This window comes from Dactylosporangium salmoneum, from assembly GCF_039532525.1.
Lineage (GTDB): Bacteria > Actinomycetota > Actinomycetes > Mycobacteriales > Micromonosporaceae > Dactylosporangium > Dactylosporangium salmoneum.
This window is the reverse complement of sequence record NZ_BAAARV010000023.1, coordinates 81,487-136,171: the sequence shown is the minus strand read 5'-3', so window position 1 is coordinate 136,171 and position 54,685 is coordinate 81,487. Positions and strand designations below refer to the sequence as shown.

General features: G+C 72.3%; 60 protein-coding genes (2 of these 60 running past the window's edge). 29 read left to right on the top strand and 31 right to left on the bottom strand.

Annotated elements, in window-relative coordinates:
• The 3 genes in view from ABD352_RS14440 to ABD352_RS14430 are tightly spaced (at most 32 nt apart) and all read right to left on the bottom strand, a layout consistent with a single transcriptional unit that may run on beyond the window.
• Positions 1-448: the beginning of a DUF1501 domain-containing protein gene (locus tag ABD352_RS14440; RefSeq protein WP_344612844.1), read on the bottom strand. 779 nt of this gene lie to the left of the window's left edge; only the first 448 of its 1,227 coding nucleotides appear in the window; the start codon lies at positions 446-448; its stop codon lies off the left edge, out of view.
• A 12-nt stretch (positions 449-460) separates the two neighbouring features.
• Positions 461-1,888: a DUF1800 domain-containing protein gene (locus ABD352_RS14435; protein ID WP_344612843.1), complete on the bottom strand. Its 1,428-nt coding sequence runs from the start codon at positions 1,886-1,888 to the stop codon at positions 461-463.
• Positions 1,889-1,920: 32 nt separating this feature from the next.
• Complete coding sequence (locus tag ABD352_RS14430) at positions 1,921-2,802, bottom strand: LysR family transcriptional regulator (RefSeq protein WP_344612842.1); 882 nt, start codon at positions 2,800-2,802, stop codon at positions 1,921-1,923.
• 70 nt (positions 2,803-2,872) lie between these two features.
• On the opposite strand from ABD352_RS14430, the gene ABD352_RS14425 reads away from it, so the two are divergent.
• Positions 2,873-3,763, top strand: a complete 891-nt coding sequence (locus ABD352_RS14425) for a dihydrodipicolinate synthase family protein (protein ID WP_344612841.1) — start codon at positions 2,873-2,875, stop codon at positions 3,761-3,763.
• Here the strand turns inward: ABD352_RS14425 and ABD352_RS14420 are convergent.
• Complete coding sequence (locus ABD352_RS14420; RefSeq protein ID WP_344612840.1) at positions 3,715-4,146, bottom strand: VOC family protein; 432 nt, start codon at positions 4,144-4,146, stop codon at positions 3,715-3,717. The genes ABD352_RS14425 and ABD352_RS14420 overlap by 49 nt on opposite strands.
• 38 nt (positions 4,147-4,184) lie before the next feature.
• On the opposite strand from ABD352_RS14420, the gene ABD352_RS14415 reads away from it, so the two are divergent.
• Positions 4,185-5,138 (top strand): helix-turn-helix transcriptional regulator, encoded by a 954-nt coding sequence (locus ABD352_RS14415; RefSeq protein WP_344612839.1) that lies wholly within the window; start codon positions 4,185-4,187, stop codon positions 5,136-5,138.
• Here ABD352_RS14415 and ABD352_RS14410 read toward each other — a convergent pair.
• Positions 5,135-5,554, bottom strand: a complete 420-nt coding sequence (locus ABD352_RS14410) for a PLD nuclease N-terminal domain-containing protein (RefSeq protein WP_425553546.1) — start codon at positions 5,552-5,554, stop codon at positions 5,135-5,137. The two genes, ABD352_RS14415 and ABD352_RS14410, sit on opposite strands and share 4 nt — an antisense overlap.
• A gap of 52 nt (positions 5,555-5,606) precedes the next feature.
• Between ABD352_RS14410 and ABD352_RS14405 the strand changes: the two genes are divergently transcribed.
• A complete protein-coding gene (locus ABD352_RS14405; RefSeq protein WP_344612837.1) occupies positions 5,607-6,128 on the top strand; it encodes an orotate phosphoribosyltransferase in 522 nt (173 codons plus the stop codon).
• A gap of 31 nt (positions 6,129-6,159) precedes the next feature.
• Here ABD352_RS14405 and ABD352_RS14400 read toward each other — a convergent pair whose 3' ends face one another.
• From ABD352_RS14400 to ABD352_RS14385, 4 genes are read right to left on the bottom strand one after another with little or no spacing between them, the layout of a single operon-like run.
• On the bottom strand, positions 6,160-6,339 hold the full coding sequence (locus ABD352_RS14400) for a hypothetical protein (RefSeq protein ID WP_344612836.1): 180 nt from the start codon (positions 6,337-6,339) through the stop codon (positions 6,160-6,162).
• Positions 6,340-6,359: 20 nt separating this feature from the next.
• Positions 6,360-6,965, bottom strand: a complete 606-nt coding sequence (locus tag ABD352_RS14395; RefSeq protein WP_344612835.1) for a response regulator — start codon at positions 6,963-6,965, stop codon at positions 6,360-6,362.
• Entirely contained in the window at positions 6,962-8,104 is a 1,143-nt protein-coding gene (locus ABD352_RS14390) for a sensor histidine kinase (RefSeq protein WP_344612834.1), read from the bottom strand. The genes ABD352_RS14395 and ABD352_RS14390 overlap by 4 nt, the downstream gene beginning before the upstream one ends.
• Positions 8,105-8,114: 10 nt before the next feature.
• Complete coding sequence (locus ABD352_RS14385; protein WP_344612833.1) at positions 8,115-9,284, bottom strand: alpha/beta hydrolase family protein; 1,170 nt, start codon at positions 9,282-9,284, stop codon at positions 8,115-8,117.
• A 188-nt stretch (positions 9,285-9,472) separates the two neighbouring features.
• Here ABD352_RS14385 and ABD352_RS14380 point away from each other — a divergent pair, with 188 nt between their 5' ends.
• Both ABD352_RS14380 and ABD352_RS14375 read left to right on the top strand, forming a co-directional pair.
• Positions 9,473-9,808: a YciI family protein gene (locus ABD352_RS14380; RefSeq protein WP_344612832.1), complete on the top strand. Its 336-nt coding sequence runs from the start codon at positions 9,473-9,475 to the stop codon at positions 9,806-9,808.
• Positions 9,808-11,094, top strand: coding sequence for an RNA polymerase sigma factor (locus tag ABD352_RS14375; RefSeq protein WP_344612831.1), 1,287 nt, complete (start codon positions 9,808-9,810; stop codon positions 11,092-11,094). Before ABD352_RS14380 ends, ABD352_RS14375 begins: the two co-directional genes overlap by 1 nt.
• A 446-nt stretch (positions 11,095-11,540) precedes the next feature.
• Here ABD352_RS14375 and ABD352_RS14370 read toward each other — a convergent pair whose 3' ends face one another.
• The 3 genes from ABD352_RS14370 to ABD352_RS14360 form a co-directional block, all read right to left on the bottom strand.
• On the bottom strand, positions 11,541-12,380 hold the full coding sequence (locus tag ABD352_RS14370) for a hypothetical protein (RefSeq protein WP_344612830.1): 840 nt from the start codon (positions 12,378-12,380) through the stop codon (positions 11,541-11,543).
• A 541-nt stretch (positions 12,381-12,921) separates the two neighbouring features.
• Positions 12,922-13,872, bottom strand: a complete 951-nt coding sequence (locus tag ABD352_RS14365) for a hypothetical protein (RefSeq protein ID WP_344612829.1) — start codon at positions 13,870-13,872, stop codon at positions 12,922-12,924.
• Positions 13,873-14,146: 274 nt separating this feature from the next.
• A complete protein-coding gene (locus ABD352_RS14360; protein ID WP_344612828.1) occupies positions 14,147-15,382 on the bottom strand; it encodes an FUSC family protein in 1,236 nt (411 codons plus the stop codon).
• 48 nt (positions 15,383-15,430) lie between these two features.
• On the opposite strand from ABD352_RS14360, the gene ABD352_RS14355 reads away from it, so the two are divergent.
• A complete protein-coding gene (locus tag ABD352_RS14355; protein ID WP_344612827.1) occupies positions 15,431-15,880 on the top strand; it encodes a MarR family winged helix-turn-helix transcriptional regulator in 450 nt (149 codons plus the stop codon).
• Here ABD352_RS14355 and ABD352_RS14350 read toward each other — a convergent pair.
• The gene (locus tag ABD352_RS14350; protein WP_344612826.1) at positions 15,877-16,482 is read right to left on the bottom strand and encodes an MBL fold metallo-hydrolase; all 606 of its coding nucleotides are present in this window, start codon (positions 16,480-16,482) and stop codon (positions 15,877-15,879) included. The two genes, ABD352_RS14355 and ABD352_RS14350, sit on opposite strands and share 4 nt — an antisense overlap.
• Before the next feature lie 51 nt (positions 16,483-16,533).
• Here ABD352_RS14350 and ABD352_RS14345 point away from each other — a divergent pair, with 51 nt between their 5' ends.
• Positions 16,534-16,989, top strand: a complete 456-nt coding sequence (locus ABD352_RS14345; RefSeq protein ID WP_344612825.1) for a hypothetical protein — start codon at positions 16,534-16,536, stop codon at positions 16,987-16,989.
• On the opposite strand, the gene ABD352_RS14340 is transcribed toward ABD352_RS14345, so the two are convergent.
• A complete protein-coding gene (locus ABD352_RS14340; protein WP_344612824.1) occupies positions 16,962-17,561 on the bottom strand; it encodes a transglutaminase-like domain-containing protein in 600 nt (199 codons plus the stop codon). The genes ABD352_RS14345 and ABD352_RS14340 overlap by 28 nt on opposite strands.
• A gap of 103 nt (positions 17,562-17,664) precedes the next feature.
• Between ABD352_RS14340 and ABD352_RS14335 the strand changes: the two genes are divergently transcribed.
• Positions 17,665-17,934 (top strand): hypothetical protein, encoded by a 270-nt coding sequence (locus tag ABD352_RS14335; protein WP_344612823.1) that lies wholly within the window; start codon positions 17,665-17,667, stop codon positions 17,932-17,934.
• Between the two features lie 29 nt (positions 17,935-17,963).
• On the opposite strand, the gene ABD352_RS14330 is transcribed toward ABD352_RS14335, so the two are convergent.
• Together ABD352_RS14330 and ABD352_RS14325 are read right to left on the bottom strand one after the other, a co-directional pair.
• Positions 17,964-18,332: a hypothetical protein gene (locus ABD352_RS14330; RefSeq protein ID WP_344612822.1), complete on the bottom strand. Its 369-nt coding sequence runs from the start codon at positions 18,330-18,332 to the stop codon at positions 17,964-17,966.
• Between the two features lie 146 nt (positions 18,333-18,478).
• Positions 18,479-19,021 carry a TetR/AcrR family transcriptional regulator gene (locus ABD352_RS14325; protein WP_344612821.1) on the bottom strand — a complete coding sequence of 181 codons (543 nt, stop codon included), beginning with the start codon at positions 19,019-19,021 and terminating at the stop codon, positions 18,479-18,481.
• Positions 19,022-19,114: 93 nt separating this feature from the next.
• On the opposite strand from ABD352_RS14325, the gene ABD352_RS14320 reads away from it, so the two are divergent.
• Positions 19,115-19,963: an NAD(P)H-binding protein gene (locus tag ABD352_RS14320; RefSeq protein ID WP_344612820.1), complete on the top strand. Its 849-nt coding sequence runs from the start codon at positions 19,115-19,117 to the stop codon at positions 19,961-19,963.
• 133 nt (positions 19,964-20,096) lie between these two features.
• Positions 20,097-20,789 carry a hypothetical protein gene (locus ABD352_RS14315; protein ID WP_344612819.1) on the top strand — a complete coding sequence of 231 codons (693 nt, stop codon included), beginning with the start codon at positions 20,097-20,099 and terminating at the stop codon, positions 20,787-20,789.
• On the opposite strand, the gene ABD352_RS14310 is transcribed toward ABD352_RS14315, so the two are convergent.
• The gene (locus tag ABD352_RS14310; protein WP_344612818.1) at positions 20,786-21,139 is read right to left on the bottom strand and encodes a nuclear transport factor 2 family protein; all 354 of its coding nucleotides are present in this window, start codon (positions 21,137-21,139) and stop codon (positions 20,786-20,788) included. The genes ABD352_RS14315 and ABD352_RS14310 overlap by 4 nt on opposite strands.
• A 28-nt stretch (positions 21,140-21,167) precedes the next feature.
• On the opposite strand from ABD352_RS14310, the gene ABD352_RS14305 reads away from it, so the two are divergent.
• Positions 21,168-21,785, top strand: coding sequence for an L-threonylcarbamoyladenylate synthase (locus ABD352_RS14305; RefSeq protein WP_344612817.1), 618 nt, complete (start codon positions 21,168-21,170; stop codon positions 21,783-21,785).
• Positions 21,786-22,078: 293 nt separating this feature from the next.
• Positions 22,079-23,020, top strand: a complete 942-nt coding sequence (locus ABD352_RS14300; protein ID WP_344612816.1) for a methyl-accepting chemotaxis protein — start codon at positions 22,079-22,081, stop codon at positions 23,018-23,020.
• 5 nt (positions 23,021-23,025) lie between these two features.
• Here ABD352_RS14300 and ABD352_RS14295 read toward each other — a convergent pair whose 3' ends face one another.
• On the bottom strand, positions 23,026-23,865 hold the full coding sequence (locus tag ABD352_RS14295) for an SDR family NAD(P)-dependent oxidoreductase (RefSeq protein WP_344612815.1): 840 nt from the start codon (positions 23,863-23,865) through the stop codon (positions 23,026-23,028).
• A gap of 40 nt (positions 23,866-23,905) precedes the next feature.
• Here ABD352_RS14295 and ABD352_RS14290 point away from each other — a divergent pair, with 40 nt between their 5' ends.
• Together ABD352_RS14290 and ABD352_RS14285 are read left to right on the top strand one after the other, a co-directional pair.
• A complete protein-coding gene (locus ABD352_RS14290; protein WP_344612814.1) occupies positions 23,906-24,664 on the top strand; it encodes a MerR family transcriptional regulator in 759 nt (252 codons plus the stop codon).
• Positions 24,665-24,700: 36 nt separating this feature from the next.
• Positions 24,701-24,976, top strand: a complete 276-nt coding sequence (locus tag ABD352_RS14285; RefSeq protein ID WP_344612813.1) for a hypothetical protein — start codon at positions 24,701-24,703, stop codon at positions 24,974-24,976.
• Positions 24,977-25,027: 51 nt separating this feature from the next.
• Here ABD352_RS14285 and ABD352_RS14280 read toward each other — a convergent pair whose 3' ends face one another.
• Positions 25,028-25,957 carry a hypothetical protein gene (locus ABD352_RS14280; protein ID WP_344612812.1) on the bottom strand — a complete coding sequence of 310 codons (930 nt, stop codon included), beginning with the start codon at positions 25,955-25,957 and terminating at the stop codon, positions 25,028-25,030.
• Positions 25,958-26,521: 564 nt separating this feature from the next.
• Here ABD352_RS14280 and ABD352_RS14275 point away from each other — a divergent pair.
• Positions 26,522-27,283, top strand: coding sequence for an SDR family NAD(P)-dependent oxidoreductase (locus tag ABD352_RS14275; protein WP_344612811.1), 762 nt, complete (start codon positions 26,522-26,524; stop codon positions 27,281-27,283).
• A 25-nt stretch (positions 27,284-27,308) separates the two neighbouring features.
• On the opposite strand, the gene ABD352_RS14270 is transcribed toward ABD352_RS14275, so the two are convergent.
• Complete coding sequence (locus tag ABD352_RS14270; protein ID WP_344612810.1) at positions 27,309-27,617, bottom strand: DUF1330 domain-containing protein; 309 nt, start codon at positions 27,615-27,617, stop codon at positions 27,309-27,311.
• 242 nt (positions 27,618-27,859) lie between these two features.
• Between ABD352_RS14270 and ABD352_RS14265 the strand changes: the two genes are divergently transcribed.
• Positions 27,860-29,656: a ricin-type beta-trefoil lectin domain protein gene (locus tag ABD352_RS14265; protein ID WP_344612809.1), complete on the top strand. Its 1,797-nt coding sequence runs from the start codon at positions 27,860-27,862 to the stop codon at positions 29,654-29,656.
• A gap of 140 nt (positions 29,657-29,796) precedes the next feature.
• Here the strand turns inward: ABD352_RS14265 and ABD352_RS14260 are convergent, their stop codons facing one another.
• The 5 genes from ABD352_RS14260 to ABD352_RS14240 all read right to left on the bottom strand — a co-directional run bounded on the left by ABD352_RS14260 (position 29,797) and on the right by ABD352_RS14240 (position 36,687).
• Positions 29,797-32,187: a glycoside hydrolase family 2 protein gene (locus ABD352_RS14260; protein WP_344612808.1), complete on the bottom strand. Its 2,391-nt coding sequence runs from the start codon at positions 32,185-32,187 to the stop codon at positions 29,797-29,799.
• 70 nt (positions 32,188-32,257) lie between these two features.
• Complete coding sequence (locus tag ABD352_RS14255) at positions 32,258-33,310, bottom strand: LacI family DNA-binding transcriptional regulator (protein WP_344612807.1); 1,053 nt, start codon at positions 33,308-33,310, stop codon at positions 32,258-32,260.
• A gap of 28 nt (positions 33,311-33,338) precedes the next feature.
• Entirely contained in the window at positions 33,339-35,255 is a 1,917-nt protein-coding gene (locus tag ABD352_RS14250) for a cellulase family glycosylhydrolase (RefSeq protein WP_344612806.1), read from the bottom strand.
• Positions 35,256-35,312: 57 nt separating this feature from the next.
• The gene (locus ABD352_RS14245) at positions 35,313-35,867 is read right to left on the bottom strand and encodes a phosphoribosyltransferase family protein (RefSeq protein WP_344612805.1); all 555 of its coding nucleotides are present in this window, start codon (positions 35,865-35,867) and stop codon (positions 35,313-35,315) included.
• Entirely contained in the window at positions 35,860-36,687 is an 828-nt protein-coding gene (locus ABD352_RS14240; protein ID WP_344612804.1) for an ATP-grasp domain-containing protein, read from the bottom strand. The genes ABD352_RS14245 and ABD352_RS14240 overlap by 8 nt, the downstream gene beginning before the upstream one ends.
• Before the next feature lie 160 nt (positions 36,688-36,847).
• Between ABD352_RS14240 and ABD352_RS14235 the strand changes: the two genes are divergently transcribed.
• Both ABD352_RS14235 and ABD352_RS14230 read left to right on the top strand, forming a co-directional pair.
• A complete protein-coding gene (locus ABD352_RS14235; RefSeq protein WP_344612803.1) occupies positions 36,848-38,572 on the top strand; it encodes a VanW family protein in 1,725 nt (574 codons plus the stop codon).
• 346 nt (positions 38,573-38,918) lie between these two features.
• Positions 38,919-39,095 (top strand): hypothetical protein, encoded by a 177-nt coding sequence (locus tag ABD352_RS14230; protein WP_344612802.1) that lies wholly within the window; start codon positions 38,919-38,921, stop codon positions 39,093-39,095.
• A gap of 27 nt (positions 39,096-39,122) precedes the next feature.
• Here ABD352_RS14230 and ABD352_RS14225 read toward each other — a convergent pair whose 3' ends face one another.
• Together ABD352_RS14225 and ABD352_RS14220 are read right to left on the bottom strand one after the other, a co-directional pair.
• Complete coding sequence (locus ABD352_RS14225; protein WP_344612801.1) at positions 39,123-39,524, bottom strand: FG-GAP repeat domain-containing protein; 402 nt, start codon at positions 39,522-39,524, stop codon at positions 39,123-39,125.
• Positions 39,525-39,615: 91 nt separating this feature from the next.
• Positions 39,616-42,039, bottom strand: a complete 2,424-nt coding sequence (locus tag ABD352_RS14220; protein WP_344612800.1) for a GcvT family protein — start codon at positions 42,037-42,039, stop codon at positions 39,616-39,618.
• A 315-nt stretch (positions 42,040-42,354) separates the two neighbouring features.
• Here ABD352_RS14220 and ABD352_RS14215 point away from each other — a divergent pair, with 315 nt between their 5' ends.
• Entirely contained in the window at positions 42,355-42,648 is a 294-nt protein-coding gene (locus ABD352_RS14215) for a DUF4193 domain-containing protein (protein ID WP_344612919.1), read from the top strand.
• A gap of 12 nt (positions 42,649-42,660) precedes the next feature.
• Here the strand turns inward: ABD352_RS14215 and ABD352_RS14210 are convergent, their stop codons facing one another.
• Positions 42,661-43,557 (bottom strand): ribonuclease Z, encoded by an 897-nt coding sequence (locus ABD352_RS14210; protein WP_344612799.1) that lies wholly within the window; start codon positions 43,555-43,557, stop codon positions 42,661-42,663.
• 71 nt (positions 43,558-43,628) lie between these two features.
• Here ABD352_RS14210 and ABD352_RS14205 point away from each other — a divergent pair, with 71 nt between their 5' ends.
• Positions 43,629-45,200 (top strand): alkaline phosphatase D family protein, encoded by a 1,572-nt coding sequence (locus tag ABD352_RS14205; protein ID WP_344612798.1) that lies wholly within the window; start codon positions 43,629-43,631, stop codon positions 45,198-45,200.
• Here ABD352_RS14205 and ABD352_RS14200 read toward each other — a convergent pair.
• On the bottom strand, positions 45,187-45,828 hold the full coding sequence (locus ABD352_RS14200; RefSeq protein ID WP_344612797.1) for an HNH endonuclease family protein: 642 nt from the start codon (positions 45,826-45,828) through the stop codon (positions 45,187-45,189). The genes ABD352_RS14205 and ABD352_RS14200 overlap by 14 nt on opposite strands.
• A 684-nt stretch (positions 45,829-46,512) precedes the next feature.
• Between ABD352_RS14200 and ABD352_RS14195 the strand changes: the two genes are divergently transcribed.
• The 5 genes from ABD352_RS14195 to ABD352_RS14175 all read left to right on the top strand — a co-directional run bounded on the left by ABD352_RS14195 (position 46,513) and on the right by ABD352_RS14175 (position 50,101).
• The gene (locus tag ABD352_RS14195) at positions 46,513-47,535 is read left to right on the top strand and encodes a tyrosine-type recombinase/integrase (protein ID WP_344612796.1); all 1,023 of its coding nucleotides are present in this window, start codon (positions 46,513-46,515) and stop codon (positions 47,533-47,535) included.
• On the top strand, positions 47,532-48,776 hold the full coding sequence (locus tag ABD352_RS14190; RefSeq protein ID WP_344612795.1) for a tyrosine-type recombinase/integrase: 1,245 nt from the start codon (positions 47,532-47,534) through the stop codon (positions 48,774-48,776). The genes ABD352_RS14195 and ABD352_RS14190 overlap by 4 nt, the downstream gene beginning before the upstream one ends.
• 34 nt (positions 48,777-48,810) lie before the next feature.
• The gene (locus ABD352_RS14185; RefSeq protein WP_344612794.1) at positions 48,811-49,041 is read left to right on the top strand and encodes a hypothetical protein; all 231 of its coding nucleotides are present in this window, start codon (positions 48,811-48,813) and stop codon (positions 49,039-49,041) included.
• A 345-nt stretch (positions 49,042-49,386) separates the two neighbouring features.
• Entirely contained in the window at positions 49,387-49,734 is a 348-nt protein-coding gene (locus ABD352_RS14180) for a hypothetical protein (RefSeq protein ID WP_344612793.1), read from the top strand.
• 28 nt (positions 49,735-49,762) lie between these two features.
• Positions 49,763-50,101, top strand: a complete 339-nt coding sequence (locus ABD352_RS14175; RefSeq protein WP_344612792.1) for an Imm51 family immunity protein — start codon at positions 49,763-49,765, stop codon at positions 50,099-50,101.
• Between the two features lie 69 nt (positions 50,102-50,170).
• Here the strand turns inward: ABD352_RS14175 and serA are convergent, their stop codons facing one another.
• Both serA and ABD352_RS14165 read right to left on the bottom strand, forming a co-directional pair.
• Positions 50,171-51,367, bottom strand: coding sequence for a phosphoglycerate dehydrogenase (gene serA / locus ABD352_RS14170; protein ID WP_344612791.1), 1,197 nt, complete (start codon positions 51,365-51,367; stop codon positions 50,171-50,173).
• A gap of 49 nt (positions 51,368-51,416) precedes the next feature.
• Positions 51,417-51,611 (bottom strand): hypothetical protein, encoded by a 195-nt coding sequence (locus tag ABD352_RS14165; RefSeq protein WP_344612790.1) that lies wholly within the window; start codon positions 51,609-51,611, stop codon positions 51,417-51,419.
• 20 nt (positions 51,612-51,631) lie between these two features.
• On the opposite strand from ABD352_RS14165, the gene ABD352_RS14160 reads away from it, so the two are divergent.
• The 4 genes from ABD352_RS14160 to ABD352_RS14145 form a co-directional block, all read left to right on the top strand.
• Positions 51,632-52,258, top strand: coding sequence for a hypothetical protein (locus tag ABD352_RS14160; protein WP_344612789.1), 627 nt, complete (start codon positions 51,632-51,634; stop codon positions 52,256-52,258).
• Between the two features lie 70 nt (positions 52,259-52,328).
• On the top strand, positions 52,329-52,913 hold the full coding sequence (locus ABD352_RS14155; RefSeq protein WP_344612788.1) for a hypothetical protein: 585 nt from the start codon (positions 52,329-52,331) through the stop codon (positions 52,911-52,913).
• 25 nt (positions 52,914-52,938) lie between these two features.
• Positions 52,939-53,613: a GNAT family N-acetyltransferase gene (locus tag ABD352_RS14150; RefSeq protein WP_344612787.1), complete on the top strand. Its 675-nt coding sequence runs from the start codon at positions 52,939-52,941 to the stop codon at positions 53,611-53,613.
• 63 nt (positions 53,614-53,676) lie between these two features.
• On the top strand, positions 53,677-54,685 hold the 5' portion of the coding sequence (locus ABD352_RS14145) for an EAL and HDOD domain-containing protein (protein WP_344612786.1). The gene runs 224 nt beyond the window's last position; only the first 1,009 of its 1,233 coding nucleotides appear in the window; the start codon lies at positions 53,677-53,679; its stop codon lies off the right edge, out of view.

The following is a 54,685-nucleotide window of genomic DNA, read 5'->3' as shown; positions in this document are numbered from 1 at the left end:
CCACCCCGAGCATCCGGTCCAGCCAGCCGGTGCGCACCGAGGTCCCGGCCGCGGCCCGCTCCATCTCCTCCATCGCCTGGAAATGCGAGCGCGACGGGTTCGGCTGCCCGACCGCGTGCACCGCGCCGAACGTGCCGGCGCTCCACCGGGCCTGCAGCGGTGCGAACGCCGGGTGCAGGCCGAACATGCCGTCGCCGGCGATGACGCTGGCCTTCGGCACGCCGATGGCCGGGCGGGCCTTGTAGTAGTCGGGGTCGCCGATCGGCACGATGGCCGAGAGCCCGTCGAAGCCGCCGCGCAGCGACAGCACGACGAGGGTGTCCCCGGCGTACGGGGTGCCGGCGAAGGCGAGCCGGGTGGACAGGCCCTCGCCGAGGAGGCCGGTGAGCGCGGCCCCGGCGCCGATGGTGAGCGCCCCGCGGCGGGAGACGCAGCAGTCAGCGAGCATCAGGTCGAGTCCTTACCGGTAGAGGAAGTACGGCGAGTCGAGGATCAGCGCGATCAGGTGCGGCAGGCGGCCGTTCAGCGCCGGGTCGGTCGCCTTCAACGCGCTCGTCGGGGTCTTGCCGACGAATGAGCACAGCGCCGCGGTGTGCGCCGCCTGCAGCTTCTGCCCGACCAGCCGCTGCGCGAGCGCGTCGACGAAGGCGCCGTGGGTCGACGGCACCGCCGGCACCAGATACCGCAGCGTCGAGGCCGGGCGGGCCAGCGCCTTCGGGTACCAGCCGGCGGCCAGGTTGAGGTGCGCGTTCCAGCGGACGAGCAGCCCGGACGGGGCGTTCCAGGCGGCCGCCACATCCGGGTAGCCGTTCGGCGGCGTCCAGCGCATCGGCGCGTGGCCCATGTCGTACAGGTAGTTGTAGAGGCCGCGGACCTGGGCGGCGTCGGCCGTCGGCTGGATGCCGAGGACGCGCACGGTGGCGGCGAGGTCCTCCATCGGCGTGCGCAGCTTCGCACCGGTCGACGCGGCGAACTCGGCCGAGGTGAACAGGGCGCGCAGGACGGGCGCGACGGCCGACTTCTGCTCGAGGTACACCTGGGAAAGCCTCGACACGAGGGCGGCCGGCGGGTCGTCGCAGACGAAGCGCACGCAGAGCTTGCGGGCGATGCGCTCCGCGGTCGCCGGGTGCATGGCGAGCATGTCGGCGAACGCCATCGCGGCCGCCTCGCCCCCGCCGGCGGTGGCGTTGTCGTGGCGCCAGCCGAGGATGGTGACCGCCCCGGTCGCGTGCTGGTTGGGGTCGTACTTGTACAGCCCCGTCTTGGCCTCGACGGTGAGCCCGGTCAGCAGGCGGGCGGCGTCCTTCACGTCGGCCTCGGTGTAGACCAGGCCGACCGTGTGCAGCTCCATGAGCTCGCGGGCGTAGTTCTCGTTCGGCCTGGCCTTGGTCGACGTGCGGTTGTCCAGGTAGGACAGCATCGCCGGGGCGGTCATCGCGCCCTTGAGCAGGTCGGCGAAGCGCCCCAGCGCGTTCTGGCGGATCATGGCGTCGTAGGCGCCGCGGCTGTCCCACACCTCGCCGAACGGGCAGCACACGTTGAGGTGGTTGGACCAGAAGTCCACCATCAGCTCGAACAGCTGCCGCTTGCTCCACGCGGCCCGGGCCACGGCGGCCGAGCCGAGCTGCTGCATGGCGTCCCACGCCCCGAACTTCAGCGAGCCGGCGGTCACGGCGGCGCGCACTCCCGCGATGTCGAGCCCGCCGAGGTTGTACGGCATGAGCGCCGCATCGCACGCCGCGTCGTCGATCGACCCTGGGTTGAGCTGCCGCTCGAGCCACGGCCCGGCGCCCAGCTTGCGCAGCTCGGCCTCGGCGTCCGGGGCCGGTCCGTAGGTGGCCCGGCGCAGCAGGTGCAGCAGCGGGTCGGCGGGGGTGAAGGCGGTCACGGGCTTCTGGTTCGGCCCGCGGCGCCCGGTCCTTACCCCGGCACCTCCTCCGCACCCGCCGCGCTCCCGAGGGCCTCCGCGAACGCCTCAACGGCCGGGTGCCGCTCCGCGCCGGCCCGGAAGGCCAGGCGCGTGCGCCGCCGGGTGGGCAGCGGGGTGAGCACCACGCCCGCCGGCACGTCGACCGCCGCCAGCTCCGGCACGAGCGCCACCCCCTGGCCGGCGGCGACGAACGTGAGCACGGTGACGAAGTCGTCGGCGTGGTGGCGCACCCGCGGGGTGTAGCCGGCGGCCTCGCACGCCCGGACCGTCATCGTGTGGCACAGGGTGCCCGGGCTGGCCAGGATCCACGGCTCGTCGCGGCATCCGGCCAGGTCGCGGCGGCCGGGCGCGGCGATGAAGATCGTCTCGTCGCGCAGGGGCGCGGTCCGCAGCGCCGGGTCCGGCTCGATGGGGACGAGGTCGTAGTCGTGCACCAGGGCCACGTCCAGGGCGGCGTCGCGCAGCATCTGCGGTACCACCGCGGGGTCCAGCTCGTGCACGCTCAGCTCCAGCGCGGGGTGCGCGGCGGCCAGCCGGACCAGGGCCGGCGGCAGCAGGGTGCGCATCGCGGTCGGGAACGCGCCGATGCGCAGCGGGCCGGACAGCCCTGTGCGGGCGGCGGCGAGGGCGGACCCGGCCCGCTCGAGCGCGGCGAGGACCTCTTCGGCGTGGGCCACCAGGGTGCGCCCGGCCGGGGTGAGGGCCACCGTGCGGCCGGTGCGGGCCAGCAGGGCCACGCCGGCCTCCCGCTCCAGGGCGGCGAGCTGCTGCGACACCGCCGACGGGGTGTAGGTGTGCGCGGCCGCGACCGCGGCGATCGTGCCGTGCTGGGCCAGGTCGCGCAGCAGGCGCAGGCGCCGGACGTCGAGCATCAGATGAGCTTACGCTTCCCGGTGGAAGTTTTCGCTTTTGCTTACGGTCGTTGCTCGGCACGCTGGTGGCATGGATGGAATTTTCGTACCGCTCGTGACGCCCTTCGACGCGTCCGGCGACGTGGATGCCGTCGCGCTGCGCGGGCTGGCCGAGTCCGTGCTCGACGCCGGGGCGGCGGGGCTGGTGGCGCTGGGGACGACGGGGGAGCCGGCGACGCTGAGCGCCGCCGAGCGGGCGCTGGTGGTGGCCGAGGCCGCCGCCGCGTGCCGGCTCCGCGCGGCGCCGTTGCTGGTCGGCGTGGGCGGGAGCTCGACCGCGGCCACCGTCGCCGAGGTGGGCGCGCTGCCCGCGGGGGTGGTGGCGATGGTGGTCGTGCCGCCGTACACGCGGCCGGGGGAGGCCGGCGTGCTGGCCCACTTCCGGGCGGTCGCGGCCGCCTCGCCGGTGCCGGTCGTGGCCTATCACGTGCCGTACCGCACCGGCCAGGCCATGTCCCTGGACGCCCTACTGGAACTGGCCGCGATCCCGAACGTGGCCGGCATGAAGCTCGCCGACGGGCCGGTCACCGGCGACACGGTCGCCCTGCTGGCCGCCGCGCCGCCGGGCTTCGCCGTGCTCGGCGGGGACGACGCGGTGATCTCCCCGCTGCTCGCCCTGGGCGCGCAGGGCGGCATCCTGGCCTCGGCGCACGTGGCCACGGAGGCGTTCGTCGCCCTGCGCGCGGCGTGGCGGGACGGCGACGTCGCGACCGCCCGCCGCCTCGGCGCCGGCCTGGCCGCGCTGTCCGCGGCGCTCTTCGCCGAGCCGAACCCCGCGGTGATCAAGGCGGTGCTGCACGCCGAGGGCCGGATCGCGACCCCCGGCGTACGCCTGCCACTGCTCCCGGCCGGTCCGGACTCGCTGGCGCTGGCTCAGTCGAGGCAGAACTCGTTGCCCTCGGGGTCGGCCATCACGATGTGACCGCCCCCCAGCGGCGGCTCGGGCTCGTGCCGGGCCAGGCGGGCGGCGCCGCGGGCCACCAGCCGCGCGCACTCGGCCTCCAGCGCGGCCATCCGCTCGTCCCCGGCCAGCCCGGGCGCGGCCCGCACGTCGACGTGCACGCGGTTCTTGACGGTCTTGGGCTCCGGCACCCGCTGGAAGAACAGCCGCGGCCCCTCGCCCTTGGGGTCGACCACCGCGGAGGCGGCGTTGTGCCGCTCCGGCGGGATCCCCATCGCGGTCAGCGCCTGCTCCCACGAGTCGAAGCCCGGCGGCGGGTCCTGGACCTTGTACCCGAGGGCGTCGGCCCAGAAGGCGGCGAGCGAGGCCGGGTCGGCGCAGTCGAACGTGATCTGGATGGTCATGCTCGCAGTCTTACCCGGATTGCGGACAGAATCGGTCCGTGATCCGGGAGACGACCACCGAGCGGGTGCTCCGCCTGCTCGCGCTGCTGCCGCGCCGCCCCGCCTGGACCGCGGCCGAGCTCGCCGCCGAGCTGCGGGTCACCGACCGCTCGGTGCGCCGCGACGTCGAGCGCCTGCGGGCGCTGGGCTACCCGGTGCACGCCACGGCCGGGGTCGGCGGCGGCTACCAGCTGGGCGCCGGCACCCGCCTCCCGCCGCTGCTGCTCGACGACGAGGAGGCGATCGCGACCGCGGTCTCCCTGCGGCTGGCCTCGGCCGGCACGGTCGCCGGCGCGGGCGAGGCGGCGCTGCGGGCCCTCGCGAAGCTCGACCAGGTGATGCCGCCGCGGCTGCGGGCCGAGGTGCGGGCCGTGCACGGGGCCACCGAGACCCTGGTCGGCCCGGGCGTGCAGGTCGACCCGGAGCTGCTGGTGACCCTGGCCCGGGCCTGCCGCGACGCCGTGCGGGTGCGGTTTCGCTACGCGGGCCGCGGCGGGCAGGAGCGGGAGCGCACGGTCGAGCCGGTGCGCATGGTGACGACCGGGCGCCGGTGGTACCTCATGGCTTGGGACGTCGACCGGGACGACTGGCGCACGTTCCGGCTCGACCGGATGCGCGAGGTGGCCGCCACCACGTGGCGCTTCCGCCCGCGGGAACACCCGGACCCGGTCGGCTACGTGCAGCGCTCGGTGACGGAGGCGCCGTACCGGTACGTGGGCCGTCTCCGGGTCATGGCGCCGATCGAGCAGGTCCAGGCCCTGATGCCCCCGCAGGTGGCCCGCCTCGAGGACCTGGGCGACGGCTCGTGCCTGCTCGTCATCGGCGGCGACGACCTCGACTGGATCGCCGTGCACGCGGCGAGGCTGCGCCTGCCCGCCCAGGTGCTGGGCCCGCCGGAGCTGCGCGACGCGATCGCCCGGCTGGCCCGCCACCTGGACGGGCTGGTGTCCTAGTCCTCTTTCGGCTTGTCCTCGCGCTGGCGCAGCTCCTCCTCGCGGCGGCGCAGGTCGGCCTCCCACTTGGAGAACATCTCCTCGTCCGCCTTGCGGTTGCGGGCCAGCTCGCGCAGGAACGCCGGGTCGTCGTCCGGCGCTATCGACCGCCGGCTCGGCCGCTGGTCCTCGGGGAAGCCGCTGCCGGGCCGCCACTGGCTCCCCGCCCCGGCCCGCGCCGCCTGCTGCGGCCGCCCGGCCACGAACCAGGCGATCCACCCGACCGGCGAGAACAGCAGGATGATGAACACCCAGGCGACCTTGGGCAGGTTGCGCACGAGGTGCTCGTCCGTCGACAGGCAGTCGATCAGCGCGACCAGGAGCATCACCAGGTCGATGAGGAAGAGCAGTCCGTAGAGGCGAATCACGCCGGACATCATGCCGGACTCGGCTTGGTCTGTCCGCCCCGTCCTCTACCATGGTTCTTCGATGCCCGACATCGACCTGCCTGCCCGGATTCACGCCGCCTGCCACCTGACCGGCGAGTTCGTCCTGCGCTCGGGCCGGACCGCGACGGAGTACTTCGACAAGTACCAGTTCGAGGCCGACCCACGCCTGCTGGACGAGGTCGCCGCCGGGATGGCCGCCCTGGTCCCGCCGGACACGGAGGTCCTGGCGGGCCTGGAGATGGGCGGCATCGCGGTGGTCGTCGCCCTGGCCCGCCACGCCGGCCTGCCCTGCGCCTTCGTCCGCAAGGCCGCCAAGCCCTACGGGACCCGCCGCCTGGCCGAGGGCGCGGCCGTGTCGGGCCGCCGCGTCCTGCTGGTCGAGGACGTGGTCACCTCCGGCGGCCAGCTCGTGCTGTCGGCCGCCGACCTGCGCGCCCTGGGCGCCGACATCACCGACGCCCTGTGCGTCATCGACCGCGAGGAGGGCGGCCGCGAGGCCCTCGCCGCCGAGTCCATCACCCTGAGCGCCCTGCTGACCCGCTCCTCCTTCGCGGCGCTCTAGAGCCGGCCACTCCGAAGGAGCGCACGGCCGCTCACGGCAGGTCGTCGAGAGCGCGGCGGTACCACGTCTCGCCGGCGAAGACGTGCAGGTCCGGGCCGCGGGCGGTCATCCGGGTCCGGGCGGGCAGCGGGGTCACCAGCACGTCCCCGTCCACGGGCGGCACGAGCCTCCCGTGCTCCCGCAACGCGGCCACTTCCTCCACGGCGGCCATGATCCCATCCTCGGCCGTGGTCAGATCCAGCCTCTGGAGCGGGCGATGCGGGCGGCCTCGTGGCGGTTGGCGGCGGAGAGTTTGGTGGCGGCGGAGGACAGGTAGTTGCGCACCGTACCCGGGGAGAGGGCGCTGCGCCGGGCGATCTCGTCGGCCGGGGCGCCGTCGGCGGCGTGGCGCAGGACGTCGGCCTCGCGCGGGGTCAGGGGGCTGTCGCCGGCGCTGATGGCCTCGGCGGCGAGCTGCGGGTCGACGTAGCGGCCGCCGGCGTGGACGGTGCGCACGACCGTGGCCAGGGTCTCGGCGGAGACGGTCTTGGGCAGGAAGCCGCGCACGCCGCCGGTCAGGGCGCGCTTCAGGTGGCCCGGCAGGCCGTGGCTGGTCACGATCATGGTGTGGCAGGACGGGAGCTCGTCGTGCAGCGCGGTGGCGACCGCGACGCCGTCGAGCTCGGGCAGCTGGAGGTCCAGCACGGCGACGTCGGGGCGCAGGGCGCGGGCCAGGCGCAGCGCCTCGGCGCCCGTGGCGGCCTGGGCGATCACCTCGAGGTCGTCCTCGAGGGCCAGGAGGGCGGCGAGCGCCCCGCGGATCAGGTGTTCGTCGTCGGCCAGCAGGATCCGGATCATTCCAGCGGTACCTCCACCGCCAGACGGAACCCGTCCGGCGGCACGCGTTCGGTGCTCAGCGTGCCTCCCACGGCGGCGAGACGCTCGGACAGGCCGGTCAGGCCGCTGCCGGGGCGGATCGCGGGGTCGGCAGGCGGGACGCCGTCGTTGGTCATGGTCAGGCGGACCGCGGCCGGGGAGGGGTCCAGGGCGACGGTACAGGTGCGGGCCTCGCTGTGGCGCAGCAGGTTCGTGGTGGCCTCGCGGACCACCCAGCCCAGCACGCCCTGGACCTGCGCCGGCAGGGCGGCCCCGTCGCCGGTGACGCGGCAGGCGATGCCCGCCGAGGCCAGCAGGGCGCGGGCGCCGGAGAGCTCCTCGGGCAGGTCGGCGCTGCGGTAGCCGCCGACGACCGCGCGCAGGTCGGCGAGGGAGTCCTGGGCGACGCGGCGCACCTCCAGCATCTCGTCCACCGCCTCGCCGCGGCCGCGCTTGGCCAGCTGGGCGGCCAGCTCGGCCTTCAGCGCGACCACCGACAGCGTCCGGCCGACGACGTCGTGCAGGTCGCGGGCGAAGCGCAGCCGCTCCTCGGCGACGGCCAGCGCGGCCTCCACGTGCCGGGCCCGGTCCAGCTCGCGGACGACCTTCAGCATCCACAGCGTGACGCGATAGGCCAGCAGTACCGCGCCCAGCAGCACGGCCAGCGTCAGCGCGGCGAGCGGGCCGCCGCCGAGCACGCCCGCGGCCACGCAGCAGGCCGCGGCGGCCGGGACGGCGGTGCGCGGGCGGACGGCCGTGGACAGCGCCGCGATGTACGCCATGGACAGCACCATGGCGAGGGCGGTGCCCAGCCGGCCGTCGCCGCCGAGCGAGCTGACCCGGCCCGCGACCGTGGCGATCGCGGTGCCGGCCAGCGTCATTGCCGTACTGACGGCGATGAGACGGCGGGGAAGCGGCCGCTCGCCGAGGTAGTGCCCGACGCCGGCCCGGGCCAGGAGCAGGCAGACCGCCGTCTGGGCCAGGTTGAGCCCCGCGACCAGGCCCGCCTCGGCGTCGCCGACGTCTGACCGGGTGAGCCCGAACGTCATCGCCGGGGCGAGCGCGATGTTCACGTAGAACGAGAGCCGGACGTACCGCTCGAAGCGCTCGGCCTTCGTCATCCGGCTCACGCTAGGCCACGAAACGAATCTCGGGGTACCGGGGCGAGGGCCGCTCGAGCAGGCGGGACGGGCGCCCGCGCAGGTACCGGTCGAAGTACGCCAGCAGGTACGCCCGCTGCGCCGCGACCGAGCGGCGCGGGTCGATGGTGCCGAAGCTGGGCTCCAGCTGCTCGGCCGGCACGCCCGCCTGCGGGAACAGCGCCTGGTAGTCGGTGAAGGACAGGTGCCCGGCGCGCAGCAGCTGCAGCCGCAGGCGGGGCCCGCGCAGGCGCGACCACAGCCGGGCCCAGGTCGGGTCGTCGTCCGGCCCGTCCGCGTCGCCCGCGCCGAAGAGCAGGAACGGCCGGTCCAGCCCGCCGTCGAGCACCGCGCCCGACTCGGTGCCGTCCAGGTTGGCCCCGGCGCGCACCCGCCGGTCCTCGTACATCATCTCGGCCGCGGTCGCCCCGCCGAGGGAGTGCCCGAACATCCCGACCCGGGCGAGGTCGAGCGCGCCCGGCAGCCCCGCCGGCAGCGGCGCCCGCTCGGCGTCGGGGTTGCGCCCGTGGGCGAGGAACAGCAGCCGGTCCAGCACGAACCGGGTGTCGGCGACCCGGGTGCGCAGCGCCTCGGCGATGATCGGCTCGGCGCCGTCCGGGTCGGTCGGCTCGGGGACGGCCCGCGCCTCGGTCCGCCCGCCGGGGAACTCGACCAGCGACGAGTCGTGGGTGTGGTCGATGGTGACGACGACGTACCCGTGGCTGGCCAGCTCCTCGACGACCGCGGTGCCCGCCGTGCGCTCCACGCCGAGCCCGGGGGAGTAGACGACGACCGGCCGACGACCGGCCGCCGCTGGCGCCCCGAGGTACGCGTGGGTGACCGGCAGCGTGTAGGTGGACCCGGGCGGGGCGAGCGCGGCCGCGAGGGCCGGCGACACCCAGGGCGCCCTGACCCGGCCGCGCACGTCGCACGCGGGGTACCAGACCTGGACCATCAGCTCGCGGGTCCGCCGGCCCGGCACCCACGGGTCGGGCCGCGAGGGGTCGATCAGGTGCATGGATGCGGTACCGATGGCCTCCGGCCCGGTCGGCGCGGGCAGCGTCAGGCGGGTCGGGGCGGGCGCGGCGGCCGCGAGCGAGGGCGTGGCCGCGACCGAGACCGCGGCCGCCGGAACCGCCGCGAGGAGCGTGCGTCGTCTCATGCCTGAGAGTCTTCGGCCCGCGCGGGCGCCGCTGCAGTGCCGCCGCGCACCGGTTCGTGTGCCGCCGTCCCGGCCGGACGATGACGTTTGTCATCTCACGACTACACAAAGTTTTTGGATCCGGTTGGTCCGGTCGCGGGTGGGGCGTTCGTCATTAGGGTTGAGAACGGCCAGTAGAGGAGAGCGCGATGAAGTACATGATGTTCGTCTGCACCGACTCGGAGCCCGACACCGACAAGGAGAACGCTCCCGACATCGAGCAGTGGGTGGCCGAGAATGACGCCGCCGGCCGGCGGATCCTCGGCTCGGTGCTGGCCCCGCCGGAGGCGGCGACGACCGTCCGGGTGCGCAGCGGCGAGCTGCTTGTCACCGACGGGCCGTTCGCCGAGACCAAGGAGGTCATCGTCGGCTTCGACCTGCTCGAGTGCGCCGACCTGGACGAGGCCATCGCCGTGGCCCGGGCCCACCCGATGTCGCACGGCGGGCGCATCGAGATCCGGCCGCTCGTGGACCTCGAGCAGTGATGGGCGGGCGGCCGGGCACCTCCGCCGCGGGGGTGTCCGGTGCCCGCACACCGGTCGCGGTGGCGGCGGCCACGGCGGCGAGGGAGGCGTATCCGCAGATCGTGGGGGCGCTCATCCGCATCACCGGGGACTGGGACCTGGCGGAGGACTGCGCGCAGGAGGCGCTCGCGGCGGCGCTGCAGCGGTGGCCGGTCGGCGGGGTGCCGGACAAGCCGGCCGCGTGGCTCATGACGGCGGCCCGCAACCGGGCCATCGACGTGCTGCGGCGGGCCAGCGTCGAGCGGGTCAAGCTGCGGGAGCTGGCGGTGCTGGAACGGGGGGAGCCGGAGCGGATCGGGACCGGAGGATTCGGCGACGATCGGCTCCGGCTCGTGTTCACCTGCTGCCATCCGGCGCTTCCGCTGGAGGCCCGGGTGGCGCTGACGCTGCGGACGATCTGCGGGGTGCCGACCGCCGACATCGCGCGGGCGTTCCTCGTCGGCGAGGGGACGATGACCCGGCGGCTGACGCGGGCCAAGACGAAGATCGCGCAGGCCGGGATCCCGTACCGGGTGCCGGAGGGGCCGGCGCTGGCGGAGCGGCTGCCGGGGGTGCTCGGGGTGTTGTACCTGCTGTTCACCAGCGGGTACAACGCGGACGGGTCGGCCGCCTTCGCCGACGAGGCGATCCGGCTGGCCCGGCTGCTGGTGGCGCTGCTGCCGCGGGTCGCGCCGGACGAGTCGGATCTGTCGGAGGTCTCCGGCCTGCTGGCGCTGTTCCTGTTCCAGCACTCGCGGCGGGACACCCGGCGGGACGAGGAGGGGCGGCTGCTCACGCTCGACCGGCAGGACCGGTCGCGGTGGGATCGGGAGGCGATCGCGGAGGGGGTGTCGATCGTCGCGGGGCTCGGGGGGCGCAACGGGCCGTACACGCTGCAGGCCCGCATCGCGGCGGGGCACGCCACGGCGCCGTCGGCCGGGGAGACGGACTGGCCGGGGATCGCGCGGTGTTACGACGAGCTGTGGCGGTTGCAGCCGACGCCGGTGATCGCGCTGAATCGGGCGGTGGCGCACGGGTTCGCGTTCGGGCCCGAGGCCGGGCTCGGGCTGATCGCCGAGGCCCGGGCCGGGGGCGCGCTCGAGGACTACCCGCACGCGCTCGCCGCCGAGGCCGACCTCACGGGGCGGGCGGGCGACCCGGTGCGGGCCGCGGCGCTGTTCCGCCGGGCGGCGGAGCTGACCCACAGCGAGGCCGAGCGGGTCGCGCTGCTCGACCGCGCCGCCGAAGTCGCCCCGCCCGGCGGCTGAAGCACCGGCCTTGTGGGTCTTGGCACGGCGGCGCTGGCAGGGAGGCCCCCAGGGCCGCCAGGGCGCGTAGGAGTCGGTGCCGCGTCGAGGGCAGGTCCGGCATCTCGGCAACGGTCTGCCCCGTGGGCGCGTAGTCGATCCCGGGATTGGTCGGTCACTGCATCCGTTGCACCCGGAGCACGGCGGACCCCCCGGAGGGGGCGGGGGTCGGCGGGTGGCCCCAATCGAGCGGCACACCGGCACACACCGCTACGACCTGCGCGCCTGGGTCCGCGCGGTCCTGCGCACGTCGACCGGCACGTACTGCACGCTCCAGCCCACACACCGGCGCAGGTTCTGCCAAAACCGATCAAGTGCGCCGCACTCTGCGCGGCGCATTCGAGCGCTTAACCAGCCATCTGGCAGCGTCCGCCGCGATGGCTGGTGGGCCGGGTCGACATTGCCGCCTACTTAACCTGGCTGAGCCGGCGAACGAAACGCCGGAGGACTGCCACGAGCTCGCTCGGATTGGTCAACGCTTCCACCGGAATACGATCAACGAAGCCAACCCCTGCGTCCCGGAGCAGGTGATCCCGGGTTGCGTCCATCGCTCGGCGTGAGTTGTGATGCGGCCCGTCGACCTCCAGAACGCCTGCCCTGCCGCCATACGTGATCAGAAAGTCCGGCTCCCAAGTGTGATCAGGGATGCGGCCTCCAGCAAGAGGGTAGATTCCGATCGTATTCTCCCGCGGCAGCTCGTTTTCCTGGATCCCCTTCAGTGCGTCGTACACCGCAAGTTCGCCCTCGTTCGTGAACGAGAGGAAGTCCCTGACGTATACGGGCGGTCCACTGCGGACTTTGCGGGCGTGGTTGGTTGGCCGCTTTCCGGTTAGTTGGCTGCGAACTTGCCCCCGCCAGCCAGGCCCCACTGGTGGCAGGATCTCGCGCACCCCGAGCCACGCCAGCCCATAGCGAAACCGTGTGTCTACCTCCTTGAGAGCATTCCTGATCTCCTCCATGACTTCGTCGGTAAATCTCATGCGCTGATCGGCAGGCACCTCAAGCCAAAGGTCATACTCCTGGCACTCCGGGTCCCACTCGACAATCGGGCCTTCCGCATCGACCAGCAACGCCACAAGATCCCGCTTCCCTCGTTGCAAGAGAAGTGCCGCTGTGTGGCCGAGTGCCGCGTCAGCTCTCATACCAAGAGCAGCCTCTTCAGTCAGCCTAGGGTCCTCTAGAAGTTCGCTGTAGGTACGGGTATCCGGCTTGGTTTCCGCAGGTGGCGGCCAATCTGGAGCATCCACGACATGCCTCCGCAGAGAAGACTTAGGGTCGAACCGACCGAGCCTATCCCAGGGGTACGACAGTTTTGCTTCACGCGACAGCCGTGATGGCCGGCTAGATCTATTTGAGCTACCGCGACGTCCACCGGGCTACAGACCGTTGCTCCCGCGGCCTTGTTCTCCGCGTGTAGTTACGCTCTTTGCCTCCGGCGGGACCTCTGGCTCCGGGGAGGTCGCTAGGCTCCCCGGATGCCGCCAGCTGTCCGAGCCGAGCAGACCGGCACCGGGCGCGCCAGGCCAAGCCGCTTCGCGGTCGCCTACGGCGAGCCTGGCCCGCCCAGCGCCGCCCCGCTTGGGGCAATGGTGGCCGACGGCATACGGGGAGACTCCGCTCTCCTGGTGGGTGACGCGGACGCAATCAGGGGCGCGGCAAGCAGCTCCGCGAGGAAAGCGGCCCCGGCGCTGGCGCGCCGGGGCCGTACGCCATGCGGGCCGCAAGCCGCGCCAAATTCGGTCCTACGGCAGCCAGCCAGGAGCAACAAAAGTCGCTCCTGCGGGCCGATCAGTCGATCGGTATGCCGGCCTGCTGTAGCAGATGCTTGGCGTACGCCGTCATCACAACGGAGAGCGTGCTCCCAACGGCCTTCTCGACGGTCTCCAGCGCGCGCTGCATGAAGGTTTTCACGACGTCAGCGTTCGGCTGGTCGCGGACTAGTTCGCCTTCCACGACATCGAGGTCCCGCGCGAGATTTGCCTGGTCGGTCTCGTCCAGTTGGAAGACCGATGAAGCTTCCTTCAGGGCCTTCACTAGCGCTGCCAACTCGTCGCCTGCCAGGCCCTCCGTGGTCGTTGTTGCGGTCTGCGTGACCGCCTCGCTTGCCCAGGCCAAGTTGCCCGACACGTTGCCGTGGATGCTGATGTTGTGCGTGCTGGCGCCGCGTCCTTCGTTGTGACGCACGTAGTCAGCCACCGATCCCTTAAAGTGCTCTGCGCAGTCGACACCCTTGTCCGTAAGGACGGGTTGAGCCACCCACTCCCGCTCCGCGTACGTCACACCGTCGATCAACCCTTTTCTCTTCAGGTAGATCAGTGCGGCTTCAAGATCGTCGAGTGAGAGCGGTACCGCCTCGTACAAGCTAATGGGATCGACCATCATCGGGCCGAGGTCATCGGCCTCGTATCCAGGCTGCGAGTAAAGCCACCTGACGATGGCGTTGCGGGCGGCAGCGTTCCGGCCCACCGGGTCAAGTCGGCGCTCTCGCCTGGCTTCGACCGCCTCACTTCCACTACCTGTGATCGTGGCTCCGGATGCCTTTAGGCCGTTCGTCTCGATGAATTTGATCAGCCCTTGGCGATCCAGCATGCGAAGAATTCCCCGCCAGACGCCGTCGTCCTGTGAGCTGTACAACTCCCCCAGCAGCGCAACGATGCCGGGAACCTGTCCCGGGTTGCTCCTTTCAAAGTCGTACAACAGGTCCAGGAAACGAATCCGACGGATCTCCGTCTCGGTCACTGCCCACCTTCCTCTCGGCGAATCACCGTAGCGCAGAGTTGTGCGAACATCTGTCGCAACGCGCCCCGCGATCGTATGGCCTCTCAACCGCGGTTCGTTGGTCCACAGATACGCACTCCGGGATTCGCCCTGCCCGTCCAAGCGGTCAACGGGCTGAACAGTCGATGCGGGCTTCGGTAACCGGTCCTAGCTACGCAAAGCAGACAGACGGCCGTCGGCTGCGTGCGCACAACCCGACTTGCTATGGTCCCTGGTTGCACTGACCAGAGCAAAACTATGAAACGGCCGCTTTCAGGTCGGTGCCGACGGCTTTGAGGGTCGTGCGGACGCGGCCCAGGGCCACCGTGTCCGCCGGATCCGCGGACAGCGCGCGCAGGTCGGGCAGGGCGCCGGTGAGGGCGTCGACCCAGGCCAGCTCGCGGCGCTCGCGGAAGCGGCGGATGGCCAGCAGCGGCTGGGCGGCCTCGCGCAGGGCGCCCACCTGGCGCACGGCCAGGGCGTAGTCGCCGTCGCGGGCCGAGCGCAGGGTCTCCGCGGTCCGCTTGTGCAGCACGGCGCCCGTGCGGATGGGGGCGAGCAGCGTGGCGGGCAGGATCGCGCACAGTGCGCCCACGAACACCGCGAGCAACCGGGTACCCAGCAGCGGCAGCGCCTCGGTGCCGGACACGCCGAGCAGCGAGTACAGCAGGGCAAGAGCCGCGGTCACGCCGGCGGCCCACCAGGCGTAGCCGTACTGGCGCAGGGAAAAGGCGGCGGCGAGGATGGCCAGCAGCAGCGCGACGGCCACCTGCCGGTGGTCGCCGATGAGCAGGGTCAGGCACGTGGCCACCGCCGTGCCGCCCAGCGCGCCGAGGGTTCGGTGGGCGCCCTTCAGCAGCGCGTCGCCGCGGGAACGGGCCGCCGCGCCGACCGTGTACGCGCTGATCACGGTCCAGGCCCAGTGCTCGCCGAACACGGTCTGGCCGATGGTGAACGCCAGCGTCAGGGCCAGGGCCGACTGCGCGGCGCGCCAGGCGTGGATGCGGGGAGCGGCCGTGCTCGGCAGCTCCTCCTCGGCCGGCTGCACGCGGAGCAGGCCGTATACCTCGGCGACGAAGACCGCCAGCGTGGCCCACGCCAGGGTGCGCAGCGGATGCGGGCCGGGGTTGATCGGGGCGATGAGCATGCCGATCAGGGGCAGGATCAGGGCGCGGCCGAAGCGGCCGGCGGCCGGCCCGAGCGCGCGGGCGGCGGTGGCGGCGGCGACCGTGACGACGAAGAAGGCGTCGCCGAACGCGTGCGCGGTGTGGAACAGCACGGCGAAGGTGGCGATCACGACGGCGCCGACGGGGACCAGGAGGAGGCGCCACGGACTGCGGGCGTGCGCGGATCGGGCCGACATCAGGCTCACGGCGGCGCCGAGCACGACGATGCCGATGCCGGTGTGCGCGGCGCCGGCGATGGGGGCCAGCGTGGCCACGGTGGCGAGCACCGGGGCGAAGCCGGCCACCGCTGCCCAGATATTACGCACCTGCTGAATATCGCAGCGCGTTACCGTGAGCGTCAAGCATCGGCTTTTGTGAGGCGCACCCGCTTGGAACCCGACCCGGATCTCTCCGCCGCCCGCGCGGTGCGGCGCGCCATCCAGCGGCTCTCGCGGCGGCTGCAGCTGCAGCGGGACGCCGACGGGCTCAGCCTGACGAAGATCAGCCTGCTCGGGCACCTGGCCCGCAAGGGGCCGATGGCGGCCGGGGCGCTGGCCGCGGCCGACCGGCTGCAGCCGCAGTCGGTGACGCGCGTGCTGGCCGAGCTCGAGGCCGACGGGCTCATCGAGCGGCTCGCCAACGTCGCCGACAAGCGGCAGCGGGTGTTTTCGATCAGCGAGGCGGGGCGGGTCACGCTGGCCGCGGACATGCGCGTGCGCGACGAGTGGCTGGCGGGCGCGCTGCGGGCCGAGCTCACCCCGGCCGAACGCGACGCCGTGCTGCACGCGGCCGCGATCCTGGACCGCCTCGCCGATGCCGACTAGCTGATGTTCCCGGCCTCGGCGCCGATGGTGGTGTCCGGGCCGTGGCCGGTGTGCACGACGGTGTCCGGCGGCAGGGTCATCAGGCGCTCGCGGATCGAGGCGAGGATCGTCGGCTTGTCCGAGAACGATCGGCCGGTGGCGCCCGGGCCGCCCTCGAAGAGCGTGTCGCCGGAGAACAGGACGCCGAGCTGCGGGGCGTACAGGCAGACCGCGCCGGGGCTGTGCCCGGGGGTGTGGAGCACCCGCAGTTCCACGCCGGCCACCGCGATCGATTGATTGTCGGTAAGGTGCGTATTCGGTTCGAGAGCGGGGTGCTTCATGTGCCACAGCGGCAGATCGTCCGGGTGCAGCAGGATCGGTGCGCCGGTGCGCAGCGCGACGTCGGGCGCGGCGTCGATGTGGTCGTCGTGACCATGGGTGCACACGATGGCGACGGCACGGCGCTGACCGAGCGCGTCCAGGATCGCCTCGGCGTCGTGGGCGGCGTCGATGACCAGCGCCTCCTGCTCGTCGCCGACGATCCAGACGTTGTTGTCGACGTCAAAGGTCTCGCCGTCGAGCGAGAACGTGCCCGACGTGACCAGCCGCTCGATGCTCACCATGGGCACCAACCCTATGCGGTCCCGTGGCCCGGCGCCCGGCAACGTCGCACGTTGCGCGACGACGTGCAGGTGGGGGCGTACGGGTACCGCGTGTTTCGCCCCGCGTTCACTCCCGCCGCCGTGCTGACCCAGGACCGCGAGCTGCTGACCGGCCGGCGCACCGCCCTGCGCATGCTGGCCCTGGCCGAGCTGGTCGGCGACCGCACGCTGGTCGCCTTCCCGCTGCGCGACGGGCGCGGCATCCCCTTCGACCTGGTGCTGGCCGACGAGGGCCTGCGCTTCCCGGCGGCCCGGTGGTCGGACGTGCGGCAGCGGCTCGGGGCCGGGCGCCCGGAGCCGCACTGGACCCGGCCGGCCGCCCCCGCGGCGAAGCGGCGCAAGGACCCGCGGGCCGAGGCGACCCGGCACGCGCTCGTCGTGCCGGTCGACCCGCCGCGCACCGACCTGGAGCGGCTCCGGCGGGGCGAGCTGGACCTGGGCTACCTGCGGGTCCGGCTGACCGACTGAACGGGCTCGGCCGGCAGGCCCGCCTCGCGCAGGGTCAGCACGTCGTCCGTGGCCCGCAGCACGGCCAGCACGCCCGGGTCGGGGGCGGCGTGCACGGGCTCGTAGTCGCGCTCCCCGGCCGCCGGATCGACGGCGAACGCGAGCCGCGGGCCGTCGAGCGAGAACTGCGCGTCGACGCCCGGCTTGTTGCCGCGAGGGTCCTGCCGGTGCCATCTTCCTTCGAGGTGTACGGCGACCAGCCCGTGCAGCACGAAGCCCCCGTCATCGGTCGCGAGCCGCTGGTAGCACAGCCCGGCCGGCACCCCCTCGGCCCGCAGCAGGGCGGCCAGCAGGTGCGACTTGGCGTAGCAGAGCCCGACCCGGTGCTCGAGCACCTCGGCGGCGGTCACGGTGACCCGCGGGTCGTCGACGTCGAAGGAGTGGTGCACCTCGTCGCGCACGAACTCGTACGCCGCCCGGGCGAACCCGGCGTCGCCCGGCCGCTCCGCCCGAAGCCGGGCCGCCGCCGCGCGCACCGCGGGATGGTCGGACTGCACGACGTCGTCGGCGGCGAGGTACGGGTCGGCCGGCATGCCGGAAGCCTACGCCGGGCCGCCTCAGCCGCGGGCGGGCAGCTCGAGCGGGAGGGGCACCATGCCCACCATTTTCCCCGGTCGGCGGGCTAACGTGACCGGTGTGGGGGCGGACGCATCGCAGTCGCCGGCGCCGCGCAGCTGCCATGCTCGGGACCTGGCGGCGCTCATCGGGCTGCTCGCGGTGCTCGAGGGTCAGCTCATGGTCGACGGGGCGGTCCCCGAGCGCCTCGCGGGGCGGATCCGGGGGAGGTTCGAGCGGGCCGGGCTGCTGGCGCCCGGAGGAGACGCCGGGGACCTGCGGCGGGCGATCAACGGCCTCAACCACCGGCTGCGGTACGCGCTCGGCGAGTACCCGGAGCCGCCCCGCTGAACGCGCGGGGCGGCTCTGTGAGGTGGGGGTCAGCCGCAGTTGGCGGTGAACTGGTACCAGGTGTAGCCGCTCGTGCCCGGGGTGAAGATCGGGCCGACGTGGTACGTCGTGGGCGTGGCGCCGTTGCAGAAGTAGGTCAGGGAGCCGTTGCTCGACGCGACGAAGGCCCACGGGTAGCCGGACGCGCCGTTGTAGCGCTCGAGGACCAGGTAGGCGACGGCCGAGCCGGGGCAGGCGTTGGTCGCGGTCACCCGGATCGCGGTGCTGTCGATCGAGTACGAGTAGTTGAAGCCGTAGCAGGAGTCGGCCGGGCCGGCGGCGGCCGGCTGGGCGGGCGACACCACGGGCAGAAGGGCGGCGGTGGCGATGGCGGTCGCGGCGATGGCGCGAAGCTTCATGGGTCAACCATTCGTGCGCTCGGAACGAGAATGACCGGGCCCGGGTGGTCGACCCTGTGATCGACAGGGATCGTCCGCGGTAAATCTGGTGCGACGATCGTAGCTTCGGCATCAGGGTCGCGCAATAACGCGACGAGTTGACGAAATTACCTACGGTGGGCCAGTCCGTCGGCGACCAGGGCCAGGCCCCGGCCCTTCGAGGACTCGGGCAGGCGCTGCTCCATGACCAGGGCGCCGGCGATCACGGCGTGCAGCTCCGTCGTGGTCAGGTCCGGGCGTACGGCGCCGGCCGACTGGGCCCGGGTCAGCAGCGTGGCGATGGCGGACTCCAGGGCGGCGCCGGCCTCGTGGATCGGCTCGCCCAGCCGGGTGGTCTCGGTCAGGGCGGCGGACAGCGCCAGGTTCTGGGCGGCCTCGGCGGCCAGGCGGTGGAAGAACGCGTAGAACGCCTCGCCGGCGTCGGGTGCGCCGGCCAGCTCGCCGGCCAGGGTGGTCAGCTCCTGCAGGCGGTCGGCGATCACCGCGGCGAAGAGGGCGTCCTTGGTCGGGAAGTGGCGGTGCACCGTGCCCGGTCCGACGCCGGCCCGGCGGGCCACGTCGTCCAGGCTCACGGCCGGGCCCTCCTCGGCGAACGCGGCGCGGGCCGCGGCCAGGATGCGCTGGCGGTTGCGGACGGCGTCGGCGCGCATGCGGTACCACCCCTTGAAACCGGGGCGAGCGCCCCGCTAAAGTGCGAAAGTAAGCGGGGTGAACGCCCCGGTTACCGGAAGGACCTACTGCGCATGATTATCGTGACCGGGGCAAACGGGCCGTTCGGGCGGCTCGTGGCCGAGCACCTCGCGCGCCTCGTGCCCGCGGGCGACATCGCCGTCAGCGTGCGCGACGCGGGCAAGGCCGAGCCGCCGGCCGGCGTGCAGGTCAGGACGGCGGACTTCGGGGCGCCGGAGTCGCTGCCGAAGGCGTTCGAAGGGGCCGGGACCGTCTTCGTCAACGCCACCTACTACGGGACGCCGCCGGAGGTCCGGGCCGGGCACATGCGCTCGGCGCTCGACGCGGCGGTGGCCGCCGGTGCCCGGCGCATCGTCGTCACCAGCTGGGCCGACGCCGGGCGCAGCACCATCCCGTCGACGCTCGACTTCGCGCGGACCGAGCGGCTCGTCGAGGAACTGCCGGTCGACTGGACGATCGTCCGGGTCGGGTACGGGCTCGCCGCGGCCCTCGCCCGGGACGTGATCGCCGGGCGGCGCGACGGGGTGCTCACGGCCCCGGCGGGCAACGCGGCGCTGGCCGTCGGGGCGACCGCGGACCAGGCCGAGGCGGTTGCCCGAATCCTGACGACAAAGCACGACAAGATGCGTTACGACCTCACGGGCCCGGACACCGTCGGCTGGGACGAGCTGGCCGCGATGGCCGGGGTCGAGTACCGCCCCGAGCCCGAGGCCGCCTACCGCGCCCGCTGCCTGCGCGCCGGGTTCCCGGAGCGCGCCGCCGACCAGCTGCTCGATCTCTACGCGGCGATCCGCTCGGGGTGGGCCGGGACTCCCACGGGTGACCTGGAGCGACTGCTCGGCCGTCACCCGGTCCTCGCCCGCGCGGCGGTGCGGGAGGCGGTCGACGGCTGGGCGTGGTAGAGGCCCTGACCCATGGCCCGAGAGGGTGAAGCGCCGCTGAATCCGGACCGAACAGCCGGGTGGATCGGCCGGTCCGGGGCAGGCGGGAGGGCGTCGCGGCGACTAGGCTCACGATCTTGTGGCGATGCCTTGCGTGACGTGTGGTGCCCCCGGACACGACACCCGCGGCGCCTTTCTCTGCGTCAGGCACGGCGGGGTGCCCTCCGCGGCGTTCGTGGCGGCGCTGGTGGCCGACCCGCCGGCGCCGATCGACGAGCTCGACGAGATCGAGGACCGGCCGCCTGCGGCGCTTCGGGTGTACACCTGGCTCTTCGTCGTCGTCGTGGCGCTGCACGCGGTGCTGCTCCTCGTCGACGTGCTCGTGCTGCGACGGGAGGACGAGGTGCTGCGGGCCTACGCGACCGAGCCCGACACCATCGACCGGCCCGCCACCACGGCCGTGTTCGCGCTGGTCGACCGGGTCGCCGGGGCGGTCACCGTGGCGCTGTGGGTCACGCTGCTGATGTTCGCCGTCTGGTTCGGGCTCATCGGGCGGGTGGCCGACCGGCTCGGGCACGACCGGCGCGACGTGCTGCGGCACTGGACGTACCTCGGCTGGCGGCTCACCCTCGTGCCGCTGGTGATCTACCTCTTCATCGAGGCGGCGCGGGACGAGGTGCACCCGGCGGACCGGGCCGGGTTCGTGGCCGAGGCCCTGGCCGTCAACCACACGGCGATCATGTTCTCCTCGCTGCGGATCGTGATGCTGGCGCTGCTGGGCGCCTTCGTGGTGGTCGTCTGGCGCCGGCTCAACCCGCGCGAACCGGTGATCCCGCCGCCGTACTAATCGTGCTCCATCCACCACTCCGTGAACTCCCGGCACTGCCCGACGGTGTCCAGGCGGATGAGCCACAGGTTGCTGTAGGTGGCGTGCGGATAGGTGGTCGTGCCCTGGATGACGCTCAGGTCCGGGCCCACCGTGACCGGGAACCACGAGAACGAGGTCTGCCCGGGGGCGTCCCGGCGGGCCAGCCACTCCGCGACGATGGCGTCCCGGCCGCGCCACGGCTCGGCGTAGGGCGCCGGGTAGTAGGCCGCGTCCTCGGCGAACAGGGCCGCGATGTCGTCGCTGGTGTTGCTGCTCCACGCCCGCATGTAGCCCTCGACCCAGCGGGTCACGGCCTCCAGATCCGTCATGGGCTATTCCTACACGTAGGCTGGAACCGTGGCGAGGTACTTCGACGTGCACCCGGACAACCCGCAGGCCCGGCTGCTGCAGCAGATCGTGACGATCCTGCGCGCGGACGGGCTGGTCGCATACCCCACGGACTCCTGCTACGCGCTGGGCTGCCAGCTGGGCAGCCGGCCGGGGCTGGAGCGGATCCGGGAGGTCCGCCGCCTGGACGACCGGCACCACTTCACCCTCATGTGCCGCGACTTCGCCCAGCTCGGGCAGTTCGTGCAGATCTCCAACGCGGTGTTCCGGCTGGTCAAGGGGGCGACCCCGGGCAGCTACACGTTCATCCTGCCGGCCAGCCCGGAGGTGCCGCGGCGGCTGCTGCACCCGAAGAAGCGCACCGTGGGCGTGCGCATCCCGCAGCACACGGTGACCCAGGCCCTGCTGGCCGAGCTGGGGGAGCCGCTGCTGTCCAGCACGCTGCTGCTGCCCGGGCAGGACGAGCCGATGACCCAGGGCTGGGAGATCAAGGAGCTGCTCGACCACCAGCTCGACGCGGTCATCGACGGTGAGTGCGGCACCGAGCCGACCACCGTGGTGGACCTCTCGGGTGACGAGCCGGAGATCCTGCGCGTGGGCGCCGGTGACCCCGACCGTTTTGCGTGAGCGCTCAAGCTCAATAGTCGCCGGCCCCCGCCCACTCGTGGGCGTCCTGGCCACCCGCTGACGCCCGCCGCGGCGCACGCTCGACCACCAACTCGGCGGGCTTCCGACGGTCGCCGGCGCTGGTCGCATGCTCCATGCCGGCAGGAAAGGTCAGCTCGGCGCGTGCGTGGCCGATAGGGCGTGGACGGGTGGCCGAGATCGGCAATTGGAGTTGGCGCATGGCGTGGGGACGGGCCTCGAAGGATTCAGCCGTAACTCGGAGTCTGCCGGCGGACGGCGGGCAGCTGGCGGCCGTGACCGCCGAGCGTGACGCGCTCAGGGCGGAGATCGCGTCGCTGCGGTCCACCGAATCGGCGTCCCTCGAACGCTTCCAGCTGATGACCGACGCGGCCGGGATCGGCCTGTGGGACATGGACGTCGTGGCCGACGATCCGGTGAACCCGAACAACACGTTCAACTGGTCCCAGGACTTCCGCCGCATGCTGGGCTTCACCGACGAGCGCGACTTCCCGAACATGCTGTCCAGCTGGTCGTCGCGCCTGCACCCCGACGACCTGGACCGGGTGGTCACCGCGTTCATGCACCATCTCAACGATCGCACCGGGCGCACTCCGTACAACATCGAGTACCGGCTGGCGCTCAAGGACGGCAGCTACCGCTGGTTCCGGGCCACCGGGGCGACCAAACGCGACCACAGCGGGCTACCGCTGCGGGTCGCCGGCGCGCTGTTCGACATCGACAACGAGAAGAACCTCATGGCCACCGCGGAGCGTCAGCTGGCGCAGCTGTCCGCTTCCGCGGCGCGGCTCGGGCAGGTCAGTCAGGACCTCGGACAGGCCGTGACGGCGGCCGCCGCGCGGGCGAACGAGGCGGCCGCCACGATCGGCAAGCTCGACGCCAGCAGCATCGAGATCGGCAACGTCGGCAACCTGATCACCAGCATCGCCGCGCAGACCAACCTGCTGGCCCTCAACGCCACCATCGAAGCGGCCCGAGCCGGCAGCGCCGGCAAGGGGTTCGCGGTCGTCGCCGGCGAGGTCAAGGAGCTCTCCACCGAAACCGGGCAGGCCACTGAGCAGATCGGGGTGCAGATCAAGCAGATCCGGGCGCAGACCGGCGAAGCCGTCAAGAGCATCCAGCAGATCAACGCGACCATGGAGCGACTGCGTTCGACGCAGGAGGCCGTCGACTCACTCGTGCGGGAACAGAGCGTCCCGGTGCCGCACCACCGCTGAAGCCATTAGCCGGCCGGGAAGTCCGCGCCGCGGGCGAGGCGCTCCGCGGTACGGATGTCGGTCAGGGCGTCCTCCAAGCCGGCGGTGACGGCGTCGAAGGCGGCGTGGCCCAGGACCAGTCGCCGCGGCGGCGGGTCCGCGGCCATCGCGGCGAGCACCGCCCGGGCGCCGCGGGCCGGGTCGCCCGGCTGGCGGCCGTCCTGCTCGATCATCGCCGCGCGGACGCCGGCCAGCATCGGCGCGTAGGCGTCGACGCGCTCCTCGACCGGCTCGTCGGCGAAGCCGGAGTACGCCTTCGTCCGGAACGCCCCCGGCTCGACCGCCAGCACGCGGATGCCGAACGGGGCCACCTCGGCCCGCAGCACCTCGGTCGCCCCCTCCAGGGCGTGCTTGGCCGCGCTGTAGTAGCCGAAGCCGGTCACCCCGCGCAGGCCGGCCGCCGACGACATGTTGACGATCCAGCCGCCGCCGCGGGCCCGCATGCCGGGGAGGACGGCGCGGGTGACGGCCATGACGGCGAAGAAGTTCAGCTCGAACTGGCGGCGCATCGCCTCCTCGGGGGAGCCCTCGATCGAGCCGTACCAGCCCCGGCCGGCGTTGTTGACGAGCACGTCGACGCCGCCGAAGCGCTCCTCGGCGGCCCGTACCGCGCGGGTGACCGCCTCGCCGTCGGTGACGTCCAGCGGCAGCACCAGCGCCCGGTCGCCGTGCCGCTGTGCCCAGTCCTTCAGGGCCTCGGGGCGGCGGGCCGTGAGCACGACGCGGTCGCCGGCTCCGAGTGCCGCGTCGGCGAACGCCGGGCCGAACCCGCCGGGCGTGCCGCCGGTGATGAACCATGTCCTCATGGGTCAAACGTCCGGCCTCTCCCGGGGAGAGGGTCAAGCGATGCTGACGATCGGGGAGTTCGCCACGCTCACCCAGCTGAGCGTGCGCACGCTGCGGCGCTACCACGAGGGCGGGCTCCTCGAGCCGGCCGTCGTCGACCCGGGCAGCGGGTACCGCTACTACGCGCCCGCCCAGATCCCGGCCGCGCAGGTCATCCACCGGCTGCGGGAGCTGGACGTGCCGCTGGCCGAGGTGCGGGCGATCCTCGCCACCGACGACCCCGGGGAGCGGTCCGGCCTCGTGGCCGGGCACCTGAAACGGCTCGAGGACGAGCTAGAGCGGAGCCGGCACACCGTCGCCTCGGTCAAGCGGCTGCTCGCCCCCGAGGCGACGGCGGTACAGCTGCGGTCGCTTCCGGCCCGGACCGTCGCCGGCGTGCGCGCGCATGTGGCCAGGGACCAGGTGATTCCCTGGTACGAGGCGGCGATGGCCGAGCTGGACGCCGCCTTCGCGCCGGACGAGTGGACCGGGCCGCCCGGCGGGCAGTACGCCAACGAGCTCTTCACCGAAGGAGCCGGCGACGTGCTGGTGTTCCGGCCGGTGCGCGAGCCCCGGGGGAAAGCGGTCGAGCTGCCGGCCGCCGACCTCGCCGTCGCCGTGCACCTCGGGGCGCACGACGACATCGACGTCACCTACGGCCGGCTCGGGGCCTGGGTGGTCGAGCACGCCCTGGCGGTGGCCGGGCCGATCGAGGAGGCGTACCTCCCCGGCGGCCGCACCGAGATCGGCTGGCCCGTCTTCCGTCTCACTCCCGGATGACGAGGTCGTTCGCCAGCGGCTTGAGCCGACGTTAAGGTGACGCTGGTGAATCTGTCTGAGGCGCAGGACGGGTATCGGCGGGCGATTGCCGACTGCAAACAGGCGTTGGCGACCGCCGAGCCGGTCGGCGGGTGCCGATCGGCCGCTCTCGGCCGCATCGAGGCCGTCCGGAAGGCCGCGATGCGGTCTGTCGATGCGTACACGACCAGGAGGTTCATGCCGGTCAACACCCGCCGGGGACTGGTCGCCAAGCTGGACCGGCTCCACCACGCGGCGCTGGCCGAATTGGATTTGATCACCGGTGCTGTGTAGGGCCTGCTTCTGACCAAGCCGTTGGTGCCGGCCGGCACCAACGGCGCTGGGTCATTGTGGGAAGTCGGCCGGGTCGACCGAGTCGGTGTGCGCGTTGCCGCCGACGGACGCCTTGAGGGTGATTTCCCAGGTGGTGTACTGCCTGCTGGTGGTCTTGAAGTCGATCGGGTCCGTGAACTTCGACAGGTCGCAGTTGCGGGTGAAGCCGGCGACGCCGGCGTCCCAGTCCGCGCCGGTCGCCAGGTAGACGTCGTAGCTGCCGTCCCGCACGCGCTTGACCTTGAACGTCTGGCCGGCCGAGATGTAGACCGTCGTGGCGGTGACCTTCGTGCCCTTCGGCACGAGGCTCACCACGACGTCGGTGTCGCCGCCGCCGTTGTTGATCGTGAACTCGCCGGAGCCGTTGAGCGTGCCCTTCTTCACATACGTGCCGTTGGCCAGCTTGCGGTCCTGTTGGGCGGCGGGCGCCGGCAGCCACGCGCCGAAGGTGAACGTCGTCCCGAAGGCCTTGACCGCCTCCCGGACCTCGTTCGCCGCCACCGAGCCGGTCACCTGCGCGACCGCCGAGGAACTGGCGCACACGTCGCCCCGCTGTACCGTCAGGGCCAGGTCGCTGAAACCGTTGCCGGCCGACGCGAACGCCCGCATGAGGTGCTCGTGGCCGCCCTTCGCCTCCGGGGGCGCGGTCACGTACGCCAGCCGGGACTCGCTGTCCTTGGTCGCCTGGGCCAGTGCCGTGGCCGCCTCGGACGTCGTGGTCCGGTTGGTCGCCCCGGCAACCTTCTGCCACGCCGGCCCGAGCAGGCTGTCCACCTCGGTGAGGATGGCCTGGTACTCGGCGACGGACATCGGCTTCGGCGGGCTCGAGGGCTTGCTCGAGGCCTTGTCCCCGTCCTCGCCCGTGGCCGAGCTGTCCGTTCGGCGATCACTGACGGCGACGAACGCGGCAACTCCACCGACGGAGCACAGCAGCACGAGCACGACAACGACAACCCCGACAATCAGCCCGGCCCTGGACCGCTTCGGCGCAACCGGCGCTCCGGCCGGCCAGACCGCGCCGGGACCGCCGGCGTACCCACCGGGCCCCGGCGCATTCCAAACCGGCACATCACCGGTCGGCATCCCGGGGCCAGGCGTCCCGAAGCCGGACGCCGCGGGGGCCGGCATTCCGTACGTCGGAACCGGAGCTGTCGGCATGCCGGAGGCCGGCACCCCGGACGTCGGTACCGCAGGCGCCGGCATCCCGGGCGCCGGCACCCCGAACGTCGGTACCGCAGGTGTCGGCATGCCGGAGGCCGGCACCCCGGACGTCGGTACCGCAGCGGTCGACGGCATGCCCGAGGCCGGCTCAGTGGCGTCGGGCTCGCGCGAACCGGGCTGGTCCGGGTCCGGCCCGACGGGGGACGATGGCGTTGTCACGCGAGCACGGTACAGGTCCGGAGGCTCATCCATGATCCCGATTTCTTGTGACTCGTGGTGACGACCGCGTTCCTGCCGCGCTGGATCGCGGGAAGAATGGCGGCAAAGACTCCTGGAGGAATGGTGATGCGGCGATTCGAGGGCAAGGTCGCGCTCGTCACGGCGGCGGCACAGGGCATCGGGCAGGCCGTCGTACGGCGGGTCGCCGCCGAGGGCGGTGCGGTGGTCATCACGGACCTGCTGGAAGACGCGGCCGTAGCGCTGGCCGAGGAGGTCGGCGCGGAGCACGCGCTCGGGGTCAAGGTCGATGTCACCTCACGCGCCGACGTCGACGCCGCGGTCGCCGCGGCGGTCGGGCGGTTCGGCCGGCTCGATCTGTTGGTGAACAACGCGGGCGGCTGCATCGTCTCCTCGATGCCCGAGGACACCTCAGCCGAGGACTGGCACCGTCAGCTCGACTTCACCCTCGTCAGCGCCGCCCGTTGCATTCAGGCGGCCATCCCGCACCTGGTGAGGACCCGCGGCAACGTCGTCACGATCAGCTCGGTCAACGGCATCGCGGCCTTCGGCAACGTCGAGTACGCCGCGGCGAAAGCCGGCCAGATCGCGATGTCGCAGAACTATGCCGCCCGGTACGGTCCGCTCGGCGTGCGCTTCAACGTCGTCGCGCCCGGCACCGTCCGGACACCGAACTGGGACTCCCAGCCGGACGCGCTGGAGATGCTCAAGCCGATGTACCCGCTCGGCCGCGTCGGCGAGCCGGAGGACATCGCGGCAGCGGTCGCGTTCCTCGGCTCCGACGACGCCGCATGGATCACCGGGCACACCCTGCCCGTGGAGGGTGGCGTGCTGACCGGCCCCAACCCGATCGACCTCGCGAGAGGCTAGACACGTGCTGGCCGGCGGAATCGCGTCAACCGGCCGAGCGACTTGCGGGGACGCCGTCGACCAGCAGCACCACACCGTCGGTGGCCGCCTCCCGATCACGGGAAATCTCCCGGTACTCCGGCGACGTGGACCACTGCTCGAAGTGCTCGCGGCTGTCGAAGGCCATGAGGATGACCTTCTGGTACGGCCAATCGCCCTCCACCACCCGGGGCGACTCGTCCGCGGCGAGCAACCGTCCCCGGTACTGGGTCAGGACGGGCATGAATGCCGCAACGTACCGCTGGTAGCGCTGTCGATCATGAATCGCGATCTGGGCGAGAGCAAACACGGTCACCGGCCAAGGTTACTAGCGAGTAGTCGGCCTATCAACGGCACGTCGACCCGGCCGTTGCCGCCCAGCGGCGCAGATCAAGCAGATCAACCGGTGCGATCAGGCAACAAAGTTAAACAATTCACTGTTGGACATTGTTCGATGGCGGCAAAGTGGAACACACTGGGCGTTCCTGACCCGTCCGCCAGCGGGAGATGCCCATGTTTCGACTGCAGTTCAGGCCGCGACCCAAGGTTCTCGCCATCGTGGCGGGGGCCTTGCTCGTCGTCGGCATCGGTACGGCGCCCGCGTGGGCGCAGCAACAGCAGCAGGGGCCGCCGGACCCGTCGATCCCGGCCAATGACAGTGCGCGTGGTCTCGTGTACGACGGGTTCAAGGTCGGTACCGGGCGCTGCAAGGGTCTGTTCGAGCTCAAGTCCGTCCCGGGCGCGTGCACCCACGGGCCCGACGCGGCCTTCGCCGGGACCGATGTGCGGCGATCCGTGGCGCCGCTCGCGGAGTCGATGAACGCGGCGCAGGCCTCGGCCGCGGCGAACATCGTGTGTGACGGTGACGGGCAGTCCGGCAACCGGGTGCAGGTGTTGTACATCCACGGCTCCGGCAACGCCGACCGGTACGGCCAGTACCTCGCCTCGATCCGCACCTGGACCCAGGGCGTGGACGACATCTACAGCGCCAGCGCGGCCCAGACCGGCGGGGTGCGGCACATCCGGTTCGTGACCGACAGCTCGTGCAACATCTCGGTGACCGACGTGGCCATCGACAACGGGTCGCTGTCCGACTTCGGCAACTCGGTCAACGCGATCAAGGCGCAGGGGTACAACCGCACGGATCGCAAGTACCTCATGTACGTCGACGCGACCGCGCTGTGCGGCGTGGCCTACGTGACGCTCGACGATCGGCCCGGGCAGGACAACGCCAACAACTCCGGGGCCAGTTTCAGCCGGGTCGACTCCGGGTGCTGGGGTTCCGGCCCGGCGGCGCACGAGCTCACCCACGCCATGGGCGCGGTCATGAGCAGCTCGCCGAACCACACCGCCTACGGGCACTGCACCGACGACTACGACATCATGTGCTACAACGACGGCCCCGGCACCGTCCTGCGCATCGTCTGCGCCGACCAGGCCCAGGACAACCGCCTGGACTGCAACAAGGACGACTACTTCAACACCAACCCGGCCCCCGGGTCGTACCTCGCCACCCACTGGAACACCGCCAACAACCGCTTCCTGCTCACCAGCGGAGGCTCCGGTGGCGGCGGCATTCCGGCGACGGCCGGGACGGTCACGGGTCCGGGCGGCAAGTGCGTGGACGTGGGCGGCGACGACACCGGCGGCAACGGGACCGCGGTCCAGTTGTGGGACTGCCAGTCCTACGCGGTGGACCAGCACTGGACGCACAACGCGGACGGCTCGTTGTCGACGCTGGGCCGGTGCCTGGACATCGTGGGGAACGGGACCGCGCTCGGTGCGCTGGTCGAGCTGTGGGACTGCAACGGCGTCGGTGGGCAGAAGTGGGTGCAGCAGGCCGACGGGTCGCTGCGTAATCCGCAGTCCGGCCGGTGCCTGGACTCGCCCAACGGGGCGACGGGCAACGGCACCCGGTTGCAGATCTGGGATTGCAACGGCAGCGGCGCGCAGAAGTTCTCCGTCAACGGCGGCGGCACGATCAACGGCCCGGGCGGGAAGTGCGTGGACGTGAGTGCCGACGACACCGGCGGCAACGGGGCCGCGGTGCAGCTGTGGGACTGCCAGTCCAACGCGGTCGACCAGCACTGGTTCCACAACACGAACAACTCGCTGCGGACGTTGGGCCGGTGCCTGGACATCGTGGGCAACGGGACCGCGCTCGGCACGCAGGTCCAGCTGTGGGACTGCAACGGGGTCGGCGGCCAGGCGTGGGTGCAGCAGGGCGACGGGTCGCTGCGCAATCCGCAGTCCGGCCGGTGCCTGGACTCGCCCAGTGGGGCCACCGCCAATGGCACCCGGCTGCAGATCTGGGACTGCAACGGCAGCGGCGCACAGAAGTTCGCCCTCGGCTGAGGTCTGACACGCGGATGGCCGTCCCGCCGGGCGGCCATCCGCGCATCAGGAGGAGGTCGGGTGCTTCCAGGGCGGCGAAGTGCCCGCCGCGGTCGAATTCGGTCCAGTGCACCGCTCGCCGACGCTGTCCGCTGACCGCCTCACTCCCGGGCGACGAGGTCGTTCGCCGTCCGGAGCACGGTGGACCACACCGCGGGGTCGGTCTCGGCAACCCCGCGCACTCCGAACACGGCCGTCTCGCCGGGCAGCAGCGTGACCAGCTGCTCGTCGACGGTGGCGGCCGGGTCCAGCCGGTCCGGGAAGACCGTCAGGTCGCGCAGCAGCGACGAGGCGGTCACCTCCAGGCGCACGCCGTCCGCCGTGGGGGAGGCCGCGACGGAGTAGCGCGGGGCGGGGTAGTGCAGGTCCACGTCCTCGGCGAAGAACCAGAAGGCGCTGCCGGCCACGAGCAGCTCACCGGACGCGTCAACCGGCGTGGCGACGTCCGGCGGGATGGGGACGGCGACCGCGGTGCCCGGCGGGACGTCGAACGCCACCGTGGCCTCGGCCCGCGGGGTGCCGTCGAAGCCCACCCGGCGGACCTGCGCCTCGGCGCTCCAGGCGGTGGCGGCGTCGTTGACGGCCACCAGCGCGAGCGAACCGTCGCGCGGCTGGATGGTGAGGAGGCGTTCGCCGTACACCCGGCGCAGGGCGAACCAGAGGGGCTTGCGGCGGCCGTCGCCGTCGATCGCCGACCACGACGTCACCGGCCAGTTGTCGTTGAGCTGCCACACGATGGTGCCGGCGCAGTAGGGCGACAGCGCACGGAAGTGCTCGATGCCGAAGGCGATGGCGCGGGCCTGGTTGAGCTGGGTTGCCCAGTGCCAGTCGTCGAACGTGGCCGGGGGCGGGAAGTGCCCGTCCAGGCCGCGGGCGAGCTTGCCGTTGCCGTCGCCGGCCTTCTGGTGGTGCAGGACGCCGGGGGAGTCCGGGGCGAGCGGCTCGTCGGACACGGCCCGGCGCAGGGTGGCGTAGGCCGGCGGGGCCTGGAAGCCGAACTCGGCCACGAACCGCGGGCGGTAGGTCGCGTAGTGCCGGTAGTCGTGGGTGTTCCACACGTCCCAGATGTGCGTGGTGCCGTGCGCGGGGTCGTTCGGGTGCAGCGCCGGATCGCCCGACCAGGGGCTGCCGGGCCAGTACGGCCGGGACGGGTCGAGCCCGGCCACGATCTCGGGCAGCACGCGCAGGTAGTAGCCCTCGCCCCAGGTCCGCCCCTGCAGCTGCTCGTCCCAGCCCCAGTCGCGGTGGCCCCAGATGTTCTCGTTGTTGCCGACCCACAGCACCAGGCTCGGGTGCGGCATCAGCCGGACCACCTGCTCGCGCGCCTCGGCGGCCACCTCGCCGGCGAGGGGCTCCTCCTCCGGGTAGGCGGCGCAGGCGAAGAGGAAGTCCTGCCCGACCAGCACGCCGAGCTCGTCGGCCAGGTCGTAGAAGTCGTCGCTCTCGTACCGCCCGCCGCCCCACACCCGCAGGTAGTTCACGCCGGCCTCGACCGCCTGCCCGATCCGCTCGGCGTAGCGGGCCCGGTCGACGCGGGTCACGAAGGCGTCGTCGGGGATCCAGTTGACCCCGCGCACGAACACGGGCCGCCCGTTGACCTTCAGCACGAACGGCGTGCCGCCGGCGTCCGGCGTGGTGTCGAGCTCGACGGTCCGGAACCCGATCCGGCGCTGCCAGGTGTCGAGGCCTTCCCCGAGCGTGACCGTCAGATCGTACAAATCGGGCGCACCCAGGCCTCGCGGCCACCACAGCCGCGGTGACGGCACCTCCACCGTCACGGTCGCTTCGCGGGCGCCCGCCGGGATCTCCACCGCCGCGGTCCGTCCGGCGATCTCCGCGCGGAGCTGCAGCGCCGTCTCCCGGGTCCTTTCCACCTCGACGTGTACGTCCACCAGCCCCCGATCCCCGTCGACCGTCACGACCGGGCGCACCCGGGCGAGCCGCGCGGTCGACCAGGCGTGCAGCCCGATCGGCTGCCAGATCCCGGCGGTGACCACGGTCGGCCCCCAGTCCCAGCCGAAGTTGCAGGCCATCTTGCGGATGTACTGAAACGGTTCAGGGTAAGCGTTCGGCCGCTCCCCGACGGCGTCCCGCACGCCCTCCGCGTACTCGTACGCCGAGGAGAACCGCACGCTGAGCCGGTTGCCGGTGGGCCGCAGCAGGTGGCCGACGTCGAAGCGGTACCCCCGGTGCATGTTCGCGGTCCGCCCGACCTCGACCCCGTTGAGCTCGACCGACGCCACGGTGTCGAGCCCGTCGGCCACCAGGTCGACCCGCTCGCCGGCGATGCCGTCGAAGACCGTCGAGTACACCCAGGTCTTCCGCCCGATCCAGGGCAGCCGCGTCTCGTTGTCGTCCAGCAGCGGGTCGGGGATCGCGCCGGCGGCCAGCAGGTCGGTGTGCACGCACCCGGGCACGGTCGCGGGGAACTCCTGCCCGTCTCCCTCGGCGCGGACGGTCCAGCCGGAGTGGAGGGGACGCGGGTCGGACATGTGCTGCTCCCGAACTACTGAACCGGATAAGTTGCCTGGCCGCGACCCTATGGCCGCCGCTTCGGCGATGTCAACCGAGCCGCTTCGGGGGCCTGGTCGAGCCGCGGGCGGTCAGCGTCCCGGCCGGCAGCACGACGTGGGTCGGCTCCCCGCCGGCGAGCGCCCGTAGCAGGGCCCGGGCGGTCAGCTCGGCCTGCAGGGCGGGTGTCTGCACCATCGCCGTGATCTCCGGCACGGTGATCTGGCACAGGTCGGAGTCGTCCCAGGCGACGACCGAGAAGTCGGCGGGCACGGCCAGCCCCATCTCGTGCGCGACCCGCAGCGCCGCCGCGGCCATCACGTCGTTGTCGAAGACCAGCGCGGTCGGCGGGCCGGCCGTGCTGAGCAGCTCCCGGGTGGCCCGCATGCCGTCGGCCGCGCTGTAGTTGGTGTGCACGACCCGGTAGCGCAGGTCGCCGAGGTCGTCCGCGGCCGCCGCGTAGGCCGCGTCGCGCTGGGCGGTGTGCAGCAGGTCGGCGGGGCCGGCCACCCGGGCGACGTCGCGGTGGCGCAGCGCCCGCAGGTAGCCGAGGATGCCGCGGGCGGTGCCGGCCACGTCGGCGTCGACCGAGCTCAGGCCGCACAGGTCGAAGTCGTCGGGGCCGCCGCCGATCAGCGCCCCGGGCAGGCCGATGTCGCGCAGGGCGGCCGGCCGCGGGTCGTCGTGGCGCAGGTCGGTGAGGATGACGCCGTCCACCGCGCGGCCGGCGTACCAGCGGCGGTATACGTCGATGGTCTGCTCGAACGCGTCCACCAGATGCAGCACGAGGGCCACCTCGGCCCGGTTGAGCTCGGCCTCGACGCCGCTGAGCATCTGGGTGAAGAACGAGTCGACGACCATCACCCGGGGCGGGCGGACGAGCACCATGCCGACGGCGTTGGCCCGCGCCGTGCCGAGCGAGCGGGCCGCGATGTTGGGCGCCCAGCCCAGCTCCCGCGCGGCCGCGAGGACCCGGGCCCGGGTCTGCTCGGAGACGCCGGGCCGGCCGTTGAGCGCGTAGGAGACGGCCGCCTCCGAGACCCCGGCGTGCACGGCGACCTGGCGGATCGTGACCCGCCCGCCGTGCTGCTCGCCCGCGCTCATCGGTGGCGACAGTACACGCCCGCCCCCGTCATTCGGCCCGGATGTAGTCGATGTCGAAGCCGCCCCCGCCCGAGAACCACACCCACACCGCCCGCACGTCGGCCAGGGCCGCGGCGTCGCAGGACATGGTGCTCAGGTCGATCGAGACGGTGGTGGTGGTCCCCGCGTCGACCCAGCCCCAGCCGGACTGGCACCAGGCCCAGCCGTCGCCGGTCTGCACCGCCACGCTCGTCGAGGTGCCGGCCGTCGAGGTCCTGATGTCGTACCGCAGGAAGCCCCGCCCGGACAGGTCCACCGGCGCCGGCAGCGGCGAGATGCCGAACCAGCCCCCGTCGGCGGCGTCCACGTGCAACCCGGCCGCGCCCTGCGGGTGGAAGTCAGCGGTCGGCGCGACGGTCCCGGCGGTGGGTTGCCAGCCGCCCGGCGCGAACCCGTCGGTGCCGTCCTCGAAGGCGGCGACGAGCAGCGGGTCGCCCGGCCGGGGCCGGACGGTGACCTCGATGCGCGCCGCGTTGGAGGTGCGCCCGGCCTCGTCCCGGATGGTGTACGTGGTGACGGCCGTGCCCAGGAAGCCCGCGGCCGGCGTGAACGTCACCGCGCCCGTGGCCGCGTTCAGCGCGAAGGTGCCGCCGGGGGAGCCGGCCGGGTCGAGGCGGATCGTCGAGGGCTTCACCTTGGTGCGGTACGCGATGTCGTTGGCCGCCGGCGTCAGCGTCACGGGCGTGTCGCGCGGGGTCTGCGCGCTGTCGTCGTCGGCCACCGGCGGGCGGGCGCGCTGCCCGTGCGCCAGCTCGTCGCCGGCGTTGGACAGCGTGGTGCAGACGGGGCTCGGGCAGCGCAGCGTGAAGCCGTCGTAGTCGGGGTACTCCGTGCCGTTGTCCTGCACGCCGGCCAGCATCCAGGAGAGGAAGCCGTCGATGCGGTCGCGCACCGCCTCGTCGGTCCACGCCTTGTAGACCACGTTGCGGGTGGCCTTGTCCTTGACGCCGAACTCGCCGAGCATCGCGGGCTTGCGGACCCGGTCGGCGATCTGCACGTGGGTGCGAATCCACTGGGTGCCCCACGCGGCGTCCTTGCCCCAGCCGTCGGGGTACAGGTGGAACGAGGCGAGGTCGACGGCGGGCAGCGCGGCCAGGGCGGCGGAGTCCACGCCGTCGGCGCAGTTGATGGTCCAGTCGGTGGAGGCGCGGTCGGTGCACAGGAAGCCCTCGTCGCCGACGCCGACGAGGTGGTGGCGGTCGGCGCCCTTGATGAACCGGCTCACGTCGTCGGCCCAGCCCAGCAGGGTCTTGTCGGTGCAGGAGGCCGAGCGGGGCAGCGCCCCGGAGCCGCCGCAGCGGGGCTCGTTGGCCAGCTCCCACGCCATGACGGCCGGGTCGTCCTTGTACTTCACGCCGGTGATGCTGTTGGTCCGGTCGAGCACGTGGCCGATCCAGTCCTTGAACCAGCCCCGCACGACGGGGTCGGTGTAGAAGTCGTCGTGGTTGGTGCCGCCGTGCCAGCGCACGTACTGGTCCATGCCGCCGAAGTCGGACCAGTTGTTGGTCAGCGGGATCACCAGCCGCAGCCCGTGGGCGCGCGCGGAGGCGAGCACGTAGTCGAGGCGCTGCAGGCCGTCGGGGCCGTCGTTGTACACCGGGTGGGTGCCGTCGAACGACTGGAAGCTCACGCCGTTCTGCGCGCCTTCGAGGAAGCCCCACGTGCGCAGCGCGGTGTGGCCGGCCCCGGCGGCGTCGGCGAAGACGTCGTCGACCATCTTCGGCGAGCTGTACATCAGGTAGTAGTTGTTGGACCCGGCGAAGCGGAAGTCCCGGCCGTCCAGGCGCAGGTCCGCCCCCTGCCGCTCGACGAACCCGGCGGGCCGGCCCGCGGCCGCCGCGGTGCCGCCGACGGCCAGCAGCGTTACCGCGGCGAGCGCGCTCGCGAGCAGTCTTCTGGTGTACACGCCGTGCAACGTAGTCGTCACCGTGGATGCGTCAACGTTTTGCGGCGGCCGCCGTGCTCAGCCTTCGGGGCGGGGTGAAACTTCCACGTCGATCAGCCCCTCGGCGCTCAGCAGCGCGCGGGCGTCGAGGCGCCGCCGCACGTCGTCGCGGCCCTGGAGGTCGTCGACCACGCAGGCCAGCCCGAGCCACTCGGCGCCGATCTCGTCGACCATGTCCCGGATCGCGAGGGCCTGAGCGCCGCTCTCGACCCAGTCGTCGACGCACAGCACCCGGTCGTGCGGGCGGACGAGCGCGCGGCGGAAGCTCAGGCTCATCTGTCGTGGCACATCGCGCCCGATGTGGAACGGCGAGTGCTCCGCCACCCGGTCGTTCTTGCGCACCTCGACGAGCCCGACGCCCAGGTGCGCGGCGACGAGCGCGCCGAGCAGCGTGCCCCGCGAGGCCGGGCCGAGCACCACGGTCGGGGCCGCCTCGAAGAGCGCCGCCAGGGCCGGCGGCAGGTCGCGCAGCACCACGGGGTCGCGCCACCACTCGGTGATGTCGGCGAAGGCCACGTCCGGCCCGCCGCGCCAGTGGAACCCGACGCGGAGCCGGGTCAGCAGGTCAGGCACCGAGCGCGGGGGCGGGCTGCCACCGCCAGCGGGGGTCGCAGTCCGGGTCGTTCGCGGCCAGCACGGCCCTCAGGACGCCGTCCGGGTCGCAGCTGTACAGCCCGGAGCTCCACACGTTGTTGACCTCGAGCACCGCGAACTGCCCGGCGTCGGTGCGCCCGACGTCGATCACCGCGGTCGGCGGGATGTCGGCCGCCGGCAGGTCGGCGAGCATGAGCGCGACGAACGCGGCCGCCTCGTCGTGCCAGGACGCCCGGTGCATGCGCAGCGAGGGGCTCCACTCCTCGCCCTCCACCAGGTACGGCGACCACGCCACCGGCTGGCGCCCGATGGTGAACACCCGGTACTCCGAGGCGAGGTCCAGCCAGTGGTCCATGATGATCAGCGTGCTGTCGGCCGGCAGCCGCGCGGTGCGCAGCCGGTTGCGCAGGTCGTCGGCGTTGCGCACCCAGGCCGCGGAGAACGCGGGGTGCTTCTCGTCGGCGAGCTTCGCCACCGCCGGCCGGGGCCCCACCACGTCGGGCGCCTCGCCGACGCTGACCAGCCGGATGTCGCGCCCGGTGACGTCCTTGGGCAGGGCCGCGAACCACGTGGGGGAGGCGCCGGACAGGCACACGTCGGCGCCGCCGGCGATGAGCGTGGTGAGATATCCGCCCGCGGCCCGCCAGGCCACGCCGTCGGCCGAGTGGAGCCCGTTGACCTCGGCCGGGTCGCCCGGCAGCTGCTCGACCGGCAGCCCGATGCGCTGGGCGGCGTGCGTCAGCGCGACGGTCGCGTCGGGGGAGCGCACGCGCATTGCCAGGGTCCGGAACTGACGCACCCTCATATCCTGCCAGCGAGCCCCGTCAGTGTCGTTGCCGGTGGCCGGAGACGGCACACGGCGACCCGCCGGAGTTCACCGACGGCAGTCGCAATGACACTTTCGGGGACATCAAGGTCGACTTTTGGTAGGAAAGTCGCAAATCGGGCACGGTAATGCCATGGCTACCGTGCTCCGGACGCGGCCCTTCGTCCCGCCCATGGCCCGCCGCAAGCGCTCGGCGCGGCGCCGCCGCCTGGTGATCGCCGTCACGCTGCTCCTGCTGACCCCGACGGTGGTGACCCTGCGCGCCTACGCGCACGACGTCGCCCGCGGCGTCCGCGTCCTCGGCGTCGACGTCGGCGGCCGCTCCCGCGCCGACGCCGCCCGCGCGCTGTCCGCCGGGCTGACCGACCGCCTGCGCCAGCCGGTCGCGGCCAAGGTCGGCACCGAGCCGGCCGTGCTCCTGCCCTCGGCCGTCGGCCTGACCGTCGACGTCCCCGCGACCGTCGAGCGCGCCGCCGCCGCGACCCCCGTCCCGCTCCTGCACGCGGACGTCGACCCGGTGGTGACCGTGGACCCCGCCCGGCTCTACACGGCGCTCATGGACCATCTCGGGCCGCAGGGCGACGCCCCGGTCATGCCGGCCGTGCGCTTCGACGGGCTGCGCCCGGTGCCGGTGTACCCCGAGCCGGGCCGCGGCCTGGACCGCCGAGCCGTCGGCGCCATCGCCACGGCGGGCTGGCTGCGCCGCCAGGTCCTCGAGTTCCCGGTCGTCGACCTGGTGCCGCGCTCGTCGAGGACCGACGTCGACCGCCTCGTGCGCGACCTGGCCACCCCCGCGGTCGCCGCGCCGCTGGTCCTGAACACCCCGCGCGGCGACGTGACGCTCCCGGCCACGGCCATCGCCGGCGCCCTGCGCCTGGAGTCCGACCCCGACGGCCTGCTCACGCCGTCCGTCGACGCCGACGCCCTGCGCAAGGCGGCCGCCGCCGCCCTCGCCAAGGTCGAGATCCCGCCGACGGACGCCCGCTTCGAGATCGCCTCCGGCCGCCCCGTGATCCGCCCGCAGACGGACGGCAGCCGCGTCGACCTGTCCTCCCCGGCGCTGCTGGACGCCCTGCGCTCCACCGCCACCCCGCGCCGGGTCACGGTCCCGATGGTGGCGGCAAAGGCCGGTACCACCGCGGCGGTGCTGGGAAAGCTCGGCGTCACGGCGCCGGTGGCCTCGTTCACCACCAAGTTCACGCCGGGCGAGCCCCGGGTCGTCAACATCCGCACCATGGCCGAGGCCCTGCGCGGCACCCTGATCCGCCCCGGCGAGACGTTCTCCCTGAACGCCCGCGTAGGCGACCGCACCCACGCCAAGGGCTACGTCGACGCCCCCGGCATCGAGGACGGCAAAATCAAGAACACCCCGGGCGGCGGCGTCTCCCAGGTCGCCACGACCGTCTTCAACGCCGCCTACCTGGCCGGCATGCAGGACGTGGAGCACCACCCGCACAGCTACTACTTCGACCGCTACCCCGCGGTGATCGAGGCCACGGTCGTCTACGGCGCGCTGGACCTGCGCCTGCGCAACGACGCCCCGACGGCACTGCTCATCGACACGGCCACCACCGACGACGCCGTGACCGTGACCCTCTACGGCACGAAGCGCTACGACATCTCCACCGACTACGGCCCGCGCACGAAGGTCGCCCAGCCCCGCACGGTGTACCTCGAGGAGTCCGACTGCAACCCGACCAACGGGGCTGAGGGCTTCACGCAGGAGGCCTACCGCGTCTTCAAGCAGAACGGCAAGGAACTGCGCCGGGAGCGCTTCGCGTGGCGCTACGACCCGGAGCCCCGCTTCGTCTGCGGCCCACCCCCACCCCCGTCGAGCCGCCCGGCCCCCTCCACCTGAAGTTGAGCGAACGACTCGATGTCACCCAGCGCATCCTCGGCGGTCCCGGACAACTCCGGGTCCGCCAGGAGCTGGTGCAGCGCGGCAACCGACGCGGCGTCGACAGCGCCATGGATTCGCGCCACATGCCCGAGACACGTGGCCGCGAGCCGGCGAATCTGCGGATCGTTCCCTGGCGTGGTCGCCGCCCGAAGCAGCCCTTCAACCCATGGCCGGTCAGGCTCGTAATAGGCGAGCGCAAGCATGGCGTCCAATGCGTCACTCAGGTGCCGACTGCGCAACGCCGCCACCTTGGCGGTTCGCCATTCGCCGTCCGCTCCCATTTCCTCATCCAACCAGCCGCCCCATGAACTTGGCGATCGACTCCGTGGGCGACGAGGGTCCGCGGCGGGTGGTGCCGGTGGGGGAGTGGACGGCCGTGCTCGACCTTGAGACGAACTGGGACCGGCCCGAGGCGGGGGAGAAGCCCGTGTGGTTCGCGGCCACCGCGGCGGGGCACGATGCGGCGCAGCCCGGCACCTAGGGCGCCGGGCTGCCGCGTTCGACGCGCCTACCAGCCGCTGCCGATCTTCACGCGCGGGATGGAGCTGTACGCGCGGACGGACTGGCCCGGGTACAGCCACAGGTCGCCGGTGGCGTCGTTGCGGGCCACGATGTCCTGGTGGCCGTCGTGGTCCCAGTCCGCCACTCCGGCGAAGGTGAAGCCGTTCCAGCCGGTGCCGATCTGGGCCCTCGGCTGGGAGCTGTAGCCGCGGGTCGAGTCGCCGGGGAACAGCCACAGGTTGCCGCTCGCGTTCTCGCGGACGACGAGGTCCTGGCTGCCGTCGTGGTCGTAGTCGGCGACGCCGGCGAACGTGAAGGCCTCGGCGTTGGCCGCGGCCGGGGTGGCGGAGATGGTGGCGAGCCCGACGCCTACGGCGACCGCCGCGATGGCCAGCTTCTTGATGCGCATGATTCTGACTCCCCGTGGTGACGGGGCCGCCCCCGCGGCCCGACATCACTGAGAGTTGGTATCAAACTGCGGAAAGCAACGAAGCTGGTGCTCAGACGCGCACGCGTTCGCTCGTGGGGTCGTACAAGGGGCGCAGGGAGGCGCGGGCGGGGTACGTGGCGCCGGCGATCTCCACGGTCAGCGGGGCGGCGTCCAGCCAGGCCTGGTCCAGCGGCTGCGGGCCGGCGTCCAGCATGGCCAGGCCGACCGCGCCGCCCAGGGTGTGGCCGTAGGAGGCGGCCCGCACGTAGCCGACGTCCCGGCCGTCGCGGCGGACGACCTCCCCGTGGTACATCAGCGCCTTCGGATCGGTGACGAGGACCTGGACCAGGCGGCGGGTCAGCGGGCCCCGCGCCTTGCGGGCCAGCACCGCCTCGCGGCCGATGAAGTCGCCCTTGTCCAGGGCCACGGCGAAGCCCAGGCCGGCCTCCAGCACGTCGTCGGTGTTGTCGATGTCGTGGCCGTAGTCGCGGTACCCCTTCTCCATCCGCAGGCTGGCGAGGGCCTTCAGCCCGGCGTGGCGCAGGCCGTGCCCGGCGCCGGCCGCGACCAGCCGCTCGTGGACGTGGACCGCCTGCTCGGCCGGCACGTAGAGCTCGTAGCCCAGCTCGCCCACGTAGGTGATGCGCAGGCAGAGCACCCGGGCGAAGCCGATCTCCAGCTCGGCGGCGCCCCGGAAGGGCAGGGTGATCTCGGCGTCGGCCGCGGCGGCGAGGATCTCGCGCGAGCGGGGGCCCTGCAGGTTGATCTGGGCCCAGCCGGAGGTGACGTCGGCGGCGAAGGCGTGCCGGCCGTCCAGGTGCCGGGTCAGCCGGGTGAAGGCGTGGCGGTGGGCGGTGTCGGAGGCGACCACCCAGAACCGGTCCTCGTCGAGCTGGGTGACGGTCAGGTCGGCCTCGATGGTGCCGCCCTCGTTGAGCCACTGGGTGTAGGTGACCCGCCCCGGGACGGCGACCCGGTTGGCCGAGAGCTCCTCCAGTGCGGCCGCCGCGTCGCGGCCCTGGACCAGGAACTTGGCCATGAAGGACATGTCCATCAGGACGGCGTCCTCGCGTGCCGCCCGGTGCTCGGCCGCCCACTGCCCGAACCAGTCCGGCTTGCCCCACGAGAGCGCAAAATTTCCAGAAAAGTCGTAGAAATCGGGCATTTCCCAGCCGGACACATCGCGCCAGTACGGCCGCAAATCGGACAAAACCGAATGTAGCGGCGAGCGGCGAGCACCCCGCGCGGAGGAGAAGGCGCGCGAAGGGAAGTGGGTGGCGTAGACCTGCCCCAACGCCTCGACCGTGCGAGACGCGCGATACGCACGGTTGCGCTGGTACGGCTGCAGCCGGTCGATGTTCATCCCGGTCACGTCGACGTCGGGGCGTCCGGTGGCGATCCACGCGGCCAGCGCCCGGCCGATCCCGCCCCCGGTGAGGATGCCGATGGAGTTCATCCCGGCGGCCACGAAGTAGTTGCGCAGCTCCGGCGACTCCCCGAAGATCGGCGCCAGGTCCGGGGTGAAGCTCTCCGGCCCGCAGAAGAAGGTCCGCACCCCCGCCGTGGCGGTCACCGGGATGCGGGCCATCGCCGCCTCCAGGTAGGGCGCCATGCGGTCCCAGTCCGGCGGGAGCGTGCCGAAGGCGAAGTCGTCGGGCACCCGCTCGACGCTCCACGGGGCCGCCGCGCCCTCGAACAGCCCGACCATGAGGCCGCCGGTCTCCTCGCGGAAGTACCCGTAGGCGCCCGGGTCCTCCAGCACCGGCAGGTCGGCGCTGACGCCGTCGATCGGCTCGGTGATGAGGTAGTAGTGCTCGGCCGCCTGCAGCGGGATGCTGACCCCCGCCTCCTCGCCCAGCTGCCGGGCCCACATGCCGGCGCAGTTCACCACGATCTCGGCCTCGACGTCGCCGAACGGGGTGCGCACGCCGGTCACGGTGCCGCCCTTGCGCAGCGTGCCGGTCACCGGGACGCCCTCGATGATCCGTACGCCCCGCTGCCGGGCCCCCTTGGCCAGCGACATGGTCACGTCGACCGGGTTGGCCCGGCCGTCCTCGGCCACGTAGAACCCGGCGAGCACGTCGTCGGTGCGGGCCAGCGGGAAGAGCGTCCTGACCTCGGCGGGGGAGATCTCGTGCACGTCGACGCCGAGGTGGCGGTTGAAGGCGGCCACCCGGCGGTACTCCTCCAGCCTCCCCTCGTCGGCGGCCAGCTCGATGAACCCGCACTGGCGCAGGCCGGTGGACAGGCCGGTCTCGGCCTCCAGGCCCGCGTACAGGTCGCGGGTGTACTGCCGCAGCCGGGTCGAGGTCTCCGAGAGCGAGCCGAACGTGACCATCAACCCGGCCGCGTGCCACGTGGTCCCGGCCGTGAGCCGGTTGCGCTCCAGCAGCAGTACGTCGGGAACGCCCATCTTTGCCAGGTGATACGCGACGGAGGTGCCGATGACGCCGCCGCCCACGACCACGACGCGGGCCCGCTCGGGGAGGTCCATGCCGAGCACTGTAGCCGTCACCGGGGCGGTCCCCCGAACGGCCGGCTTGGCCTCGCTGACCTGCGGCGTTGCGGAAGTCCTGGGAACATGTCGGCCGAGAATCGCAAAAGGGCGCCGATGGGCGACTCGGCGAGGTAGCCTCGTGGGCGCTGCCGCTGTTGATATGTCCACAGTGGACCGGAACGGGCCTGGATTCGAGTGAACCGGCGTGAGCCGGGACACATCCGGATTCATTCATGTCGGTCGGGAACACATCCGAGGCCGGCGGCGTTCGTTACACAACCAAGTCACCAAGAGAGGGTGAACGCCATGGCCATCAGCACCGATTACGACGCGCCACGCCACCCAGCCGGGAACGACCTCGCGGAAGACAGCCTCGAGGAGCTCACGGCCCGCCGGTCGAACGGTCAGTCGGCCTCGGTCGACGTCGACGACAACGACGTGGGCTTCGAGCTGCCCGGCGCCGAGCTGGCCGACGAGGAACTGACCGTTCCCGTCGTGCCGATGCGCGGCGACGAGTTCCGCTGCTCCAGTTGTTTCCTGGTGCACCACCGCAGCCAGCTGGCTCGGGAGCGCAACGGGGCGCCGATCTGCACCGAGTGCAGCTGACGGTCCTTATCCCTATCCGCGGATCCTGACCCTCGTCAGGTCCTCGGCCACCACAACCTCGCCGTCGAAGAACGCTTCCGCCTCCCGCCGGAAGCGCGACGGGTCGTCGTAGCGCTGCGAGAAGTGGGTCAGCACGAGCGTGCCGACCCCGCACTCCGCGGCCACCCTTGCCGCCTGGCCAGCGGTCAGGTGCCCATGCGCGACGGCCAGTCCCTCGTCCTCGGCGAGGTAGGTGGACTCGATCACGAGCACGTCGGCTCCGTCGGCCAGCGTCTTGACGCCACCGCAGAGCCGCGTGTCCATCACGAATGCGAACCGCTGGCCCCGGCGGGGCTCGCTCACGTCCTCCAGCCGCACCCCGTTCAGCTCCCCGGCCCGCTGCAGGGCCGCGATGTCCGGCCCGGCGATGCCGCGCTCGCGCAGCCGGTCCGGCAGCATGCGCCTCCCGTCGGGCTCGACGATGCGGTAGCCGTAGGCCTCGATGCCGTGGTCGAGGCGGTGAGCTTCCAGCGAGAAACGCGCGCATTGTTCTACGACAATGTCCGATTCGAGCGGCTTTTTCGTGATGACCGCGGCGTCGTAGAACGGGGACGCGTGGCGGAGGCGGTCGAAGTACACCTCGCCGGAAGCGGGGAAGTAGGCCTGCACGTCGTGCGGCGAGCCGTCCAGGGAGATTCGCTGGATCACGCCCGGGAGCCCGAGGCAGTGGTCGCCGTGGAAATGGGTGAGGCAGATGCGGGTGATATCGCTCGCCGCCACGCCCGCGCGGATCATCTGCCGCTGCGTGCCGTCGCCCGGGTCGAAGAGGATGCCCTCGCCGTCCCACGTCAGGAAGTACCCGTTGTGATTGCGCTCCCGGGTCGGCACCTGGCTGGACGTGCCGAGCACGACGAGCTCACGCGGAGACATCGGCAGAGCCTACGCCTGTTGTTCGCCCGCCGTTGCTGGCCCGGACAGCCGTTGCCGCGAAAGTGAGCCCCATGCTTACGCGACGTAGTCTGCTGCTCGCCGGCGCCATCGCGCTCCCCCTCGCGGCGGCCGAGCCCGCCGCCGGGTCGCCCCGCGGCGACAACCCCTTCACGCTCGGCGTGGCCAGCGGCGACCCACTGCCCGACGGCGTCATCCTGTGGACCCGCCTGCTGCGCGCCTCCGGGCCGCTGCCGGCCCGCCCGGTCGAGGTCGAGTGGCAGGTCGCCCTGGACGAGCGGTTCCACCGGGTGGTGCGCTCCGGGCACACCGTCGCCCGGCCGCAGCTGGGCCACTCGGTGCACGTGGACGCGCGCGGCCTGCAGCCCGGCCACGGGTACTTCTACCGCTTCCGGGCCCTGGGCGAGCTGAGCCCGGTCGGGCGCACCAGGACCGCCCCGCCGCCGTGGCTGGACGGGGGCCGGCTGCGCTTCGGCATCGTGAACTGCCAGGACTTCCAGAACGGGTACTGGCCCGCCTACACCGGGCTGGCCGCCGAGGACCTCGACGTGGTGCTGCACCTGGGCGACTACATCTACGAGTACGACCCGCACAGCGCCTTCGCCGACCGCAACCACACCACGCCGCAGACGCCCGGCCTGGACCAGCTGCAGACGCTCGACGACTACCGGGCCCGGCACGCGCAGTACAAGGGCGACCCGGCGCTGCGGGCCGCGCACGCCGCCTTCCCGTGGGTGGTCACGTGGGACGACCACGAGACCGAGAACAACTACGCCGGCCTCGTCGACGAGATCGACGACAAGGGGGCCGCGCACCAGTCGCCCGAGCAGTTCGCGCGCCAGCGGGCCGCGGCCTACCAGGCGTACTACGAGCACATGCCGATCCGGGCCGACCTTCGCCCGGGCAGCGCCGACCTGCGGATCTTCCGCCGGTTCGACTTCGGGCGGCTGGCGCGGATCAATGTGCTGGACACGCGGCAGTACCGCACCGACCAGCCCGGCGGCTTCCCCGGCGACTTCGGCCTGCCCGAGGCCGGCACCGGCAACGCGAACGGCACCCTGACCGGCGAGGACCAGGAGCGCTGGCTGCTGGCCGGCCTCGACCGCTCCCCGGCCCGCTGGAACGTCATCGCCCAGCAGGTCATGATGAGCCGGACCAAGCTGCCCAACCCGACCGGCGGCCTGCCGGCCATCCTGGCCAACCTCGACCAGTGGGACGGCTACGCGCCGCAGCGCACCCGGCTGCTCAAGCACCTCGCCGACGCCAAGGTGGCCAACCCCGTGGTGCTGGCCGGCGACATCCACTCCAGCTGGTTCAGCGAGCTCAAGCTCGACTTCGACCGCCCGGAGCAGCCCTCGGTCGCGGTCGAGTTCACCGCCACGTCGGTCAGCTCCGACTTCCCGGCCGCGTTCGACGCGCCCCTGAAGGCGGTCAACCCGGTGCTGAACCCGCACGTGAAGTACTTCGACGGCGCCAAGCGCGGCTACCTGCGCGTCGAGGTGGCCAAGGACCTCTGGCAGACCGACGCGCGCACCGTCGACACCATCGCCGAGCGCACGGCTGCGGTGTCGACGAGCGCGTCCTACGTCGTGGAGGCCGGGACCAGCACGCTCAGCAAGCGTTGAGCATGCTCTGCAGCGCCGACTTCTCGGCCGACTGCAGTTTCAGGCCCCAGGTGTACTTCACATTGATCCACATTTTCGCGTAGGTGCAACGGTACGAGGTCAAGGGCGGCTGCCACGTCGACGGATCCTGGTCACCCTTGGCCTGGTTGACGTTGTCCGTGACCGCGATGAGCTGGGGGTGGCTCAGGTCGTTGGCGAAGCTCTGCCGCTTCGCCGTCGTCCAGCCGCTCGCCCCGGAGCGCCACGCCTCGGCCAGCGGCACCACGTGGTCGATGTCGACGTCGGAGGCGGCCGTCCAGGTCGCCCCGTCGTACGGGCTGTACCAGCGCCCCGAGGTGGCGGCGCAGGAGCTGTTGGTGACCACAGAGGTGCCGTCCCGCTTGAGCACGGTCTCCCGGGTGTCGCACGAGCCGCTGATGGTGATCCAGTGCGGGAACAGGTCGCGCGAGTACCCGCTCATCGACCCCTCAGCCGCCACGGTGAGCGCGTTGAGCTGCGACTGCGCCGTGGCCTTGGACGGAATCCCGGGCGGCGTCGCCCCGGCCGGCGCGGCCGGCGACAGTGTGAGGGCCCCGGCCCCGGCCACCACGACGGCGGCCAGCACCCGCCCGACCCGACCGATCGACATGCGTGTCTCCCTTCGAAGCGTTGAGAGCACGCTGTCGTTCGGTGTTGAACGACCCGGGAAGCCCGAGTGACTCGGCATTGAAGATCTAAGATGTAAAGTGCGCCACTGCCTTCCCCAAGGAGCGGCGGCGTGGTTCCTAGAGGTCGATGACGACCTTGCCGTGCACGTGCCGGCCGGCTTGGAGCTCGACCGCCGCGCGGATCCGCTCGACCGGGAACGTCGCCGCGATGGGCACGCAGGGCATCGGCCGGCGTCGCCGATCCCGTCCCGATCACTCGCGCGCCCGCGAGGCGACCGAGCTGCACCCGAGGCCCACCGCCCCCGGCAACCACCCTGGCGGGAAGCGCCGGCCCCGCCGGCCCGTCCCGCCAGCCCCCGAACCTTGCGCAGAACAGCGTGCGGTGACCACCGACCGCGACAGGCAAGTCGCGTCCGCAGACTCCTCGCACTCGCCTCAAATCATTGTTTTTCCCCAAAATTTGAAAATGCCTGTGGCTTTCTGCTCTTGATCTTCGGCCTAAGGGGACTCCGCGCCGACCTCGGTACATCCGCACATGCTTGATATGCAGGTAATTCTCCTTCACCTTCGGCTGGTTTGTGCCGATAGGTCGGCAGAGGGGTTCCTGTATGTCGTGGGGTGCTCTGCGTCTGTTTCGGTCTCGGAACGCGGCTGGCGATCTTGTCGTGCGGTTCGGGGTGGCGTTGCTGGACGCGTATCTGGAGTTTTTGGCGGTGCGGTCGCGGCCGAACACGGTCGTGGCGGTCGCGTATGACCTGAAGGTGTTCTTCACCGCGGTCGGGAAGTCGCCGCGGCGGGTGGTCGCGGGGGATGTGCTGGCGTTCGTGACGGCGCAGTATGCCGGTGGCCCGGCCCGCCGTCTGCAGGTGGCCGGTGATGGTGGCGGGGTGTCGGCTCGGACGGTGCGGCGGCGGCTGTCGAGTGTGTCGGGGCTGTTCGCGTTTCTGCAGGCGCGGGGGGACGTTGCCGGGAATCCGGTGCCGCGGGGGTTGCCGACCCGGCGGGAGCGGCAGCGGCCGCGTCAGGGGGTGCCGCTGGTCCGCACGCCGCGGACGTTGCCGCGGATCCTGGAACCGGGGCAGGTTGATGCGCTGCTGGGAGCGTTGCGGACCTGGCGGGACCGGGCGATGGCCGAGGCGATGGTGCTGGGCGGGCTGCGTCGTTGCGAGGTGCTCGGCCTGCGGCTGACGGATCTGCAGGTGCCGGCGCGGCGGGTGTTCATCGCCGAGGGTAAAGGCGGGCATCAGCGCCAGATCCCCGTGTCCGGCCGGTTCTTCGCCTCCCTCGCTGCCTATCTGGACGGCGAACGGCCGCCGGACGCCGGCACCGACCGGGTGTTCGTGGTCCTCAAAGGCCCGCGGCGGGGCCGGCCGCTGTCACCGGCGGGCCTGGACCAGATCCTCGACTCCGCCCGGGCCCGGGCCGGGCTGACCCAGGCCACCTGCCACCAGCTGCGGCACACCTGCCTGACCCGGCTGCGGGAAGCCGGGATGGCCCTCGAGGCGGTCCAGGCCCAGGCCGGGCACGCCTCGATCGAGTCCACCCGGATCTATCTGCATCTCGCCGATGACTGGCTGGCATCGCAATACCGGCGCGCCGCCGAAGCCATCGACGCTCAGCTGCTGCCCGGCAAACCTTCCCCGATCGGCAGCTCCGTCCTGTCCATCGTGGACGGAGACCGGCCATGACCGGCGTCCAGCAGTTCCCCGACTGGGACCACCTCGTCACCGCCGTCCCGGACATCGCCGCGCCGATGCGCCGTTATCTGCAGCAACTGCAGGTGATCCTGCGCCCCGGCAGCGTCCGTAACACCGACCAGGCCCTGCGGTCCTTCGCTGTGTTCCTTGCCGAGCAGGCCCCTGACGTCCGGCACGTCACCGACGTCCGCCGTCACCACATCGAGGACTTCCGCAGCTGGCTGGCGGCCCGGCCCGGCCGTCGCACCGCCCGGCTCACCCCGGCGACCCTCGCGCACCGGCTCGGCACGCTGCGGATGTTCTTCGTCCGCATCAGCGACTGGGACTGGCCCGAAGCCCCGGCCCGCGTGCCGATCATCCCCGCCGACCTGCCCCGCCAGGACCACCCACTGCCCAAAGCCCTCGACGACCCGGCCGCCGCGAAACTCCTGCGCGCCGCGCAGAACCAACCCAGAATGCTGGTCCGGGTCGTCGTCGAAGTGTTGCTGCGCACCGGACTACGAGTCGGTGAGTTCACCGCGCTCACCGCCGACGCGGTCGTGCTCATCGGCGCGGCGCACTGGCTGCACGTCCCGGTCGGCAAACTCCACGAGGACCGCTACCTGCCCCTGCACCCGCACCTGATCACCCTGATCGGCGACTACCGCGCCGCGCACGTCACAGCCGACAACCCGCTGCTGCTACCGCGGGAGAACGGCCGGGCACTGGACCGGCACACCGTCACCCGCCTCATCAACAAAGCCGGCACCGACGCCGGCCTGCCCCACATCCACCCCCACCAACTCCGCCACACCCTGGCCACCCAGGCCATCAACCGCGGCATGAGCCTCGAAGCCATCGCCGCACTCCTCGGCCACCGCAGCATGGACATGACCCTCCGCTACGCCAAAATCGCCAACCGCACCGTCGCCGACGAATACTTCGCCGTCACCGAAAAAGTCGAATCCCTTTACCAGCAAGGCAAACCACTCCCCGCCGACACCATCGGCCCCCACATGGCCCGGCTACGCCGCGAACACCACCGCCTCCTCGGCAACGGCTACTGCACCCGGCCACCCGAACTCGACTGCGCCTTCGAAGCCATCTGCGAAACCTGCACCTTCTTCCAAACCAGCATCGAGTTCCGGCCCACCCTGCAACGCCAGCACAACCACGCCGCCGACCACAACCAGACCCACCGCGCTGACCTGTTCAACCAGCTCCTGACCCGCCTCGACGACCAAGCATCCTGACCCCCAACCCGGCCCACCGGAAGGCGGCCCCACCATGCACGGCGTCAACCTCGCCCACGACCACGCAGCCGAACTCACCGAACTCCTCGAGTTCCTCAACGCCTGGCTCATCAGCGACCACGACCACCTCAACGCATCCCTGATCAGCTATGTCGGCCACCCCGCCTACGACATCAACCAGCTCAAGACCGACCTCGCCCGGTTCACCTTCCTCCTCGGCGGCGACACCGACGGCGAGCTCTTCCAACCTCCGCCAACCCCATAACCAGCCCCCTCCCAAGGAGCAACTTCACCAGACCCCTTGACAAGGATTACCTGCATAATGCCGCGATGAGGGTGCGCTCACCGTTACGCTTTGCGCCGGGCTCCAAAGGCAACCTCCGGTTGGCGGCGCCACCCAGCCGGGGACGGGACCGGACCGTCGAGAATGGACAACGGATGACCTTCGTAAAACTCTCCGCAGCGAATTCTAGGGAATTCGTCGAAAGGTTCGGGAACTTCGAGGGATACGCGGTACTCGATGGCCCATTCATCTGAGCTTGTCAACAAGGACAAGGCTGCCGTTGGCGGATGTGCAGCGAGTAGCGGGTTCAACGACAGGAGTTCGTTCGTGGCGATGACACTGACCACCGAAGATCTGGGCGCTGCGCCGGACGTGAACGCGGCAACGCTGGACGAGCTGCTCGCATCGGACGCGTTCGGCAAGTTTGCCGCTCTCAGTGCGTCCGATGAGGAGTTCATCCAGGCCGGCGACGCATGGGAGCCGGGCGCGGCGTGCGCGGCCTTCATGCAGGCCCACGGTTCTGACCCTTGGGTGCTGGAGTACCGCGAGCGCGGTCAGCAGTTCCGTGCCGAGGGACAGGTCACGCTGCAACAGGTGCGGCGGGCGTTCCAGTCGTACCTGCTCGGCGGGTCGGAGTGGCGCACCGCGTTCGCCTGGAGCGAGGTAGCGCTGTAGGCGCGCGGGGTGATCTTACGATGTGGTGGTGGAGCCACTGAAGATGCTGGAAACGCGGCCGGGCGCGTACTCGCTGCTGCTGGACGCCGGGAGCACGGCCGTCGACGAGGTCGCGGAGGAGCTCGGCCATGAGCCGAACGGCTACTTCTGGGAGGGGGTCGCCGCGTTGCTCGTCGCCACCGAGGCGCCCGACCTGGAGGGCCGCTTCAAATATGATCCCGAGGGCGGCATGTTCGTCGCCTATGGCACAGACCTGCCCGCGCTGGAGCGGCTCGGCGGCCTCATGAGCCTGGTCGCGAACGATGCGGACCGGCTGCGGCGGCTCGTCGCGCTCGCCGACGAGCGGGGCTACGAGTTCGACGACTGAGGTCGCGGTGTCACCGGGCCGAGATATCCGGCACCTCAGGCGCCGGATATCTCGGGGAATGACCGGTTGTCAGGACAGGACGCGGACCTGGACCGTCGTGGCCATCTCGGCCAGCTGGGCCAGGATCTCCTGCGGGTAGTCGATGGCGATGTCGGTGAGCAGGTAGCCGTACTCGCCGCGGGTGGCCAGGATCTGGCCCTCCACGTTCACCTTGTGGCCGGCGAAGATGCTGTTCACCTCGGCCAGCACGCCCGGGACGTTGTGGTGCAGCAGGGCGATGCGGTGCGTCTCCGGCAGCTGCTGCAGGTTGAGGGACGGCAGGTTGACGCTGAGCGTCGTGGAGCCCTCCGCGACGTACTTGTGCAGCTTCTCGGCGACGAACGAGCCGATGTCGGACTGCGCCTCCTCGGTCGAGCCGCCGATGTGCGGCGTGAGGATGACGTTGGGCAGGCCGCGCAGGGACGAGACGAACTCGTCGCCCTTGCCCTTGGGCTCCTTCGGGAACACGTCGACGGCGGCACCCGCGAGGTGGCCGTTGTCGAGGTGGCGGCGCAGGGCCTCGTGGTCGATGACGAAGCCGCGGCTGAGGTTCAGGAAGATGCTGTGCGGGCGCATCTTGGCGAACTGCTCCTCGCCGAAGAAGCCGCTGTTGCCCGGGCGGCCGTCGACGTGCAGGGTGACGATGTCGGAGAGCTCGAGCAGCTCGTCGAGGGAGTTGCAGCGCACGGCGTTGCCCAGCGCGAGCCGCTCGCTGGTGTCGTGGAAGTACACCCGCAGGCCCAGGTTCTCGCCGAGGACCGACAGCTGCGTGCCGATGTTGCCGTAGCCCACGATGCCGAGGGACCGGCCGCGGATCTCGTGGGAGCCCACCGCGTCCTTGTTCCAGACGCCGTTGTGCATGTCGGCGTTCTTCTCGGTGAGCCGCCGCGTGAGCGAGATGATCTCGGCGATGGCCAGCTCGACCACGCTGCGGGTGTTGGAGAACGGCGCGTTGAACACGGCGATGCCGGACTCCGCGGCGGTGCGCAGGTCGATCTGGTCGGTGCCGATGCAGAAGGCGCCGATGGCGCGCAGCTGGGTGGCGGAGGCCAGGGCATTGGCGGTGACCTGGGTCTTGGACCGGATGCCAAGCAGATGTACCCCGTCGAGCTTGGCGATGAGCTCCTCCTCGTCGAGGGCGCGGCCGATCGTCTCGACCTCGTAGCCCTCGGAGCGCATCCGCTCGACCGCGATCGGGTGGATGTTTTCGAGGAACAGGACCCGCATGGGGTCTCCCTGGGAAGTCAGTGGCAGCACAGCACCACCCTATGTGACCTCAGGGACTACTGGTACGTGAGCCGCGACTCGTCACCGCCGGCTGGGCGGAATCGTGCCGTTCCCGCAGCTTGGCCCGCACCTCCTCGGGCGTGTACGCGCGCCGCCGCCGCTCCGCCCGGGCGACCATGACACCCGTCGCGGCCACGCCGACGACACCGGCCAGCCCCACGACCTTCCACCATTTGATCCGCATGAGGCCCTAGGGTAGTACCGGTGATGGTCGATCTCGATGAGGCCGTGCAGATGACACGCACGGGTGACGTGTGGGTGTTCCGCGGCCGCACCGCCGCCGACCGGGCGATCCAGACGCTGACCAACAGCCCGGTCAACCACGTCGGCATGGCGGTCGTCCTCGACGACATGCCGCCGCTCATGTGGCACGCCGAGCTCGGCAAGTCCCTGCCCGACCTGTGGGCCGGCACCCACCAGCGCGGGGTCCAGCTGCACGACCTGCGCGACGCGGTGCTCGTCTGGGGCCGCCGCTACGGCCAGCGGGCCTGGCTGCGTCAGCTGTTCCCGGAGGCCGGACCGGCGATGGAGGACGCGGCCCTGCGCACCGTCGCCCGCCTCGACGGCACCCCGTTCCCCTCGACCGCCCGGCTGGCCGGCCGCTGGTTCAAGGGCCGCCTGCCCCACCTGCGCGAGCAGGCGTCCGGCACGCTGGAGACCGCCTACTGCGCCGAGGTGGTGGCCGTCACCTACGAGGAGATGGGACTGCTGGCCCCGGGCCGGCGGGCGAACTGGTACGACCCGGGCAAGTTCTGGAGCGGCGACGACCTGGAGCTGCAAGGTGGCGCCCGGCTCGGCGAGGAGGTCGCCGTGCGGCTGCCGGCGGCCTGACGTCCTGCCGTGCAAAGTCTGGCCGTTCGGGTGTGCGCAGTCGGCGAACCGGCCAGGGTAGCTTTCTCGCGTGACCGAGCAGCCCCACCTGCCCCTCGACCACCTGGCCGAGCCGGTGCCCGATGACGAGGCCGTCACGCAGCCCCTGCCCCCGCCGGCGGACTTGGACCTCGGGGCCGCCACCCAGCCGCTGCCGCCCCCGCCGCCGAAGGAGCACCCGGTGCACCGCCCGCCGGTCGGGCTGATCGCCGCCCTCGCGGTCGGCGTCGTCGTCGCGGTCGGCGTGGTGGTCGTGCTCATCGGCCGGATCGACAAGGAGCCGGCGGCGGCGGCCGAGACCCCGCCGCAGCGGTTCCCCTCGCCGCAGGCGCTGGTGCAGTACCTCGACCGCCACGGCCTGTCGTGCGACTCCTACGAGGCGCTCGGCGACGACGGCGATGCGCTCGGCCGGGGCCGCTGCGTCGCCGCCGGGGCGACGGTGGGCGTGGGCGTCTACGAGGCGCACACCGAGGTCGAGGCCGAGTGGAACACCCTGGCCGGGTCCCGCGGCCCGCTGTTCATGGCGCTCGGGGACAACTGGGCGGTGGACGGCCCGGCCGACTGGACCAAGCGCGTCGCCGAGGCGCTCAACGGGCAGTACCGTGCCCAACCCTGATCTGCCCAAGTCCTAATATGCCCTAGTGCTCGATCGGTTCCTGCGTGTGTGGCTCGGAAGCTGGCCGTCCCCCGGGGGAGTGCTCGTCGTGGGCAGCCCTCAACGGGAGAAGCCGCGGTGGGACGGCGGGGAGCAGCGGGCGCTCGGCGTGACCGACGCGGCCGGCAACGGGGTGCTGTCGGTGCCGCCGGCCAGCCGCGAGGCGGTCGCCGCGCTCGTCGCCGGCCTCGCGCCCGGAGAGCTGGAGGCGGCCCTCGCGGCCGAGCTGCCCGGCCTCGTCGGCCGGCCCGAGCAGCACTGCTTCACCGGCGTCTTCCGCTGGACCGAGGCCCCGGCCGACCTGCCCGACGCCGGGGCGTGGGAGCCCTCCGACGGGCCGGGCCTGCCGGAGTGGCTGCGGCCCTTTCCCGGCGAGGTGCTCGTCGCGCGGGAGCCGGGCACGTGGGAGTACCTGGCCGGCGTCGGGCTCAAGCCGCACGACCCGACCGGCGTCGAGATCTCGGTCGGCACCGCCGAGCGGGCCCGCGGGCAGGGGCTGGCCCGGCGGCTCGTGGCCCGGACGGCCCGGCGGATCGTGGCGGCCGGTGCGGTACCGATATATCTGCACGACCCCGCGAACACCGCGAGCGCCCACGTGGCCGTCGCCTCCGGCTTCCCCGACCTCGGGTGGAAGGTCCACGCCCTCGCCGGCGCCGCCTGAGACGCGCGCAACGCGCCCGCGGAAATCCCGCAGATCCGCGCCGGCCGCGACGATGTGTGCGGTATGTTCCCCGCTTCCGGTGCCGTGCACGTCGGCCGCCAGCCGATCTTCGACCGAGACGGCGACGTCCACGGCTACGAGCTGCTGTTCCGCGGTGACGCGGCCGCGGTCGACGCCGACGAGCGGGGCGCGTACGCCACCAGCCGGGTCCTGATCACCGCCTTCACCGAGATCGGCATCGAGCCGCTGTGCGGCCGGGCGCTGTGCTTCGTGAACCTCACCCGGGAGTTCCTGGTCGGCGACCTGCCGCTGCCGTTCGACGCCGAGCAGGTGGTGCTCGAGATCCTGGAGACGGTCGAGATCGACGACGAGGTCGTGTCCGCGGTCGAGGGCCTGGTCCGCCAGGGGTACCGCATCGCGCTGGACGACTACGTCTTCGGCCTCGGCCACGAGCCGCTGCTGGAGCTCGCCGCCTACGTGAAGATCGACGTGCTGGAGACCGAGCCCGAGGAGCTCGTCGCGACGGTGGAGCGCTGCCGGAAGTACGCGGGCGTGAAGATGGTCGCCGAACGACTCGAGACGCCGCGGCAGCTCGAGCACGCGCGGGAGCTGGGGTTCGACTACTTCCAGGGCTACGTGCTCGGCCGCCCGCAGGTGGTCAGCGCCGCCGCCCTGTCGCCGTCGAGGCTGGCCCGGGTCGAGCTGCTGAGCCTGCTGGTCGGGCCGAGCATCCCGCTGGCGCGGGTGGTCGGTCTCGTCACCAGCGACCCGGCGCTCAGCCTGCGGCTCATGGCCGCGGCCAACGCCGACTCCCTCGGCCTGCCGGTCAAGGTCTCCTCGGTGCACGAGGCGGTCCTGCTGCTCGGCGTCGACCGGCTGCGCGACTGGGCCACCCTGATGCTCGTCAGCGACCTCGACGGCCCCGGTGACCCCGGCACCCACCAGCTGTCGGCGGCGATCACCCGGGCCCGGATGTGCCAGAACATCGCCGGGCGGATGGACCTGCCGCCCGAGGCCGCGTTCACCGTCGGGCTCGTCTCCGCCGTGGCCGAGCTGCTCGGGCAGGGCGCCG

Coding starts and splice junctions, on each gene's coding strand:
- ABD352_RS14165 (WP_344612790.1), bottom strand. CDS start 51,611: ATGCGGATCAAATGGTGGAAGGTCGTGGGGCTGGCCGGTGTCGTCGGC.
- ABD352_RS14325 (WP_344612821.1), bottom strand. CDS start 19,021: ATGCGCGCCGACGCCGTCCGCAACCGCCAGCGCATCCTGGCCGCGGCC.
- ABD352_RS14295 (WP_344612815.1), bottom strand. CDS start 23,865: ATGAGGACATGGTTCATCACCGGCGGCACGCCCGGCGGGTTCGGCCCG.
- ABD352_RS14330 (WP_344612822.1), bottom strand. CDS start 18,332: ATGAAGCTTCGCGCCATCGCCGCGACCGCCATCGCCACCGCCGCCCTT.
- ABD352_RS14400 (WP_344612836.1), bottom strand. CDS start 6,339: ATGGCCGCCGTGGAGGAAGTGGCCGCGTTGCGGGAGCACGGGAGGCTC.
- ABD352_RS14225 (WP_344612801.1), bottom strand. CDS start 39,524: ATGCGCATCAAGAAGCTGGCCATCGCGGCGGTCGCCGTAGGCGTCGGG.
- ABD352_RS14375 (WP_344612831.1), top strand. CDS start 9,808: ATGGGCGGGCGGCCGGGCACCTCCGCCGCGGGGGTGTCCGGTGCCCGC.
- ABD352_RS14290 (WP_344612814.1), top strand. CDS start 23,906: ATGCTGACGATCGGGGAGTTCGCCACGCTCACCCAGCTGAGCGTGCGC.
- ABD352_RS14255 (WP_344612807.1), bottom strand. CDS start 33,310: ATGAGCGCGGGCGAGCAGCACGGCGGGCGGGTCACGATCCGCCAGGTC.
- ABD352_RS14340 (WP_344612824.1), bottom strand. CDS start 17,561: ATGCCGGCCGACCCGTACCTCGCCGCCGACGACGTCGTGCAGTCCGAC.
- ABD352_RS14310 (WP_344612818.1), bottom strand. CDS start 21,139: ATGACGGATCTGGAGGCCGTGACCCGCTGGGTCGAGGGCTACATGCGG.
- ABD352_RS14425 (WP_344612841.1), top strand. CDS start 2,873: ATGGATGGAATTTTCGTACCGCTCGTGACGCCCTTCGACGCGTCCGGC.
- ABD352_RS14230 (WP_344612802.1), top strand. CDS start 38,919: ATGAACTTGGCGATCGACTCCGTGGGCGACGAGGGTCCGCGGCGGGTG.
- ABD352_RS14185 (WP_344612794.1), top strand. CDS start 48,811: ATGCACGGCGTCAACCTCGCCCACGACCACGCAGCCGAACTCACCGAA.
- ABD352_RS14190 (WP_344612795.1), top strand. CDS start 47,532: ATGACCGGCGTCCAGCAGTTCCCCGACTGGGACCACCTCGTCACCGCC.
- ABD352_RS14430 (WP_344612842.1), bottom strand. CDS start 2,802: ATGCTCGACGTCCGGCGCCTGCGCCTGCTGCGCGACCTGGCCCAGCAC.
- ABD352_RS14260 (WP_344612808.1), bottom strand. CDS start 32,187: ATGTCCGACCCGCGTCCCCTCCACTCCGGCTGGACCGTCCGCGCCGAG.
- ABD352_RS14275 (WP_344612811.1), top strand. CDS start 26,522: ATGCGGCGATTCGAGGGCAAGGTCGCGCTCGTCACGGCGGCGGCACAG.
- ABD352_RS14320 (WP_344612820.1), top strand. CDS start 19,115: ATGATTATCGTGACCGGGGCAAACGGGCCGTTCGGGCGGCTCGTGGCC.
- ABD352_RS14235 (WP_344612803.1), top strand. CDS start 36,848: ATGGCTACCGTGCTCCGGACGCGGCCCTTCGTCCCGCCCATGGCCCGC.
- ABD352_RS14390 (WP_344612834.1), bottom strand. CDS start 8,104: ATGACGAAGGCCGAGCGCTTCGAGCGGTACGTCCGGCTCTCGTTCTAC.
- ABD352_RS14350 (WP_344612826.1), bottom strand. CDS start 16,482: ATGGTGAGCATCGAGCGGCTGGTCACGTCGGGCACGTTCTCGCTCGAC.
- ABD352_RS14380 (WP_344612832.1), top strand. CDS start 9,473: ATGAAGTACATGATGTTCGTCTGCACCGACTCGGAGCCCGACACCGAC.
- ABD352_RS14410 (WP_425553546.1), bottom strand. CDS start 5,554: ATGTCCGGCGTGATTCGCCTCTACGGACTGCTCTTCCTCATCGACCTG.
- ABD352_RS14405 (WP_344612837.1), top strand. CDS start 5,607: ATGCCCGACATCGACCTGCCTGCCCGGATTCACGCCGCCTGCCACCTG.
- ABD352_RS14385 (WP_344612833.1), bottom strand. CDS start 9,284: ATGAGACGACGCACGCTCCTCGCGGCGGTTCCGGCGGCCGCGGTCTCG.
- ABD352_RS14210 (WP_344612799.1), bottom strand. CDS start 43,557: ATGTCTCCGCGTGAGCTCGTCGTGCTCGGCACGTCCAGCCAGGTGCCG.
- ABD352_RS14220 (WP_344612800.1), bottom strand. CDS start 42,039: ATGGACCTCCCCGAGCGGGCCCGCGTCGTGGTCGTGGGCGGCGGCGTC.
- ABD352_RS14395 (WP_344612835.1), bottom strand. CDS start 6,965: ATGATCCGGATCCTGCTGGCCGACGACGAACACCTGATCCGCGGGGCG.
- ABD352_RS14200 (WP_344612797.1), bottom strand. CDS start 45,828: ATGTCGATCGGTCGGGTCGGGCGGGTGCTGGCCGCCGTCGTGGTGGCC.
- ABD352_RS14420 (WP_344612840.1), bottom strand. CDS start 4,146: ATGACCATCCAGATCACGTTCGACTGCGCCGACCCGGCCTCGCTCGCC.
- serA (WP_344612791.1), bottom strand. CDS start 51,367: ATGCGGGTCCTGTTCCTCGAAAACATCCACCCGATCGCGGTCGAGCGG.
- ABD352_RS14205 (WP_344612798.1), top strand. CDS start 43,629: ATGCTTACGCGACGTAGTCTGCTGCTCGCCGGCGCCATCGCGCTCCCC.